The organism is Flavobacterium zhoui (assembly GCF_042787235.1).
GTDB lineage: Bacteria > Bacteroidota > Bacteroidia > Flavobacteriales > Flavobacteriaceae > Flavobacterium > Flavobacterium zhoui.
The window spans coordinates 230,686-288,356 of record NZ_JBHZPY010000002.1 but is presented as its reverse complement, the minus strand read 5'-3'; the positions used below and the strand labels follow the sequence as shown (position 1 = coordinate 288,356).

Annotated in this window: 57 protein-coding genes (2 of these 57 only partly in view); 45 read left to right on the top strand and 12 right to left on the bottom strand. The window is 33.9% G+C overall.

The genetic code is table 11. The features are described 5' to 3' along the window. On the bottom strand, window positions 1–2,257 hold the 5' portion of the coding sequence (locus ACFX5F_RS04315; protein ID WP_379850243.1) for a PAS domain S-box protein. It extends 4,127 nt beyond the left edge of the window; the window shows 2,257 of its 6,384 coding nt (coding positions 1–2,257); it begins with the start codon at window positions 2,255–2,257; its stop codon lies beyond the left edge, outside the window. Between the two features lie 516 nt (window positions 2,258–2,773). Between ACFX5F_RS04315 and ACFX5F_RS04310 the strand changes: the two genes are divergently transcribed. The 11 genes from ACFX5F_RS04310 to trpA all read left to right on the top strand — a co-directional run bounded on the left by ACFX5F_RS04310 (window position 2,774) and on the right by trpA (window position 12,138). Further along, window positions 2,774–3,235, top strand: coding sequence for a MarR family winged helix-turn-helix transcriptional regulator (locus ACFX5F_RS04310; protein WP_379850241.1), 462 nt, complete (start codon window positions 2,774–2,776; stop codon window positions 3,233–3,235). A gap of 2 nt (window positions 3,236–3,237) precedes the next feature. Further along, window positions 3,238–3,870: an NAD(P)H-dependent oxidoreductase gene (locus tag ACFX5F_RS04305; protein WP_379850239.1), complete on the top strand. Its 633-nt coding sequence runs from the start codon at window positions 3,238–3,240 to the stop codon at window positions 3,868–3,870. A 44-nt stretch (window positions 3,871–3,914) separates the two neighbouring features. Continuing rightward, window positions 3,915–4,481 carry a YceI family protein gene (locus tag ACFX5F_RS04300; RefSeq protein ID WP_379850237.1) on the top strand — a complete coding sequence of 189 codons (567 nt, stop codon included), beginning with the start codon at window positions 3,915–3,917 and terminating at the stop codon, window positions 4,479–4,481. 330 nt (window positions 4,482–4,811) lie between these two features. Next, the gene (locus ACFX5F_RS04295) at window positions 4,812–6,212 is read left to right on the top strand and encodes an anthranilate synthase component I family protein (RefSeq protein WP_379850235.1); all 1,401 of its coding nucleotides are present in this window, start codon (window positions 4,812–4,814) and stop codon (window positions 6,210–6,212) included. A gap of 76 nt (window positions 6,213–6,288) precedes the next feature. Next, window positions 6,289–6,855: an anthranilate synthase component II gene (locus ACFX5F_RS04290; RefSeq protein WP_379850233.1), complete on the top strand. Its 567-nt coding sequence runs from the start codon at window positions 6,289–6,291 to the stop codon at window positions 6,853–6,855. A 73-nt stretch (window positions 6,856–6,928) separates the two neighbouring features. Beyond that, a complete protein-coding gene (trpD, locus tag ACFX5F_RS04285) occupies window positions 6,929–7,921 on the top strand; it encodes an anthranilate phosphoribosyltransferase (protein WP_379850231.1) in 993 nt (330 codons plus the stop codon). 70 nt (window positions 7,922–7,991) lie between these two features. Next, window positions 7,992–8,777 carry an indole-3-glycerol phosphate synthase TrpC gene (trpC, locus tag ACFX5F_RS04280; protein ID WP_379850230.1) on the top strand — a complete coding sequence of 262 codons (786 nt, stop codon included), beginning with the start codon at window positions 7,992–7,994 and terminating at the stop codon, window positions 8,775–8,777. 146 nt (window positions 8,778–8,923) lie between these two features. Next, window positions 8,924–9,574, top strand: a complete 651-nt coding sequence (locus ACFX5F_RS04275; protein WP_489753078.1) for a phosphoribosylanthranilate isomerase — start codon at window positions 8,924–8,926, stop codon at window positions 9,572–9,574. 12 nt (window positions 9,575–9,586) lie between these two features. Beyond that, entirely contained in the window at window positions 9,587–10,768 is a 1,182-nt protein-coding gene (gene trpB, locus ACFX5F_RS04270; protein WP_379850229.1) for a tryptophan synthase subunit beta, read from the top strand. Window positions 10,769–10,995: 227 nt separating this feature from the next. Continuing rightward, complete coding sequence (locus ACFX5F_RS04265; RefSeq protein ID WP_379850227.1) at window positions 10,996–11,316, top strand: gamma-glutamylcyclotransferase family protein; 321 nt, start codon at window positions 10,996–10,998, stop codon at window positions 11,314–11,316. 60 nt (window positions 11,317–11,376) lie between these two features. Beyond that, window positions 11,377–12,138 carry a tryptophan synthase subunit alpha gene (trpA, locus tag ACFX5F_RS04260; protein ID WP_379850225.1) on the top strand — a complete coding sequence of 254 codons (762 nt, stop codon included), beginning with the start codon at window positions 11,377–11,379 and terminating at the stop codon, window positions 12,136–12,138. A gap of 260 nt (window positions 12,139–12,398) precedes the next feature. On the opposite strand, the gene omp85 is transcribed toward trpA, so the two are convergent. Both omp85 and ACFX5F_RS04250 read right to left on the bottom strand, forming a co-directional pair. Continuing rightward, entirely contained in the window at window positions 12,399–13,793 is a 1,395-nt protein-coding gene (gene omp85 / locus ACFX5F_RS04255) for an Omp85 family outer membrane protein (protein WP_379850223.1), read from the bottom strand. Window positions 13,794–13,892: 99 nt separating this feature from the next. Continuing rightward, the gene (locus ACFX5F_RS04250) at window positions 13,893–14,918 is read right to left on the bottom strand and encodes a helix-turn-helix domain-containing protein (RefSeq protein ID WP_379850221.1); all 1,026 of its coding nucleotides are present in this window, start codon (window positions 14,916–14,918) and stop codon (window positions 13,893–13,895) included. Window positions 14,919–15,581: 663 nt separating this feature from the next. On the opposite strand from ACFX5F_RS04250, the gene ACFX5F_RS04245 reads away from it, so the two are divergent. The 5 genes from ACFX5F_RS04245 (at window position 15,582) to ACFX5F_RS04225 (ending at window position 17,864) form a co-directional block, all read left to right on the top strand. Then, window positions 15,582–15,989 carry a VOC family protein gene (locus ACFX5F_RS04245; RefSeq protein WP_379850219.1) on the top strand — a complete coding sequence of 136 codons (408 nt, stop codon included), beginning with the start codon at window positions 15,582–15,584 and terminating at the stop codon, window positions 15,987–15,989. A 7-nt stretch (window positions 15,990–15,996) separates the two neighbouring features. Then, a complete protein-coding gene (locus ACFX5F_RS04240; protein ID WP_379850217.1) occupies window positions 15,997–16,359 on the top strand; it encodes a DUF2200 domain-containing protein in 363 nt (120 codons plus the stop codon). 30 nt (window positions 16,360–16,389) lie between these two features. After that, the gene (locus ACFX5F_RS04235) at window positions 16,390–16,827 is read left to right on the top strand and encodes a VOC family protein (protein ID WP_379850215.1); all 438 of its coding nucleotides are present in this window, start codon (window positions 16,390–16,392) and stop codon (window positions 16,825–16,827) included. Beyond that, a complete protein-coding gene (locus tag ACFX5F_RS04230; protein WP_379850213.1) occupies window positions 16,828–17,343 on the top strand; it encodes a GNAT family N-acetyltransferase in 516 nt (171 codons plus the stop codon). A 74-nt stretch (window positions 17,344–17,417) separates the two neighbouring features. After that, entirely contained in the window at window positions 17,418–17,864 is a 447-nt protein-coding gene (locus ACFX5F_RS04225; RefSeq protein WP_379850211.1) for an endo-arabinase, read from the top strand. Between the two features lie 94 nt (window positions 17,865–17,958). On the opposite strand, the gene ACFX5F_RS04220 is transcribed toward ACFX5F_RS04225, so the two are convergent. Further along, window positions 17,959–18,501 (bottom strand): DUF4494 domain-containing protein, encoded by a 543-nt coding sequence (locus ACFX5F_RS04220; RefSeq protein ID WP_379850209.1) that lies wholly within the window; start codon window positions 18,499–18,501, stop codon window positions 17,959–17,961. A gap of 262 nt (window positions 18,502–18,763) precedes the next feature. On the opposite strand from ACFX5F_RS04220, the gene ACFX5F_RS04215 reads away from it, so the two are divergent. From ACFX5F_RS04215 to ACFX5F_RS04200, 4 genes are read left to right on the top strand one after another with little or no spacing between them, the layout of a single operon-like run. After that, on the top strand, window positions 18,764–19,390 hold the full coding sequence (locus ACFX5F_RS04215; RefSeq protein ID WP_379850207.1) for a TetR/AcrR family transcriptional regulator: 627 nt from the start codon (window positions 18,764–18,766) through the stop codon (window positions 19,388–19,390). Further along, entirely contained in the window at window positions 19,380–20,705 is a 1,326-nt protein-coding gene (locus tag ACFX5F_RS04210) for a TolC family protein (protein ID WP_379850205.1), read from the top strand. The genes ACFX5F_RS04215 and ACFX5F_RS04210 overlap by 11 nt, the downstream gene beginning before the upstream one ends. Before the next feature lie 9 nt (window positions 20,706–20,714). Continuing rightward, a complete protein-coding gene (locus tag ACFX5F_RS04205) occupies window positions 20,715–21,794 on the top strand; it encodes an HlyD family secretion protein (protein WP_379850203.1) in 1,080 nt (359 codons plus the stop codon). 1 nt (window position 21,795) lies between these two features. Next, the gene (locus ACFX5F_RS04200; RefSeq protein ID WP_379850201.1) at window positions 21,796–23,376 is read left to right on the top strand and encodes an MDR family MFS transporter; all 1,581 of its coding nucleotides are present in this window, start codon (window positions 21,796–21,798) and stop codon (window positions 23,374–23,376) included. 78 nt (window positions 23,377–23,454) lie between these two features. Here ACFX5F_RS04200 and yaaA read toward each other — a convergent pair whose 3' ends face one another. After that, window positions 23,455–24,213, bottom strand: a complete 759-nt coding sequence (gene yaaA, locus ACFX5F_RS04195) for a peroxide stress protein YaaA (RefSeq protein ID WP_379850199.1) — start codon at window positions 24,211–24,213, stop codon at window positions 23,455–23,457. Window positions 24,214–24,375: 162 nt separating this feature from the next. Between yaaA and ACFX5F_RS04190 the strand changes: the two genes are divergently transcribed. From ACFX5F_RS04190 to ACFX5F_RS04160, 7 genes are all read left to right on the top strand, one after another. Beyond that, a complete protein-coding gene (locus tag ACFX5F_RS04190) occupies window positions 24,376–24,918 on the top strand; it encodes a GNAT family N-acetyltransferase (RefSeq protein ID WP_379850197.1) in 543 nt (180 codons plus the stop codon). Continuing rightward, window positions 24,905–26,182 (top strand): MFS transporter, encoded by a 1,278-nt coding sequence (locus ACFX5F_RS04185; protein WP_379850195.1) that lies wholly within the window; start codon window positions 24,905–24,907, stop codon window positions 26,180–26,182. The genes ACFX5F_RS04190 and ACFX5F_RS04185 overlap by 14 nt, the downstream gene beginning before the upstream one ends. 105 nt (window positions 26,183–26,287) lie before the next feature. Continuing rightward, window positions 26,288–27,526: an NAD(P)/FAD-dependent oxidoreductase gene (locus tag ACFX5F_RS04180; RefSeq protein WP_379850193.1), complete on the top strand. Its 1,239-nt coding sequence runs from the start codon at window positions 26,288–26,290 to the stop codon at window positions 27,524–27,526. 306 nt (window positions 27,527–27,832) lie between these two features. Next, window positions 27,833–29,251 (top strand): adenosine deaminase, encoded by a 1,419-nt coding sequence (locus tag ACFX5F_RS04175; protein ID WP_379850191.1) that lies wholly within the window; start codon window positions 27,833–27,835, stop codon window positions 29,249–29,251. Window positions 29,252–29,479: 228 nt separating this feature from the next. Next, complete coding sequence (locus ACFX5F_RS04170; protein WP_379850189.1) at window positions 29,480–30,271, top strand: transglutaminase domain-containing protein; 792 nt, start codon at window positions 29,480–29,482, stop codon at window positions 30,269–30,271. Between the two features lie 22 nt (window positions 30,272–30,293). Beyond that, on the top strand, window positions 30,294–30,695 hold the full coding sequence (locus ACFX5F_RS04165) for a glyoxalase superfamily protein (protein WP_379850187.1): 402 nt from the start codon (window positions 30,294–30,296) through the stop codon (window positions 30,693–30,695). An 18-nt stretch (window positions 30,696–30,713) separates the two neighbouring features. After that, the gene (locus ACFX5F_RS04160; RefSeq protein WP_379850185.1) at window positions 30,714–31,775 is read left to right on the top strand and encodes an alkaline phosphatase D family protein; all 1,062 of its coding nucleotides are present in this window, start codon (window positions 30,714–30,716) and stop codon (window positions 31,773–31,775) included. Between the two features lie 110 nt (window positions 31,776–31,885). Here ACFX5F_RS04160 and ACFX5F_RS04155 read toward each other — a convergent pair whose 3' ends face one another. The 3 genes from ACFX5F_RS04155 to ACFX5F_RS04145 all read right to left on the bottom strand — a co-directional run bounded on the left by ACFX5F_RS04155 (window position 31,886) and on the right by ACFX5F_RS04145 (window position 34,512). After that, window positions 31,886–32,440 carry a C40 family peptidase gene (locus ACFX5F_RS04155; RefSeq protein WP_379850183.1) on the bottom strand — a complete coding sequence of 185 codons (555 nt, stop codon included), beginning with the start codon at window positions 32,438–32,440 and terminating at the stop codon, window positions 31,886–31,888. Between the two features lie 418 nt (window positions 32,441–32,858). Beyond that, on the bottom strand, window positions 32,859–33,899 hold the full coding sequence (locus tag ACFX5F_RS04150; RefSeq protein ID WP_379850181.1) for an RluA family pseudouridine synthase: 1,041 nt from the start codon (window positions 33,897–33,899) through the stop codon (window positions 32,859–32,861). Then, window positions 33,889–34,512, bottom strand: a complete 624-nt coding sequence (locus tag ACFX5F_RS04145; protein ID WP_379850179.1) for a PASTA domain-containing protein — start codon at window positions 34,510–34,512, stop codon at window positions 33,889–33,891. The genes ACFX5F_RS04150 and ACFX5F_RS04145 overlap by 11 nt, the downstream gene beginning before the upstream one ends. 304 nt (window positions 34,513–34,816) lie before the next feature. On the opposite strand from ACFX5F_RS04145, the gene ACFX5F_RS04140 reads away from it, so the two are divergent. The 3 genes from ACFX5F_RS04140 (at window position 34,817) to ACFX5F_RS04130 (ending at window position 37,005) form a co-directional block, all read left to right on the top strand. Continuing rightward, entirely contained in the window at window positions 34,817–35,788 is a 972-nt protein-coding gene (locus ACFX5F_RS04140; protein WP_379850177.1) for a D-alanine--D-alanine ligase, read from the top strand. An 80-nt stretch (window positions 35,789–35,868) separates the two neighbouring features. Then, window positions 35,869–36,336, top strand: a complete 468-nt coding sequence (gene coaD / locus ACFX5F_RS04135; protein ID WP_379850175.1) for a pantetheine-phosphate adenylyltransferase — start codon at window positions 35,869–35,871, stop codon at window positions 36,334–36,336. Window positions 36,337–36,426: 90 nt separating this feature from the next. Next, window positions 36,427–37,005, top strand: a complete 579-nt coding sequence (locus ACFX5F_RS04130) for a PhnA domain-containing protein (protein WP_379850173.1) — start codon at window positions 36,427–36,429, stop codon at window positions 37,003–37,005. A gap of 130 nt (window positions 37,006–37,135) precedes the next feature. On the opposite strand, the gene ACFX5F_RS04125 is transcribed toward ACFX5F_RS04130, so the two are convergent. Continuing rightward, window positions 37,136–38,482: a DEAD/DEAH box helicase gene (locus ACFX5F_RS04125; RefSeq protein ID WP_379850171.1), complete on the bottom strand. Its 1,347-nt coding sequence runs from the start codon at window positions 38,480–38,482 to the stop codon at window positions 37,136–37,138. 135 nt (window positions 38,483–38,617) lie between these two features. On the opposite strand from ACFX5F_RS04125, the gene ACFX5F_RS04120 reads away from it, so the two are divergent. After that, the gene (locus ACFX5F_RS04120; RefSeq protein WP_379850169.1) at window positions 38,618–40,348 is read left to right on the top strand and encodes a M14 family metallopeptidase; all 1,731 of its coding nucleotides are present in this window, start codon (window positions 38,618–38,620) and stop codon (window positions 40,346–40,348) included. Between the two features lie 159 nt (window positions 40,349–40,507). Here the strand turns inward: ACFX5F_RS04120 and ACFX5F_RS04115 are convergent, their stop codons facing one another. Next, window positions 40,508–41,110: an NUDIX hydrolase gene (locus ACFX5F_RS04115; RefSeq protein ID WP_073207155.1), complete on the bottom strand. Its 603-nt coding sequence runs from the start codon at window positions 41,108–41,110 to the stop codon at window positions 40,508–40,510. A gap of 7 nt (window positions 41,111–41,117) precedes the next feature. Between ACFX5F_RS04115 and pyrE the strand changes: the two genes are divergently transcribed. Both pyrE and ACFX5F_RS04105 read left to right on the top strand, forming a co-directional pair. Continuing rightward, on the top strand, window positions 41,118–41,759 hold the full coding sequence (gene pyrE, locus ACFX5F_RS04110; protein ID WP_379850166.1) for an orotate phosphoribosyltransferase: 642 nt from the start codon (window positions 41,118–41,120) through the stop codon (window positions 41,757–41,759). A gap of 26 nt (window positions 41,760–41,785) precedes the next feature. Continuing rightward, a complete protein-coding gene (locus ACFX5F_RS04105; protein WP_073207161.1) occupies window positions 41,786–42,178 on the top strand; it encodes an SRPBCC family protein in 393 nt (130 codons plus the stop codon). 67 nt (window positions 42,179–42,245) lie between these two features. Here ACFX5F_RS04105 and ACFX5F_RS04100 read toward each other — a convergent pair whose 3' ends face one another. Then, on the bottom strand, window positions 42,246–42,974 hold the full coding sequence (locus tag ACFX5F_RS04100; RefSeq protein WP_379850164.1) for a biotin--[acetyl-CoA-carboxylase] ligase: 729 nt from the start codon (window positions 42,972–42,974) through the stop codon (window positions 42,246–42,248). Window positions 42,975–43,069: 95 nt separating this feature from the next. On the opposite strand from ACFX5F_RS04100, the gene rsfS reads away from it, so the two are divergent. The 7 genes from rsfS (at window position 43,070) to ACFX5F_RS04065 (ending at window position 48,680) form a co-directional block, all read left to right on the top strand. Beyond that, a complete protein-coding gene (gene rsfS / locus ACFX5F_RS04095) occupies window positions 43,070–43,441 on the top strand; it encodes a ribosome silencing factor (protein WP_379850162.1) in 372 nt (123 codons plus the stop codon). Window positions 43,442–43,455: 14 nt separating this feature from the next. Then, window positions 43,456–45,381, top strand: a complete 1,926-nt coding sequence (ftsH, locus tag ACFX5F_RS04090; RefSeq protein WP_379850160.1) for an ATP-dependent zinc metalloprotease FtsH — start codon at window positions 43,456–43,458, stop codon at window positions 45,379–45,381. 114 nt (window positions 45,382–45,495) lie between these two features. Continuing rightward, window positions 45,496–46,098, top strand: a complete 603-nt coding sequence (locus tag ACFX5F_RS04085; RefSeq protein WP_379850158.1) for an LUD domain-containing protein — start codon at window positions 45,496–45,498, stop codon at window positions 46,096–46,098. Window position 46,099: 1 nt separating this feature from the next. Then, the gene (locus tag ACFX5F_RS04080; RefSeq protein ID WP_379850156.1) at window positions 46,100–46,990 is read left to right on the top strand and encodes a phosphatidate cytidylyltransferase; all 891 of its coding nucleotides are present in this window, start codon (window positions 46,100–46,102) and stop codon (window positions 46,988–46,990) included. Beyond that, window positions 46,980–47,633, top strand: coding sequence for a phosphatidylserine decarboxylase family protein (locus ACFX5F_RS04075; RefSeq protein WP_379850154.1), 654 nt, complete (start codon window positions 46,980–46,982; stop codon window positions 47,631–47,633). The genes ACFX5F_RS04080 and ACFX5F_RS04075 overlap by 11 nt, the downstream gene beginning before the upstream one ends. Further along, a complete protein-coding gene (locus ACFX5F_RS04070) occupies window positions 47,633–47,902 on the top strand; it encodes an acyl-CoA-binding protein (RefSeq protein ID WP_379850152.1) in 270 nt (89 codons plus the stop codon). Before ACFX5F_RS04075 ends, ACFX5F_RS04070 begins: the two co-directional genes overlap by 1 nt. Before the next feature lie 7 nt (window positions 47,903–47,909). After that, window positions 47,910–48,680, top strand: coding sequence for a superoxide dismutase (locus tag ACFX5F_RS04065; RefSeq protein ID WP_379850150.1), 771 nt, complete (start codon window positions 47,910–47,912; stop codon window positions 48,678–48,680). 97 nt (window positions 48,681–48,777) lie between these two features. Here ACFX5F_RS04065 and ACFX5F_RS04060 read toward each other — a convergent pair whose 3' ends face one another. Then, window positions 48,778–50,649 (bottom strand): alpha-amylase family protein, encoded by a 1,872-nt coding sequence (locus ACFX5F_RS04060; protein WP_379850148.1) that lies wholly within the window; start codon window positions 50,647–50,649, stop codon window positions 48,778–48,780. A 342-nt stretch (window positions 50,650–50,991) separates the two neighbouring features. On the opposite strand from ACFX5F_RS04060, the gene ACFX5F_RS04055 reads away from it, so the two are divergent. The 5 genes from ACFX5F_RS04055 to ACFX5F_RS04035 form a co-directional block, all read left to right on the top strand. Continuing rightward, window positions 50,992–52,563: an OstA-like protein gene (locus ACFX5F_RS04055; RefSeq protein ID WP_379850146.1), complete on the top strand. Its 1,572-nt coding sequence runs from the start codon at window positions 50,992–50,994 to the stop codon at window positions 52,561–52,563. A gap of 129 nt (window positions 52,564–52,692) precedes the next feature. Further along, a complete protein-coding gene (locus ACFX5F_RS04050; RefSeq protein WP_379850144.1) occupies window positions 52,693–53,883 on the top strand; it encodes an aspartate aminotransferase family protein in 1,191 nt (396 codons plus the stop codon). A 286-nt stretch (window positions 53,884–54,169) separates the two neighbouring features. Continuing rightward, on the top strand, window positions 54,170–55,567 hold the full coding sequence (locus ACFX5F_RS04045) for a tetratricopeptide repeat protein (RefSeq protein WP_379850143.1): 1,398 nt from the start codon (window positions 54,170–54,172) through the stop codon (window positions 55,565–55,567). Next, window positions 55,567–56,316, top strand: a complete 750-nt coding sequence (locus ACFX5F_RS04040) for a shikimate dehydrogenase family protein (protein ID WP_379850141.1) — start codon at window positions 55,567–55,569, stop codon at window positions 56,314–56,316. Before ACFX5F_RS04045 ends, ACFX5F_RS04040 begins: the two co-directional genes overlap by 1 nt. A gap of 345 nt (window positions 56,317–56,661) precedes the next feature. Beyond that, window positions 56,662–57,671, top strand: the beginning of a protein-coding gene (locus ACFX5F_RS04035; RefSeq protein WP_379850139.1) for a DUF349 domain-containing protein. Its footprint extends 1,015 nt past the window's final position; only the first 1,010 of its 2,025 coding nucleotides appear in the window; it begins with the start codon at window positions 56,662–56,664; the stop codon falls past the right edge of the window.

Genomic DNA, 57,671 nt, shown 5'->3' with positions numbered 1-57,671 from the left:
TTACATCATGCCATACCAATCCTTTTGTTGGATGAAGGTATCGGTATTGCTCTTTAAGTGGTACTAACTTAGATTTGGTTCTTTTAATACTTTCTAACACATGGCCAATATCATCTGGATGAATCAATGCAAAAATCATATTTGAATCATTTTTAATGTCTTCATATGAAAAACCGTAAATTTCTTCAATTGCATGACTCGTATAAGTATAACTCAATGAGCCATCTATATTTTGACGCATAGAATAAATTAAACCAGGAGAAGTAGCAGCAATTTTCGCAAACTTATCTCTTTCTTTTACTAAGGTTTCAATTGCTTCTTTTCTTTCGGTTACATCTCTTAAGTTGGCAATAATACCTTTTACATTATTGTCATTCATCATATTATTAACTAAACCCTCCAGCCAGATATAATTTCCGTTTTTATGTTTAACCTGAAATAAAATAGGAACTGGTTGACCTGGATTATCCAATGTTTTTTGTATTGTTTGATAAACCAGCTCTAGATAATCCGGATGAAAATATTCTTGATCAGAAATGTTTTCATATTCTTCATGGCTGTAACCATTTGTTCTGGTAGATGATGAGCTACGAAATAAAGTTTTTAAATTTTCATCAAACAAAGTGATAATACCATCATTATTTTCTACCAATGCTCGAAAACGTTTTTCGTTTTGTTCAATTTTATAGTCAGATCTCTTCTTTTCTGATACATCCCTGAAAAAAATTGATAATCCATCTGTAGAAGGGTAAATATGATTTTCGAACCATGTATCATGCGGTGCATAGTACTCTTCTAAATTGATATATTGCTGAGTTTCTATTGCTTTATGAGACGCTTTAAAAAACGGCTGATCTATACCTTCAGGAAATTCAGCCCAAATGTGCTTCCCAATCATTTCCTCTGGCTTACGATTGAAAATTTCACCGGCTTTTTTGTTCATGTAGGTATAACACCAGTTATTATCTAAGGCTACGAAGGCATCTGTAATACGATCTAAAGTATTTGTTAGTAGTTCTTTTGCTTTTTTACTCTCTGTTATGTCTTTCGAAAATCCTAAAAAACGATTCTCGGATAGTTTTACGGCTTCGACTGACCTCCATCTAATTTCTCCGTTTTTATGGATTGCTTTAATTTCCCCTTTTACACTTCCTGTTTCCAATAGTACATTGAACTGTCTTAGAGAATCTTCTCGGGTATCAGGTGTAGATAAATCTCCAAATTTCATCGCGATTAACTCTTCTTTTGAATAACCCGTAAGTAAAGTAGACGCCGCGTTAGTTTCTAAATAATTCCCTTTCTCATCAACAACAAAAACTCCATCTGGTGCATTTTCAATATAATTCTTGAACTTAGCATTACTTTCTTCTTTGATAATGGCCACTTTGTAATCGGCTTCAGCCTGTTCTTTTGCTTTTAGGTTTTTATTGTTTTCAATTTTCTGGGTGATATCTTGCGTATTACCTCTTATTGCATACACCGTATCCGCTTCATTAAGTAACGGAACAACAATGGCATGAACCCATTTGGTTCGTCCATTTGACAATCGTACTTGTTGCTCCACCTCAAAAGGTTTTTTATCAATTATGGATTGATCTATTTTACGCAGAAACATATCAACATCTTCCTTAGCAAAGCGATTCAAATAAACCTGATATAAATTTTGCTCCGCTTTGTTGTCAACTTCATAAATGGAATACAATTCCTCGGACCAAATCATTTTTTTAGTAAAAAAATTGAACTCCCAGCTTCCAATTTTAGCAATTTTTTGTGCCTCGATTAGTAATTTCTGATTTACAAGGAGATTCTCCTGGCTTATTCTAATTTCCGTAATATCCCGTCCTATGGCATAAATAAAATTTCCGGTAGCATCAACACTTGTTGCCCATTCGATAATAACAATTTCACCATTTTTCTTAACTATTCTATTCTCAAAACTTATTGAAGTTATGCCATGCGATAGTTTTTCCATTTCCTGTATTGATTTTTCCAAATCATCAGGATGGATAAAACTAAGTAGTGAATTACTAAGCAATTCTTTTTTGGTAAAACCAAATATTTTTATAAATGCGGGATTTACCTCCTTATAGAAACCATCTGTCCCTGCAACACAAATTAGATCATGGGATTCTTCAACATAGAATTCAAAATTAGAAACGGAATGTCCTTTTTTGGCTAATCGAATTAATTCTAATTCTTGTTCTTGCGTTTTTTTGCGTAATTCGTCGTACGTTGGTTTGGCCTTATTTATACTCATAAAATTCAAATATAATTATCAATAAATCTATTGCACCCGCTAAATATAATAAAATAAAGTAAGAATTTGAAATGCGCTCTTTATTTAAAATATTATTTAGACTTGTAACGCCTATCAACAGGAATATTTGCGACTATCAGCCAACTTATTGTGTAGTATTGCTGCTTCAATTATCATAAAAAACGTAACCGTAGAGGCTTTTTACAAAGTTCAGCAAACTTGAGTATTCATTACTACTTCTACAGATCATGCCGTGATAAAACTAGAAATAATAGATTTATAGTACGTACAGATAGAGTGCTTTGTCTTACACTATTTTTTAGCTGCAAGTATAAAATTTTAAAACACAATAAAGTATAAAATATTAACTACCAAACACTTAACAACTAAAATAGTTATACCTAGGAAAAGCAATCACAATAGCTTAAACTAAATTTAACAAAAAAACAACAGACATTTGTATATACAAATATAAAAAGTGTTACATTTGTACCGACAAACGAGATACATAAAGGCATGAAAATTGAAGATGAAATAAAAAGTACGGTAGCATTAGACATTTCAAAAAAAATTATTCTGAACGTTTTATATACACAAAACGTAATTACAGAGAATTTTAATGAAATTTTGAAGCCTTTTGATATATCAGGCGAACAATATAATGTGTTACGAATCTTAAGAGGTCAGAAAGGGAATCCGGCAAATATGTGCTTAATTCAAGAACGCATGTTAGCAAGAACGAGTAACACTACACGACTAGTAGATAAATTATTATTAAAAAAATTTGTCACTCGAAATGTTTGCCCAGAAAACAGAAGAAAAATTGAAGTTTTAATTACTCCAAAAGGCCTTGATATTCTTAACGAATTAGACCCTAAAGTAATTGAACACGAGCAATATTTCTCAAGAAACCTGAGTTCATCTGAAGTAGAACAGTTAAATAATTTATTAGAAAAATACAGAAATAAACAACAATAATTATGAGTACATTTTTAGAACACCAAAACTGGCGGTATGCCACCAAAAAATTTGATACAACAAAGAAAATAACAACTGAAGATTTAAGCGTACTAAAAGAAGCTATTCGCTTAAGTTCTTCTTCTTACGGTTTACAACCTTATAAAGTTATCATCGTCGAAAATCCAGAATTAAGAGCGCAATTACAGCCAGCAGCATGGGGACAATCACAAATTGTAGAAGCTTCCCATTTAATCATTTTTGCAAATGAAACGAACATTGGTGATGATGCTATTGACAGTTTTTTGAAAAACATAAGCGAGACAAGAAGCACGCCACTGGAAGCCTTGGCTGGTTATGGTGATTTCATGAAATCAAACATTTCAACATTAACTTCGGAAGCAAAAAATATTTGGACTGCAAAACAAACCTACTTAGCTTTGGGAAATTTGTTAAATGCAGCCGCTGAATTAAGAATTGACGTTACTCCGATGGAAGGTTTTCTTCCAGAGCAGGTAAATGAAATTTTAGGATTAGACAAATTAGGTCTTAATGCTTCTCTAATAGCCACTTTGGGTTACAGACATTCAGAAGACGCTACGCAACATTACAAAAAAGTAAGAAAATCAAACGAAGATTTATTTATCACCTTATAATTACTAATTCAAATTAAATATTAATCAAAATCAAATTAAACAACATGAAAAATTTAAAGTCAATTGCATTAGCATTAGTAGTAGTTTTATCTACTTTATCAGTAACCGCGCAAACTAAAAAAGTAGATGTTTCAAAAAGTTCAATCAACTGGGTTGGGAAAAAAGTAACGGGACAACATAGTGGAACCGTTAACCTAAAAGATGGTCAATTAGTTTTCAAAGGAAAAAAATTAGCAGGCGGAACTTTTGTTGTTGATATGACTTCATTAACAGCTACAGACCTTACAGGTGAATACTTAGGAAAATTAAACGGTCACTTGAAATCAGAAGATTTCTTTGGAACTGAAAAATTCCCTACTGCAACCTTAGTTTTCAAAAAAGCGACTGTAAAAGCACCTAACGTTTATACTGTAACTGGTGATTTGACAATCAAAGGGATAACTAAACCGATAACTTTTGATCTTGCAACAACAAAAAATACTGCTGCAACTACATTTAAAGTAGACAGAACAAAATACGATATCAAATATAATTCTGCAAGTATCTTCAGTACTATTGGAGACAAAGCAATCTCTGATGATTTTGAATTAGCAGTAGCTTTGAAATTCTAATATTTTTTTTCAAAAAAATAAAGTAAACCCCAACAAATCGTTGGGGTTTACTTTTTACCCAAATTTATTTAACAAAAAAACTTGAAATTTAATATATTTTTTTAGTTTTTTATTTTTGAATAATCGAAATTCATTTATATATTTGTCATAAGAATAAAAAGATGAAAACAATTACAAACAATACTTGGTGGTGGAACAATTTACGTCAATCGTCGTGAACTAAGCTTCCTATAGTATTATTAAACTATAAATATAAAAGGCTTGTCATCACGACAGGCCTTTTTTTTTGCTCATTTTATCACTATCACACAACACTAAAATATCTATAAATTGAAACCTTTTAAACTAAATACAAAATATAAGCAAATCCTTGCCGATACTATTACACCGGTAAGTGTATATCTCAAAATTAGGGATAAGTTCCCCAATAGTTTATTACTGGAAAGTAGTGATTATCATGGAAGTGACAATAGTTTTTCGTACATCTGTTGTAATCCGATTGCTTCTATAAAAATAGAAAATGAAACCATTCATAAGACTTTTCCAGACGGTAGTTTTGAGAAAATTAAAATTGATTCTACTATTGATATTCCAGCAGTTATTCAAGAATTTTCAAGTCAATTTAAATCAGAGAAAAATGATTTCAAATTCATAAATAATGGTTTATTTGGTTACATTTCATATGATGCCGTTCGTTATTTTGAAAAAGTAACTATTGCTAAAAAAGACAATAGTATTTCTATTCCTGATGTATATTATGCCGTTTACCAAAACATAATAGCCATCAATCATTTCAAGAATCAAGCGTATATTTTCTGTCATAGTTTAGACGCAAGAAACAACATTTCGGAAATTGAGCAGTTATTGCAATCCAGAAATATTGCTTCTTATAAATTCTCGAAAGAAGGAGAAGGTTTTTCTAATTTGACAGATGACGAATTCAAGCATAATGTGGCTTTGGCCAAAAAACATTGTTTTAGAGGTGATGTGTTCCAATTAGTTTTATCCAGAAGATTCACTCAAGGTTTCAAGGGAGATGAATTTAATGTCTACAGAGCTTTAAGAAGTATTAACCCTTCGCCCTATTTATTCTTTTTTGATTATGGCGATTTCAAAATATTTGGTTCTTCACCCGAAGCACAAATTATAGTAAAAGACCGTAAAGCAGAAATTCATCCTATCGCAGGAACTTTCAAAAGAACGGGAGATGATGAAAAAGATGCCGTTCTCGCCAAAGAACTATCCATAGATAAAAAAGAAAACAGCGAACATGTAATGCTGGTGGATTTAGCCAGAAATGATTTGAGCAGAAACGGGAATAATGTAAATGTCGAGAAATACAGAGAAGTTCAGTTTTTCTCCCATGTGATTCACTTGGTTTCAAAAGTAACCGGACATTTACATGAAAATGCAACAACCATGCAAGTCGTAGCGGATACTTTTCCTGCAGGAACATTGAGCGGCGCTCCTAAGCACAGGGCAATGCAGCTGATTGAAGAATATGAAAAAACAAACCGTAATTTCTACGGTGGAGCCATTGGTTTCATGGATTTTGAAGGTAATTTTAATCACGCCATAATGATCCGAACATTCCTAAGCAAAAACCATCAGCTGCACTCTCAAGCCGGAGCTGGAATCGTAGCCAGCTCTGATGAAGAAAGCGAAATGCAGGAAGTATACAATAAATTGAGAGCGTTGAATGCCGCTTTAGATTTAGCGGAAACAATTTAAAATAATTTAAGAATTTAAAGATTGCTGAAATACTAGAATTTTTCAATCTTTCAATTTTTCAATAATAAAAATGAAAATGAAAAAAATACTAGTCATAGACAATTACGATAGTTTCACTTATAATTTAGTGCATTATCTAGAAGATTTAAATTGTGAAGTAACCGTTTACAGAAACGATGAATTTGATATTGATGAAATTGCAGTTTTCGATAAAATACTACTTTCTCCAGGACCTGGAATCCCGGATGAAGCAGGATTATTGAAAGATGTAATTAGAAAATATGGCCCAACCAAAAGTATCTTTGGCGTATGCTTAGGCCAACAAGCAATAGGAGAAGTTTATGGAGGAACGCTTTCTAACTTAGATAAAGTATATCATGGTGTAGCAACAATGGTAAAAACAGTCGTAGATGATGAACTTTTATTTGCAGGATTAGGAAACGAATTTGAAGTAGGACGTTATCATTCTTGGGTGGTTGATGCCAATTTGCCTGATGTACTCGAAGCTACTTCTTTCGACGAAAATGGGCAAGTAATGTCGTTGCGTCACAAAACGTATGATGTTCGTGGTGTACAGTTTCACCCTGAAAGTGTTTTGACTCCTAATGGTAAAAAGATATTGGAGAATTGGGTTAAAAATTAGTCATATTGACAAATTTCATACTCTCGAAAGACTTTAAGACCTTGGACTTTCAACTTTAAGACATATTTAAAAAATGAAAAACATATTAAACAGATTAATCAATCACGAAATGCTTTCAAAAGAAGAAGCAAAAAATGTATTGGTTAATATATCCAACGGGAGTTACAATACCAGTCAGATTGCTTCATTTCTTACCGTATACATGATGCGGAGTGTTAGCATAGAAGAGCTTTCCGGATTCCGTGAAGCATTATTGGACTTATGCATTCGAGTGGATTTATCCGCTTACAATACCATCGATTTGTGTGGAACGGGAGGTGATGGAAAAGATACTTTCAATATTTCAACCTTGGCATCTTTTGTTGCTGCCGGTGCAGGAATAAAAGTGGCAAAACACGGAAATTATGGGGTTTCTTCTATTTCAGGATCCAGTAACGTGATGGAAAAACTAGGAATCAAATTCAGCAACGACAATGATTTTCTGGAAAGATGCATTGATAAAGCAGGAATTTGTGTTTTACACGCTCCGTTATTTCACCCCGCAATGAAAAATGTGGGACCAATTAGAAAAGAATTGGCTGTAAAAACCTTCTTCAACATGCTAGGGCCAATGGTAAATCCATCGTTTCCTAAAAATCAATTGGTCGGTGTTTTCAATTTGGAACTAGCCAGAATGTATGCATATTTGTACCAAAATACTGATGTGAATTTTACCATTCTGCATTCGCTTGATGGCTATGATGAGGTTTCATTGACAGGACCTACAAAAACGATTACCAGTTCTATGGAAGGAATGCTAAATCCGGAAGATTTTGGTGTTCGTCTTTTGCTTCAAAGCGAAATCGAAGGCGGAACAACTATCGAAGAATCAGCTCAAATATTTACCGATATCATTTCTGGAAAAGGAACTGAAGCTCAAAATAATGTGGTTTGTGCCAACGCCGCAATGGCAATAGCAACGGTTACTAAATGTTCTCCTTTAGAAGGATTTCAAATAGCAAAAGAAAGTTTACTATCCGGTAAAGGACTTGTAGCTTTGAACAAATTGAAAGATTTAAGCAAATAAAAATAGTTGAAAATTTAAAGTTGTTGAAATTTTTCAATCTTTAAATTTTTCAATCTTTAAATTAAAATAAATGAACATACTCGACAAAATTATAGTTGACAAAAAAAGAGAAGTCATTCTCAAGAAATCCATTATTCCGGTTTCGCAATTGGAAGCTTCGGTTTTCTTCGAAAAAAAGACAATTTCTTTGAGCAACAATTTAAGAAACAGCACTTCTGGAATTATCGCAGAACACAAACGCCGTTCGCCTTCGAAATCCGAAATCAATTATAGTTTTACGGTTGAAGAAGTAACAAAAGGATATGAAAATGCTGGTGCTTGTGGAATTTCGGTATTGACGGACGGAAAATATTTTGGTGGTTCACTAGACGATTTGCTTTTGGCAAGAGCCACAGTAAATATTCCGTTATTGAGAAAAGAATTTATTGTTGATGAATACCAAATATTAGAAGCCAAAGCCCACGGAGCCGATTTAATATTGCTAATCGCTGCGGTTTTAACAAGAGACGAAATCAAAACCTTGTCTGAATTTGCTAAAAGTCTTGGACTAGAAGTTTTATTGGAAGTTCACAATCAGGAAGAATTGGAAAAATCGATTATGCCAACATTAGATATGATTGGGGTGAACAATAGAAATCTAAAAACATTTGAAGTGAGTTTAGATTTCAGCAAGCAATTGGCAGCACAAATTCCGAATGATTTTGTAAAAGTTTCCGAAAGCGGGATTTCATCAGTTGAAGCGATTAATGAATTAAAACCTTTTGGTTACAAAGGATTTTTGATTGGCGAAAACTTTATGAAAACCGATAATGCAGGAAAAGCAGCAACCGAATTTATTTCAAAATTAAAAATTTAAAACTAGCCACGAATTTCACAAATTAACACGAATTCAATTGGTGAAAATTTGTGAAATTCGTGGCAAAAAACTGGATGAAAAAAAACACTGACAATCAAGATACTACAACTTTCTTACCTTCGGGGAGTCCCGAGGCTTCGGGAGGGATTAGGATAAAAATCTGCGGCATGAAATATCCTGATAATATTCTCGAAGTATGTTCACTCCTACCCGATTATATGGGCTTTATATTCTGGGAGAAATCAGCGCGGTATTTTGATGATGTTATTCCGGATTTACCAAAATCAATCAAGAAGGTAGGAGTTTTTGTCAACGCTACACAAGAAGATATTCTTGAAAAAATAGCAAAATACGATTTGCAGGCCGTTCAATTACACGGACAGGAATCGGTTGAATTTTGTTTAGATTTGAAGCAAGTTTTAAAAGAGGAGAATGGAAAACAGGCTCAGATTAAAATTATAAAAGTATTCTCTGTTGATGATTCTTTTGATTTTGAGGTGCTCAAACCGTTCGAAACCGCTTGTGATTATTTCCTCTTTGATACCAAAGGGAAATTACCCGGCGGAAACGGAACCACATTCGACTGGAAAGTATTAGAGAAGTATCCTTCAAACAAACCGTTCTTCCTGAGTGGCGGAATCGGAATTGATGAAATGGACGCCGTGAATGAAATTTTGAAAACGAATTTACCCATTTACGCTATTGATGTAAATAGTAAATTTGAGATAGAACCCGGATTAAAAAACATAGAAAAATTAAACAGTTTCAAGGACAACTTGAAAACTTTAAACTTATAAACTTTAAACAAAATGAGTTACAACGTCAACGAAAAAGGCTATTACGGAGAATTTGGAGGCGCCTACATTCCTGAAATGTTATATCCAAATGTAGAAGAATTACGCCAAAATTATTTAAAAATAACGGCTGAACCAGAATTTCAGGCTGAATTTGATGCCTTGCTTAAAGATTACGTAGGTCGCCCTACGCCTCTTTATTTTGCAAAACGACTATCAGAACAATACAACACTAAAGTTTATCTGAAAAGAGAAGATTTGTGTCACACAGGTGCGCACAAAGTCAACAATACCATCGGACAAATTCTACTTGCCAAACGTTTAGGAAAAACCAGAATCATTGCTGAAACTGGCGCGGGTCAACATGGTGTCGCTACAGCGACCGTTTGTGCGCTAATGGGGTTGGAATGCATCGTATATATGGGCGAAATCGACATCAAGCGTCAAGCGCCAAATGTGGCTCGTATGAAAATGTTAGGTGCCGAAGTTCGTCCGGCTCTTTCGGGTTCAAAAACCTTAAAAGACGCCACAAACGAAGCTATTCGCGACTGGATCAACAACCCTGTTGACACCTATTATATCATTGGATCTGTCGTGGGACCGCATCCTTATCCGGATATGGTGGCTCGTTTCCAAAGTGTTATTTCTAAGGAAATTAAAGAACAATTACTAGAGAAAGAAGGCCGTGAAAATCCGGACTACGTAATCGCTTGTGTGGGTGGCGGAAGCAACGCTGCCGGAGCTTACTATCATTTTCTTGATGAGCCATCCGTAAATATTATCGCGGTAGAAGCCGCAGGATTAGGAGTCGATTCTGGTGAAAGTGCCGCTACCTCAGTCTTAGGTAAAATTGGTGTTATTCATGGCAGTAAAACCTTGCTAATGCAATCTGTTGACGGCCAGATTACGGAACCGTATTCCATTTCGGCAGGTCTGGATTACCCGGGAGTTGGTCCTATGCACGCGCATTTATTCGCTTCAAAAAGAGCGCAATTCATCTCAATTACGGATGAGCAAGCCATGAATTGGGGTTTAAAACTGTCTAAGATGGAAGGTTTGATTCCCGCAATAGAAAGCGCGCATGCCTTTGCCGTTCTCGACGAAATGAAATTCAAGCCAGAAGATATAGTGGTCATCAATCTTTCCGGTCGTGGCGATAAAGATTTGAATACTTACATTGATTATTTTAAATTATAGTTGGGTTTACAGTGAATTCATTTCAGAGTTTATCCTGATTTTTTCAGCGCGGTCAGGCTTTCCGTTGCAATCTTTTTTATCTCGTTAAAAAACGAGACAAAAAAGGATTTTCACTTCAAACGAAGTTCAATGAACTCCAATAAAAAATAAGAGCATAGTGAAGTAATCCTTAACGCAAACGCAACGATAAAAATGAAATACAATTTAACATTGCCAAAATAAAAACTATGGAAAAATTATTCGCTTACGGCAGCTTGCAAAATGAGGACATACAAAAAGATCTTTTTGGGCGTATTCTTGACGGAACTCCTGAAACGTTAGTTGGTTATGTAGTAAAGGAAATTCAAATCGAAGAAGAATTTGGATTGGTATATTATCCCATTATTACCGAAACCAATAAACCGGAAGATACCATCAACGGAATGGTATATTCCATTTCGCTGCAAGAACTTCGCCAAACGGATCTTTACGAAGGATTGCATTACAAACGCGTGGAAGTGCATTTGCAATCCGACCAAAAAGCTTGGGCCTATAGCGCGGCAATTTAACCTAATAAATTAAAACTACGAGGTCAAAAAAACCTTGTAAATGGAATAAAAAATATAAAAATGAACAGAATAAATCAAAAATTACAAGAGACTAAAAAGATACTTTCCATCTATTTCTCCGCAGGATATCCTAACCTCAACAACACCGTTCAAATCATTCAGGATTTAGAGAAAAGTGGCGTTGATATGATTGAAATAGGATTGCCATTTAGTGATCCATTGGCCGACGGGCCAACGATTCAAGCCAGTTCCACACAAGCATTGCACAACGGAATGACGACACAAGTTTTGTTTGACCAATTAAAGAATATTCGTAAAACGGTTTCTATTCCTTTGGTGATTATGGGGTATTTCAACCCGATGTTACAATATGGAGTGGAGAATTTCTGCCAGAAATGTGCGGAGATTGGTATCGACGGATTAATCATTCCTGATCTTCCCGTTGATGTGTATGCCGATGAATACAAAGCTACTTTTGAAAAATACGGATTGAAAAATATATTCTTGATTACACCACAAACTTCTGACGAGCGCATCCATTTTATTGACAGCGTATCTGACGGATTTATATATATGGTAAGTTCGGCCAGTGTTACAGGATCCCAAACGGGTTTTGGAAGCATTCAGGAAGATTATTTCAAACGCATTGCCGACATGAATCTAAAAAATCCACAAGTAATTGGTTTTGGAATCAACAACAAGGAAACTTTCAACCAAGCTACACAATTTGCCAAAGGCGCAATTATAGGAAGCGCTTTTATTCAACATCTAACCGAAAACGGAACAGGAAAAATTGAAGAATTTGTAAAAGCGATTCGATAAACAACTTCTTTTATATAAGATCAAACGACGTTTAAAATTCATTTAAACACCGTTTTTTTATGGTTTAAATAAATTATAACATCTTGTCATTTATAAGATTATTATTACATATTACTATAACTAATAAGACTGAAGTTTAATTAGATCTATCTACCCAAATTTAGGGGTGATAGGTCTGATTTTATCATACCTATAAACTAGTTGTACACAATATCTGAAAACCGCGTAATTAAGACATCTACCTTTATTATTCCAAATTTTTAAAAAGCTTGACCAATGCCGATATAGAATAGTTTATCTTCTCTTGAAATTCCATAATCAAAAGATATAATTGTAGATTGATTCCAAGCAATTCTTGCTCCCAAACCATAGGAATATCTAATGTTTTTAAAATTCAAATTTTGCCATTCATCTCTTACTGTTCCTGCATCAAAAAATGGTGCAACTCCAAATGCAAATCTTTGTTTGCCAAGTTTTGTTTCGGATATTCTGTATCTAAATTCAATATTTGTAAACCATAAGGAACGTGCTAAAAATCTATTTGCTCTGTAACCTCGTAAAGATTGTTTTCCACCAAGTGAATTAATACTACCTTCTGGACTCCATTGGTCTTGAAATTCAAAAAATGGTGCATTTGAGCCAAAAATATTACCAACTCCAAATCTTCCGGCTATAACAGTTCTTTTTCCAAAAGGTAACTTTTGGAATACTCTTGCTTGAATAAAAAGTTTGTTGAAATCAAACTGAGAACCAATATATTTACTAGAATATTCATTTGCAATTTCAAAATAATAACCTTTTGTTGGGTCTGGTTCAAAATCTCTAGTATCGTATATTAAAGCGGTTTGCAAAATTGAAATCCAACCACCATTTAATCCAGAAATTTTTCCTTGGTCAAAATCTCTTTGCAAAAGTGAAAATCCATTTGGTGCAGTAGTTTCTTCACCTGTAATTGGATTTATTGCCTCTGCTTCTTCTCCTTCAAAAGTTTTATAACTTAAATGCTGAATTTCATAACCGCCCATTATTCTCCACTTTCCATTTCCTAAAGCATAATCTGCTTTTAAATTAAGCATATATTCTGTTTCCCTAAATCGATTTGACAAAGCATCTGTTACAAAATCTGCTTCACCAGTTCCTCCAGATCTTAATGTTTTTCTCGCTTTGTCAAATGCTGCATAAGTTGAAAAAGTAGTGTTTTCATCTGATGGTAATCTAAGATTTCCTATAGTTGATTCTGTTAAACCAAAATACAAATTTGCTGGATTTTGTTGTGCTTTAAAGTCAACCTTAAATCGCCAACGTGTTCCTTTATAATAAGGAACGTCTAAAGACAGTATTAATTCTCTTGCGTTTGAGGTATAATATGCTGCATTAGCTTTTAACTTTGCTAAATAAGGTGTGTAGGCAAAAAGTGGATTTGTTGGTTCTCCATTCCAATAAACATTACTTCTAATTCCAAAACCAAAACCTGTAACTGGATCAGCGGAAAAATCTGGCAAACCTGTTACGAATGTTCCTTCACGTTTTTTCAAAACATCATCATCAGACATTTTTTTTGATTTTATAAATGAAAGTGAATCCTTTACTTGGGCATTAATTGAATAAGTTGAAATAGTTAAAATCAAACAAAATAATAATTTTTTTAGAGACATTTTTGATATACTTTTTAATTACTCGGTAAATATCGTTAGTAATTAAGAGTATATAAAATAAGACAAGTGCAGAATAATTTATTTGTACTAATTGAATATTTAAAAAAGGTTTTTCTTAAATTGAGTTGGCGTTAAACCTTTGAATTTCTTGAATATAGCATTAAATGAAGATTTAGAATTAAAACCGACATCTGTTGCAATTCCTAAAAGTGTAAATTGATTATTTTGGTCGTTTTTTAATCGTTTTATAAATTCTTCAACTCTATATTCATTTATGAAATCTTGAAAATTGGTGTTCATATGCTCATTTAAAACTTCCGAAATATATTGACGTGGAATATTTAGTTTTTCAGAAACATCTTGAATAGATAACTTTCCATTAAGATATAATTTATCTTTTTCCATTGAGTAAATTAAATCTGTTTTGTAATTATTTATCATTTCCTCATTTAGTTTGGAATTCTTGTATTTACTAATTTCTGTTGTTGGTAAAATTTCTTTGGCATTATTAAACAATTTAAAAGCAATAAAATAAAATAAAAAAGCAACAACTAATAAAAGATAGGAATTGAAATTTTGTTCATTAAAAAATGGTAATTCTGACAATCCAACTATCATAAAAATATCATTAATAAATAAAAAAACAAATAAAATGACAATTGGACTAACAAAATAAATCAGCCAAATTCTCCTTTTGTCTGTAACAACTGAATATAAAATTATAGATAAGTAAACCACAAAAGTTAATTCCGAAAAAATTTCAAAAATTTCAACCATCAAATTTTCTTTGAGTAGTTTTATTTCAATGATTTCAAGAATAAAATAAAGGATATTAGGTATAAAAAAAAGATAATCTGATTTCTCAAATTTTTCTTTTCCACTTTTATAATATCTAAAAAACAAAAAAAGAAATGTTACAAAGAGCGTATTGTCGAAAAGAAACCAATCTGTATTTTGAATGAATAGATTATTTTTATCATCGGCTATAATGTATAATACTATGGAAAACAAACTTCCAAACAACAACCAAAAAGTAGTTTTTTTGTAGTCTTTACGATTAGTGTATAAAACCGAAAGGACAAAAAGCCCTTGTATTACAGCAATGATTTGAATTGTTTGGAGCATTTTTTCATTAAAAGTTGCAAGTTACAAAATTTGTGAATCATAAAATTGTAAGAAATATATTTAAGTCATTTAAAATATTAATAGGTAAGAATATCACTTAAAAACTAATTGTCAATGATACTGCGTACAATAGCTAGAGTTGCGTGCGCAGCACGAACAATGAAACTCTGGTTAAACGGAACCGGCCACTGGCAGGAACTATGGAGTTATCGTAAAATTTTGAGAAAGAATTATAAGAGGATTTAGTGTCTTTTTTCTAGGAGAAGTAATTTTCAGTTTGCTACCCGGCCGTGCTGATACCACACAATTGCTCAAAATAAACACAAAATTATAAAATTCAATTACTTAACACACCGACAAGCTCTGCAAAGTGTTCTTCTAAAAAATAAATTTCTAGCAAATGCTGTGTAAATGTCTCTGACTTTGCGCAATTTTATAAACTCTATAGGAAAACAAAACGCCATCAAGTCTTTGACTTTTATCGTGTTAAAATTAAAAACCCCGACTACGCGAGAGTGCCGCTCGTGAACATTAACAAAAATAGCTGTAAATTTGTAATAGACACGAGCGGGACGCTTGCGCTAGAAATGCGGACATTAGCGGTTATTGTAAACCAACACTCACTGACATATATATTAACTTGGATAACTTAATATCAAAAAAATGGCAAAACAAATTTTTATCAATTTAGCAGTAAAAGAACTGCAAAAATCTATGGACTTTTATACTGCATTAGGTTTTACGAACAATCCTCAATTTTCGGACGACAGTGGAAAATGTATGGTTTGGAGTGAAAATATTTTTGTAATGCTTTTGACACACGAAAAGTTTGCATCCTTTGCAACCAAACCCATTGCAGACACAAAATCAAACTTAGCAGCAATTTTTTCATTATCAACAGACAGTATTGACGAGATAAATAACATTGTAACAAATGGACTAAAAGTTGGTGGAACAGAACCTACCGAAATGCGAGATTATGGTTTTATGCAACAGCGAACTATTGAAGATTTTGACGGACACACTTGGGAAGTTTTCTATATGGACATTTCAAAATTCCCAACAGAATAACCAGGAAATGAACAACACAAATAATCACGATGAGCGAATTGCGAAAATGACATTCACTTCGGTATACCCTCTTTATCTCGCAAAAGTGGAAAAGAAAGGCAAAACGAAAGAAGAATTACATCAAGTAATTGAATGGCTAACTGGTTATGATAACGAAAGTCTTCAAAAACATATTGATGAAAAAGTAACTTTTGAAAAATTCTTTAAAAATGCTACAATAAATCCTAACGCTCATCTCATAACTGGTGTAATCTGTGGGTATCGAGTTGAAGAAATTGCAAATCCATTAACACAGCAGGTAAGATATTTAGACAAATTAGTAAATGAATTAGCAAAAGGAAAGACTTTAGATAAAATTTTAAGAAAGTAAACAATGTAACAACTTAAAACAATTAAAATTATGGCACTTATCAATCCACACATTAACTTCAACGGAAATGCCGAAGAAGCATTCAATTTTTACAAATCAGTATTTGGCGGAGAGTTCGCAAAGATTATGCGTTTCAAAGACTTGGCAAGTACTGAATTTCCTGTCGCAGAAAATGAAGCGAATAAATTAATGCACATTGCTTTGCCTATTGGAAAAAACATTTTAATGGGCAATGACGTTCCAGAAAGTATGGGTTCAGTAAATGAAAATGAAAACAGATCTAAAATAGCTATCAGCGCAGAAAGTCGTGAAGAAGCCGACAAGTTATTTAGCGGACTTTCAGCAGGTGGAAATATTGAAGTGCCTATTGGCGACAGTCCTTGGGCTTCCTATTTTGGGATGTTTAGAGACAAATTCGGTATTGAATGGATGGTGGATTTTGACCCAAAATATAACGGAAAAGTATAAATGAATTATCACTTTAGAAAAGCGGAACTATCTGAAATAGCTCAAATATGGAAAATACTCCAACAAGCTATCGTTCGAAGAAAAGAAGACGGCAGTGATCAATGGCAGGACGGTTATCCAAATCCGGAGGTCGTACAAAAAGACATTGAAAAAGGGGAAGGCTTTGTTTTGGTTGAAGGAGAAACTATCATCGGTTACAGTGCTGTACTAATCAATGACGAACCTGCTTATGAAAAAATTGAAGGCAACTGGCTAACGAATGATAATTTTGTTGTCATTCACCGCGTAGCAATTTCTGAAAAATATTTAGGTAAAGGTTCGGCTAAAATGATTATCAAATTCATAGAAGACTTCGCATTAAGCAACAACATATATAGCGTAAAAGCAGACACCAATTTTGACAACATTGCCATGATGAAAATTTTTGAAAATTTGGGTTATACGTATTGTGGCGAAGTTTTTTTCAGAGGAAGCCCTAGAAAAGCTTATGAGAAAGTGTTGGTAAAATCTTTCTAAAATTTGTTATTTAAACTCTGCTAAACATTTTGAAGAAAAAAACACTACTTTTAATTTCATAAAAAGATATTACTATGAAATGGAAATTAACCTTTTACCTCCTACTTGCCATCAGTCTTACAGGATACAGTCAAAAGAAAGAGGAATCAGAATTGATTAAAAAACTGTTAGAAAAAGAGTCGGCCACTTGGAGGGCTAGGGACAGTAAAGGTCATAGTGACTGCTGGTATATCCAGCCGTACAGCCGAATTTTAGTTTCTACACCAAAAGGCGAAACATTTGATGTTCCTCCAGCAGCAATGATCAACACCAGCCCGGAAGCAATGGGAAATGGTGGTTTTGCAGTAAACAGCAATTATAAAATGAGCATTAATGGCAAAACGGCTTGGGTAAGTCATGATGAAGAATCTACAGCTAAAGATGGCAAGAAAACATTCTCTTATGAAATTCGGCTTTTAGAGAAAATTAAAAACAAATGGAAATTAGTGGGGCAATCAATTCATATTTATAAATCGGAATAAACAATCCTTTTGTGCATTTGCAATACTAATTAAAAACGCCCCTTAGTTCTAAAATAATAGAATTAAGGAGCGTTTCTTTTTTACTGCTAAACACCTACTCCGCCATCTCCGTTTCAAATTCCATATGATCTACTATTTCTGCAGATTCCGGTTTTGAAGCTTTAAGCGCATTGAACCTTTCTAATTGTTCTGTTTCCCCTTCTTCCCCACTGAAATAAGGAAAAACGTCCATAATAGGTGATTCTGATACAGCAGGAATCGTATAGTCTCCCATGGTTCCTTTCATTACGCCTATGGTGTTATCATAAGCTTCTTTTACATCATTAGCCTGCACTAATAAATACATATTGGTCTTGCGTTCTTTGCCACTTTCTTCGTCATACGCCAATAATGAAACTTTGGATCTAAACCAACGATCCGCATTTTCAAAAGGATGAATCTCTGCATAATTAGCCACTTTTATATTCGTGATTTTAAATTCTTCACTTATATACGCCGACATCTCTTCATTAATTCTACTTTCTGCTTCGGTGTAGGATAAAGCGTCTACCAAGTATGGTTCATTCGCAATTTTTTGTGCTCCAGTTTCGTCTGTTTTTCTATATTTTACTTTGCATTCGTACCAAATTGTGCTCATATCTAATTTTTTTTAAGGAGGTCAAAGATAGATTTTAAAGAAAAAAAAGAACACAATTAATAAAATAGATATCCACAATTTTGAAGCAAGGTCAGCAGACTCCTTTATTTACCTTCGTGCTATATTGAAAACATATTTATATAAATTTATTTTAACACAATTAACCGCTATAATACCTTGTTAAAATTAAGTTAAATAAAAATTAAACAAGTGTTTAATTTAAACAGTTGTTTAATTTTGCATCGAATTAAAAACAGAAGAATTGAAAAGCAATTTTAACGATAAACAAATTATAATTCTGGAAGTAGCCGAAACGCTATTTGCAGAAAAAGGATTTGAAGGTACTTCGATACGAAATATTGCTAAAGAAGCCAAGATAAACATTGCGATGGTTTCTTATTATTTTGGTTCTAAAGAAAAACTGCTGGAATCACTTATACTCTATAGAACTTCCGACTTAAAAATACAGTTGGATAATTTAATAATCGAAGACCTCGAACCTATCGAGAAAATAAATAAATTGATTGAGCTTTACATCAATCGCATCAATTGCAATAAAGGTATTTACAGAATTTTACACTTCGAATTTACCTCTAAAAAAGGAGATTCAAATCTTCAGGCTTTCTCGGAATTAAAAAAAGGAAACCTTAAATCCTTAGAATCCATTATTATAGAAGGTCAAACCAAAGGCATTTTTAGAAAAGATGTGATCATTCCTTTAATAACGCCAACAATTTTAGGTACTTTCTTTCATTTCCATATGAATAAAACTTTCTTTCAAAATTTACTAAATTTGAACACAGAAGATTTGTACAATAATTATATAAAAACCAATTTGACATTACACATTCAACAAACTATAAAAGCCCTTCTGATATATGAAAGTTAGTCAATTAATGCTCTTCGGGATTTTCTTTATAGGAACTTCTGCTGTAGAAGCACAAGAAAAAACGAGTTTAACACTCGATGAAGCCATCCATTTGGCTTGGAAAAACAGTAATGAGGTTAGCTTGGCCAACACTAAAGTGGCGACTAAAAAATACGAATTACAATCTACAAAAAACAATCAATATCCTGATTTGAAAGTTTCGGGACAATATCAAAGATTGGCAAAAGCGTCTATTGATCTAAAAATCAATAAAAGTGCTACTTCACAACCGCTTCCCGTTGTGGATCAATTGATGATTGGACAAGTTAACGCCAGCGTACCCGTTTTTGCAGGATTTAAAATCCAAAACAGCATCAAAGCTTACGAAAACTTATATCAGGCAGAAACAGCTACAGCCTCTCAAAAAAAGGAAGAAGTGGCTATGAAAGTGGTCAACCATTATGCCGATTTGTATAAAGCACAAAAAACATTGGAACTTTTGAAAGAAAATCAGAAAAGAGCGCAACAGCGAGCAACTGATTTTAGCGATTTAGAAAAAAATGGAATTATCCCCCGAAATGATTTATTAAAATCACAATTACAAGTATCTAAAATTCAGTTGTCAATAGATGAAGCAACTAAAAATTTAAATATTGTAAATTTTTATCTGGTTACCTTACTAAAATTGCCTGTTGGAACAAAACTAGAAATTAAAGAAAGTGATTTTGCCAACTTTCAAATGGATAATATTCCTACCAATGATGAGCCTGCACTACAAAATCGTAAAGATTTAGAAGCAGTCCGTTTTCAGGAAAAAGCAAGCCAAGCTAATGTTAAAATAGCAAGAAGCGCCTATTATCCTTCTATTGCAATCATTGGTGGTTATACTGCATTAGACCTGAAAAATGTAATAACTGTTCAAAACGCAATGAATATTGGTGTGGGTGTTTCTTATGATTTGAGTGCTATTCTAAAAAATGGAACCATGGTAAGAATAGCGGAAAGTAAAGTAATTGAAGTACAAAATTCTCAAGCTATGCTTACTGATTATATCAAATTGGAAGTTCAAAATGCTATAGAAGATTATGATTTGGCACTGAAACAAAATGTTGTTTATGCACAAGCTGTAGAACAATCCTCAGAAAATTACAGAATCATAAAAGACCAGTACGACAACGGTCTTTCGGATACCAATGATTTACTGGAAGCTGATGTAGAACAATTAGGTTCAAAAATCAATAAAGCATTAGCAAAAGCAAATATTATTCAAAAATATTACGAACTGCTTTCCGTTACCGGTCAGTTATCTCAATCATTCAATCTAGCAAAAATATAATCAAAACACATGGAAAAGAAAAAGACAAATACAAAATTTATTATTATCCTAGCGGTTTTGGTAGTATTAGGCGGAACTTATGGAATTTATAAATACATGCACTCTTTGGCTCATGAAGAAACAGACGATGCGCAAATAGAAAAAAACATGAATCCTATTATCCCTAAAGTTTCTGGGTATGTGGATAAAGTATATATCAAAGATAACGATTTTGTGAAGAAAGGTGATACCTTATTTACCATAGACAAGAGAGATTATCAGTTGAAAATAGACGAGGCAAATGCTTCATTTCTTGCTGCTGAAGGTAATTTTGAAGTTTCTAAAGCAGATATTGGTAGTGCTTTGGCTAATATTTCTGTATCTGATGCCAATGTATTATCTGCCGGAGGAAATATTCAATCCGCAAAAATTAGATTGGACCGAATCAATAGCGATTACATTCGATACAATAATCTGTACAAAAATCATTCGATTACAAGACAACAATACGAGCAAGCCTTGGCAGCAAAACTAGAAGCTGAAAATCAAGTGCGTATTTTGCAACAGCAAGAAAGAGCAAGTGCTTTTCAAAAATCAGTAATTGTGGCTAAATCTAAAGTTTCCACTAAACAGACTGATGTTGCTGCCGCCAATATCAAAAGAGCAAAAGCAATGCTTGACGCTGCTGAATTAAATTTGACTTATACTGTAATTACAGCTGCTATTGATGGCCAGGTTTCAAAAATTGATATTCAACCAGGGCAATTGGTACAACCAGGACAGTCTTTGTTTTATATTATCAATAATTCTAATGCTTGGGTAATTGCTAATTTCAAGGAAACGCAATTGAACAAAATGGTTATTGGACAAAAAGTAACTGTAAATGTAGACGCTTATCCTGACTATAATTTTGAAGGGTCGATCACGTCATTTTCGCCGGCAACAGGATCCCGTTTCTCTATTTTACCCCCAGATAATGCAACAGGGAATTTTGTAAAAACGATTCAAAGATTACCTGTAAAAATAAGCTTGAACAAATCTAACGATGTCGAGAAAATTAAATTATTGCGTCCGGGGATGAATGTTGATGTTGACGTACATATAAAATAAAATGGCAGTAGTAGAAGACGATTTAGTAGAATATGGCTATAGAAGGGTTATTATTACGATAACAGCTGTACTTTGTGCATTGCTGGAAATCGTGGATACCACTATTGTGAATGTAGCTTTAACTAACATGAGAGGAAGCCTGGGTGCGACCTTGAATGATGTGGCGTGGGTAATTACGGCTTATGCTATTGCAAACGTAATTGTCATTCCCATGACGAGTTGGCTTTCGCAACAATTTGGCCGAAAGAATTACTTCGTGGTTTCCATTATCATTTTTACTGTTGCCTCCTTTATGTGTGGGAACTCCGATAATATTTGGGAACTCATTGTGTTCCGATTTATACAAGGACTTGGTGGTGGTGCTTTATTGGTTACCGCACAAACGATTATCACCGAGAGCTATCCTATTGCAAAACGTGGAATGGCGCAGGCAATTTACGGAATGGGTGTGATTGTGGGTCCTACTTTAGGTCCGCCGTTAGGAGGTTATTTGGTCGATCATTTTTCTTGGCCTTACATTTTTTATATTAATATACCTCTTGGTATTATAGCCGCTATATTAGCATTTACTTTTGTACGAAGTCCACAATACGGTGAAAAATTAAAAGTCAACCAAGTCGATTGGTGGGGTATTTTTCTTTTATCCGCTTTTATAGGTTCGTTGCAATTTGTTTTGGAACATGGCCAACAAGATGATTGGTTCAACAACTCAACAATTGTAATTTTAAGTACAGTCTCTTTATTTGGATTAATCTTATTTGTATGGCGAGAATTAACCTATAAGCATCCCATTGTAAACTTAAGTGTTTTGAAAGATGGGAATCTTAGAATAGGAGTATTAATGTGTTTTATCTTGGGATTTGGACTTTATGGTTCGACTTTAATTATTCCAATTTATACGCAATCCATTTTAGGCTGGACAGCGACTGATGCAGGATTATTACTTATTCCGGGTTCAATTACTACTGCGTTTATGATGCCAATTATTGGGAAATTAATTCAGAGAGGAGTTCCCCAAGGATATATGGTGGGTGTTGGGTTTTTAGTTTTCTTTTTCTTCACTTTTATGATGCACAATAGAATGACCCCAAATACCGGCACTGAACATCTATTTTGGCCGTTGATCTTAAGAGGAATTGGATTAGGATTACTTTTTGTTCCCATAACTACTTTGTCACTTTCTACCCTGAAAGGGAAACATATTGGTGAAGGAGCGGCATTTACAGGAATGATGAGACAATTAGGTGGTTCTTTTGGTATTGCCATTATTACCACTTTTATCACAAGATTCAGTCAGAAACATCGTGTAGATTTAGTTTCTCATTTAGATGGCAGCAAATTTGAAGTACAACAACGTATCGCGATGCTACAAAAAGGTTTTATGTCTAAAGGATTCAGTAGTAATGTTGCACTAAAAAAAGCGTACCAGGCAATTGATTATTCGATAATGAAGCAAAGTACCGTTTTATCATACATGGATATTTTTCTTTATCTGGGAATTATGTTCCTATGTTGTATTCCGATTATATTTTTAATAAAAAAAGGAAAAAACAAAATCAATCCTGCGGATGCAATGCATTAATCTAAATAATTTTTTAAAACAAAAAATTGCCGATTTCCTGATAAAATCGGCATTTTTTTTTGTTTTATTTAATAGATTTTACCGCGTAAAAACCAAATGATTTTCCTTTGATAAATTAGCGTCAAACTGATAGCCTTCGTAATTGAAACCTTTTAAATCTTCTACGGTTTTAGCATCCGTATCAATAATATACCGCACCATCATTCCCCTAGCCTTCTTGGCAAAAAAACTGATTATTTTAAGTTTCCCATTTTTATAATCTTTGAATTCCGGGGTAATCACAGGAACTATCAAGGCTTTGACATCAATTACTGAAAAATACTCCGTACTGGCGAGATTGAGGAACAATTCTCCTTTTTTAAGTTCTTTATTCAATTCTTTTGTAACAGCAGTTTTCCAAAATTCATATAAATTTTTGCGCTCACCAATAGGTAGTTTTGTTCCCATTTCTAAGCGATAAGCTTGCATCAAATCTAATGGCTTTAGCAATCCATACAAACCTGACAATATTCTCAAACTGTCTTGTAACGCTTCTAATTTCTCGATTGGAATTGAATAGGCATCTAATCCGGTATACACATCCCCGTCAAAAGTAAAAACTGCTGGACGGGCATTTTCTGTAGTGAAAGGTGTTTTCCATTCTTGATTGCGTTTCCAATTCAAATCAGCAAGTTTATCCGAAATGCTCATTAAATCAGATAATTCAGCAGGCTTTTTTTCTTTTAAAACTTTGTGAACTTGTCTCGCTTCTTTTAGAAATAAAGGTTCAGTATACTTTGACGTAGGTAACTCTTTTTCGAAATTTAATGATTTGGCTGGCGATATAACAATTTTCATATTCAGATTCAATTTTAGTATCAGATTCAAAAGTACAAATTGAAAATAAGAAATGAGTCTGTACGAATTGATTTGTCTAATAATAGGATAGATAATATAAATCATTGCAAGTAAATTTTTACTATTTTTGATTGAAACAAACCAAAACCACTACAATTTATTATGTCTAAAATTGAAATTAAAAAAGCTTCTTTATCAGACCTTGAAGTATTACAAATTATAAGCATCCAAACCTTTTCTGAAACTTTTGCTGAAGTAAACACACCCGAAAACATTGAAAATTACAATCGGGAAAGTTTTAATTTGGAACAATTAACTTCGGAATTAACCAATCCAAAATCTCAATTTTTTATAGCATATTCCGATTCAGAACCCATTGGCTATTTAAAAATAAATTTTGGTAACGCACAAACCGAAATACTAAATGATGGTGCTTTAGAGATTCATAGAATATATGTTTCACAAGCTTTTCACGGAAAAAAAGTAGGTCAATTATTGCTCGATAAAGCAATCCAGATTGCACAACAAACCACTTCAGACTATATCTGGCTTGGCGTTTGGGAGGAAAATCACAGAGCATTGCAATTTTATACCAAAAATGGTTTCGTGGCCTTTGATAAACATGTTTTTATTCTTGGTGATGAAGAACAAACTGACCTATTAATGAAATTGGATGTAAATAAAATTCATAATGAAAAACACTAATTTCCCAGATATAAAAAAACCGGTTTCAATTCTTAATGCAGCCGTAATTGTAGCAGCTCTTGGCTATTTTGTTGATATTTATGATTTATTACTTTTTGGAATTGTTCGTACCGATAGTTTGAAAGATTTAGGAATCACGGGAGATGCTATTAGAAATCAAGGAGAATATTTGATTAGCATGCAAATGTTCGGGATGCTTTTTGGAGGGATTCTTTGGGGAATTTTAGGCGATAAAAAAGGGCGTATTTCTGTTTTGTTTGGTTCCATCTTAATTTATTCGGTGGCTAATATTGCTAACGGAATGGTAACTACTGTTGATGGATACGCCTTCTGGAGGTTGATTGCGGGAATTGGACTTGCTGGCGAATTAGGCGCAGGAATTACTTTGGTAACGGAAAGTTTACCTAAAGAAAAACGAGGATATGGAACGATGATTGTCGCTTCGGTAGGTGTTTCGGGAGCGGTAGCCGCTTACTTCGTCTATCAAATTTTTCAGGATTGGCGCTTGTGCTACTATGCCGGAGGAGTTTTGGGAATCCTATTACTCTTTTTAAGAATCAGCATTTCCGAATCAGGCATGTTCAAAAAAGTACAAGAAAGCGAGGAAAAGAAAGGTGATTTTTTGTCTTTATTTACCAATAAACAACGTTTTACAAAATACATTCAATGCATTCTTATCGGAATTCCATTGTGGTTTTTGGTTGGCGTATTGATTACTTTTTCACCTGAATTTGCCAAAGCATTAGGTGTTCAGGGTTTTGAAACTATTGCCGCAGGAAAAGCCATCGCATGGTGTTACGGTGGACTGGTTTTTGGAGATATTGCCAGTGGGTTGCTAAGTCAGTGGCTGAAAAGTCGAAAAAAAGTGATGTACTCGTTTCTTATTTTTAATTTAGTAATGATTTTTGTATACCTAAATGCTTTTGGAATTACAGCTTCTTCTTTCTATACGCTTTGTTTTATCATGGGATTCTCTGTAGGATATTGGGTGTTATTTGTAACCATTGCTGCAGAACAATTTGGAACCAATATTCGCGCAACAGTTACGACTACAGTTCCCAATTTTGTTCGAGGTTCATTGCCGCTGATTATTCTAATTTATGGGTTTTTCAGGGATACTGTTTTTGATGGAAATATTCTGCAATCGGCGATGATTGTGGGATCAATATTATCCGTAATTTCAATTTTGGCACTTTGGAAATTAAAAGAAACCTTTCATACCGATTTGAATTATTCAGAACAGGAATCTCCGGCTTTCCTTTAATTTTTTTAAATAATAACAATACACTTTACTTCTTAATTAATAGCGAAAAGCGCTTTCTTTTTAAAGTCTATTTGCCTTATTTTTGTATAAAACATTTCAAAAAATATGAAACAGGATGTAATTATTGTTGGAGGGGGACTCGCCGGATTATCAGCTGCAGTTTATTTGCATCGTCAAGGTAGAAAGGTATTAGTATTAGAAGCTAGTGAACGAGCAGGCGGAAGAATAAAAACTGATTCCCATGATGGTTTCCTTCTTGACAGAGGTTTTCAGGTCCTTTTGACTGCATATCCCGAGACAAAAGCATTACTTAATTACAACGCTTTAAACTTAAAGAAAATGTTGCCTGGAGCGACCGTACTGTATGATGGTGGCAGTTTTGAAATCGCAGATCCATTGCGAAGACCTTCGGCTGCATTAGCAACTCTATTTGCTCCCGTTGGTACGTTGAAAGACAAACTTAATACACTTTGGTTAAAAAATAAATTACAAAAATTGACCATTAAGGAAATTTTTGAACAACCCGAGCAAACAACCAGCAAGCAACTAGAAGATTATGGTTTTAGTCCAAAAATGATTCAGCGTTTTTATGCTCCTTTCCTTTCGGGTATTTTTCTGGAAAATGAGTTAAACACTTCTCGAAGAATGTTCGATTTTGTAATGAAAATGTTTTCTGATGGTGATGTGGCTGTTCCTGCTTTAGGAATGGAAGAAATACCAAAACAGTTAGTCGCTATGCTTCCAGAAGGCAGTATTCAATACAATACAAAAGTGGTTTCTATTGACGGGAATACGGTAACAACTGCCGACGGAAACGTCGTAGAAACCAACCAAATACTTTTGGCTACGACCGCAAATAACCTTACACAGCAATTCTTCCCGAAACAAAAAATGACGTCGCATCAAGTAACAAATATCTATTTCGTAGCAAACGAAACTCCAACTAAAAAAGCGGTTGTCATTTTGAATGCTTCGACCAAAAAGAAATGGGTGAATAATTTGACTGTAATGTCTAATGTTTCTAATGCTTATGCTCCAAAAGGGAAAGTGCTTATTTCCGTTTCCTATAATGGAATCACAACTGTTGATGATGCTACTTTGGCCGAAAACATAAAACAAGAATTGAAACAATGGTACGGTCAAAAAGTAACTTCGTGGAAAATGCTGAAAGCGTATCGCATTGAATATGCGTTGCCGAGTCAGGAAAGTGTAAGGAACGAAATTGACGCTTCTGAAATAAAAATCTCTGATTCGCTATTTATTTGTGGAGACCACTTGCTGAATGGTTCTATAAACGCCGCCTTAAAAACCGGTCGATTAGCAGCAGAATTGATGAAATTATAATTTGTATAATTCTTTAAAACTTGAAGGATCTCATATTGGATATTTTGTTCAGATTTTAATTCAAAAAAAATCCGAGGAAATAGAACGCTTCCTATTTCGCACAGACTGGAAAATATTTTTTTTAATCACGACTCAATTTGGCAAAAATTAATGTCGCTGTTTCAAAATATAAGAGTTTATGTCCTAAATTTTTAAATTCAAGCAAAAATATTCATCTTTGTGTAATTTTAATTTTTTTAAATTAAGAAAATAAAGAACAAACCACTTTTGGTCATCGCGAACAATTCCTTCTATAAAAAATATTCTATGAAATTATTTCTCACCTTTTTTCTTTCCATTTTATTAAATGTTGGTTATTCACAATCCGCCAATACCTATTTTGAAAAGATTAGAGACAATGAAGCGGCTTTGACTGCTTTCTTTTCTCAAATGCCAAAAGGAGGCGATTTGCACCACCACTATTCCGGATCAATTTACGCTGAACCTTTATTAGCGCATGCCATTGCAGATAATTTTTATCTCAACACCGAAACAATGGATGTTTTAAAAGAAAAACCATCAACTGGAAGCTGGGAACAATTTTCGACCTTAAAAAGAAATGGAACGTTAGACGTTTACAAACAAAAAATCATGCAAAAATGGTCTGTTAAAGACTATAATCATGTTGATTATCCATCGGATAAGTTGTTTTTTGAATCTTTTATGAAGTTTGAGCCAGCCCTTAAAGGGAATTTTGGGCAAGGATTATTGGAACTCAAAAACAGAGCCATTACTGAAAATGTAAGTTATATTGAAACCCAATTATCTACGATTCCTTGTTCTATGAATACGGATGATTTGACAAAATTCAATGCGCAATTGCGACAATTAGCGAAGGTAAAAGACGAAAAAGGAATTCTGCAGTCTTTGGATTCCGTTTACAATGCCTTTCAGCGAAAGAATGCAAAATCATACGCTACCGATTTCAATACTAATTTTGTAGCCAAACTTCACAATGACCTTAAGATTGATGATAAAAGTTTCACGATGCGCTATCAAAATTTCGTCTTGCGTTTTATGGAACCTGTTGATTTATTTAAAAATCTGGTGATTGCATTTATCTCGGCTGAAAACAGCCCGCTTATGGCCGGCGTAAACATTGTTTCTCCAGAAGATGGCGAAACCTCCATGAAAGATTACTGGCTGCACATGGTCATGTTTGAATACTGCCATTCCCGTTTTGCAAATGTAAAATACACGCTACATGCCGGTGAACTTACTTTGGGATTAGTGCAACCGGAAGACCTGACTTGGCATATAAATGCTGCTGTTCATATTGCCGGAGCCAATCGAATCGGTCATGGCGTTGATATGGCCTACGAGAAAGATTCGTATGATTTAATGCGATATATGTCTAAAAAAGACATACCAATTGAAATAAACTTAGTGAGCAATGAGTTCATTTTAAAGGTTAAAGAAAACCGTCATCCTTTGTCATTGTACAAGGAGTTTGGAGTTCCAATAGTGATTAGTACCGATGATGCGGGAATACTACGAACCAATTTGACTGAGCAGTATGTGCTTTTAGCTAAAAGATACAAAAACATCACTTATGCGGATATCAAACAATTTGTTTACAATAGCATCACTTACAGTTTCATTCAAGAGAATTCAGTAAAGAAAGAGTTACTAAAAAATTTAGATTCCAGATTTAAAACTTTCGAATCTCATTTTCCAAAAAAATAAATAGTTCCCCATAATTATTTTACAAATGCAATAATAAGCCTCAACTCGGGGCTTATTATATTTTCCGTTCACTATTAAAATAAAAATAAAATTTCGTTTTTTAAAACTTTTATTTTATTATATTTGACACTACCTACTTAACTACATGATAGTTACATTTCATAATAAATCCCAATAATTTAGAATTTCGAAGTTTTAATTGTTTGGTAACAAGATAAATTATTGAAAATGAGTAGAGCTTTACTTTGGTATTTACGAAGACATCCATTATTATTTAAAATCCGATTTAAATTGATATCTAAGAACGTCTCGAGTGATCGCGCTGATAGTTTTTGCTATAATGGATTAAATAAGAAAAAGGATATTCCCGCTATTTATTATCAACTAAACAATATCATTTTAGCCAAAAAGAAAGCTCCATTAAGCGATATCGAAAAGGTAAAAAAAATAGCAAAATGGCTACGAAATAATATTAAAGGCGGACCTGGACTGGGTAAATCTTCTGAAAATGCGCTACGCAAAATGATTAAAGGCGAAGGAGGAGTTTGCAGTGATTTCTCACAAATTTTTAATAACTTCTGCGTCATAAATGATTTAAAAGTGAAAGAATGGGGACTAAAAATTAATACCGGAAAACCAAGCCTTTTAGGTGGGCATTCTTTCAACGAAGTGTATTGTAAAGAATTTCAAAAGTGGATTATTATTGATGTATCCAAATCTATTTTTTTTTATCACATCAGTCCAAAACTGCCCTTATCCGTTTGTGAATTAATTCATTTAAAACAAGAAAATAAAGAAATCTATTATTCTAAATTCAACAAAAATTTCACAATAGACAAAGAAAACATAAATGACTTATATCTTATTTCTAAATCCTCTCCTTTTATAATAACGAACTATCGCAACAAAACCTATGACTATTATTTAGACAAACTGGGATTTCTTCCGGAGTCAATTATTCATGGTTTAGTATATCTCACCGGAAATAGTTATGCTTATGAGTTTCCCAAATACAACTAAATAGATCGGTACTCAATTCAATTTGATTATATTTGGAATACAAAATTATTTACAACTACTCATGGCCATTGCGAGACCTCTCTTTAGAATTTTTGATTACGTAAAAGCCAAAGAATTTTACATCGATTGGCTTGGATTTACAATTGACTGGGAGAATAAACCAGACAACTCTCCTATCTATTTGCAAATATCCCTTGAAGGAATCGTTATTCATTTAACAGAACATCACGGCGATTGCAGTCCCGGAGCACGGATTCATATTGAGAACTTCAACAATCTTGCAGCCTATCACGAAAAGCTGCTCTCCAAAAACTACAAATTCAACATACCCAGTTTAGACAACGCTTCGTGGAGCCCAAAGATTATATGCATGGAAGCAATTGATCCTTTTGGAAACCGACTAACTTTTACGGAGGAAATATAAAAACACAAAAAACACACAATGATTCAAAATAATTCTCGTAAAATACAAGTCCTATTATTTGTTTTATCGTTACTTTCATGGAATGGTTATGCTCAAAAAAATATTTCAAAAATAGCCTTTGGATCTTGTGCAAATCAAAGTGATCGGTTACCTATTTTTGATATTGTGGTAAAACACAAACCTGATTTATTCGTGTTCCTTGGCGACAACATATACGGCGACACGGACAATATGAATACACTGCAATCCAAATACGATAGAATGGCTTCTAAGCCTACATTTCAAAATTTGAAAAACAATGTACCTATAATTGCAACTTGGGACGATCACGATTACGGACAAAATGATGCTGGCAGGCATTATCCTAAAAAAGCAGCATCGAAAGAAATTTTCCTGAAGTTTTTTAATGAACCTGAAAAATCAGAAAGACGAAAACACGAAGGTGTTTACACTTCCTATATGTATGAAAACAAAGGAAAAAAAGTGCAGATTATCTTGCTGGACAATCGCACTTTCAGAGACAATTACAAGAAATACAACGGTGAAGTCGCAAGTGATAAAAGGTATTTTTACAGCTTAGATTATGCGCCACAACAAAATCCGGACTCCACTTATTTAGGAGCGGCACAATGGAAATGGCTGGAAGAAGAATTAAAGAAACCTGCTGACTTACGACTGATTGGCTCGGGTTCGCAGTTTGGGATTGAATACAACGGCTATGAAGGCTGGGCTAATTTTCCGCTAGAGCAAAAAAGGTTCTTAGATTTAATCAAAAAAACGAAAGCAAACGGCGTTTTGTTTTTAAGCGGAGACGTGCATTATGCCGAAATCTCTAAACTTACCGACCCTGGATTATATCCTATTTACGACTTTACTTCCAGCGGACTTTCCTCGACTTGGCATTTTGCAACACCAAACAAAAACAGGATTGAAGGCCCTATTATGGAAAACCATTTTGGCTTATTAACTATAGAATGGAAAAAGAAAATCCCAGAAATAAAAATGGAAATTTGGGATATCAATGACAATCAGCGCGCGGAATACACGATTGGCTTGGATGAAATTAGGTTTAAGAAGTAGTTTTTTGTGAGAATAAATTATTATTAAAACCTCATTAAGTGATAGTAGTCTAATGCTATTTGCTTTACGCAAAAATCAACATCCAAATCTCAATCTTAAGCATTATTTCTTCACAAAACACGTATTGCTTTTACGAATCTACGCGTATATCCCGGCTTTTTCAGACTTGTAATAATCACTTTCATTTCACGACCTGAGGACGAGTGTATAAAATCACTTTCCATTCCGTTTGGATTTGTAACTATGCCTATATGGCCAATAACGTTTCTAGTAGGACTCAAAAACAACAGAATATCTCCTTTTTTCACACTGCCAATCGGGATTTCTTTCCCAAAATTCTTAAATTCTGAAGAGCTTCTTGGCACCTGAATTTTAAAATGATTGAAAACATAGTAAACAAAACCTGAACAGTCAAATCCTTTCTTGCTGGAGCCGGCTGCAACATAAGGCGTTCCTAATAAACTCATTCCAAAGCTCACAATCTTATCTCCACAGTACACATCACTTTCAGTTGGAACTATCACTGTGTCTTTGACTGTAGTTGCATTCTCATGTGGTAAAAAGGTAGCTGCTCTCGATGAACCATACGCAACGCTGCATAAAATAAGAAGGGATAAAACAGTGATAGTCTCAGGTTTTAAGAAATTTATCTTTTTAAATGTCATAATAGTAGAATTAAATTAACACACTTCATGTTTATAAAACGGGTGCATATGTATGTTGTTTTCACAATTGAATAAGTTTGATTATCAGAATGCTATCTAACTTGCCCTTTACAAATCTAACTGATTTATATGATTTAAAGTAAGAGGGGCCGAAAAACCCAGGAAATCAACTACATATAATAAACATACCACAAACTAAACTTCCCAATCTGACAATCGTAAGGACACAAAAATTGGATAGGATATCAAACACAAATTTCACTAATTTCCACAAATTAATTCGTGGAAATTCGTGAAATTCGTGTTTAACTTTTTAATACTGGCTTAAAAATCAGTTAAATCTCTTTAATCAGTATTATCTGTGTCGCAGTTTAAACTTGTGACCAAACGAATAGGCCACAAAGCGGATTTTTATAATTTAACTTTCTTCTTCCGTGCCATGGGATTTCGAATATCCTCGCCATTTCTCGATACAATCCTGAAAATCCTGCGGAAGTTCCGTATCAAAACGCCTCATTTCTCCTGTTGTAGGATGCACAAAGCCCAAAGTTTTGGCGTGCAATGCTTGACGTGGTAATGCCTTAAAGCAATTTTCTATAAACTGTTTGTATTTGGTAAACGTCGTTCCTTTCAAAATCAAGTGACCGCCATAACGCTCGTCATTAAACAAAGTGTGACCAATATGTTTTAAGTGAACACGTATTTGGTGCGTTCTACCGGTTTCAAGTTGGCATGAAATTAAAGTCACATAACCAAAACGCTCTAGCACTTTATAATGTGTCACAGCAGGTTTTCCTATTTCTGGATCAGCAAAAACCGCCATTTGCATTCGGTCTTTTACGTGGCGAGCCACATTTCCTTCAATCGTACCTTGATCAGCAATTACATTTCCCCAAACCAAAGCGATATATTCCCTTTCTGAAGTTTTAGCTTCAAATTGTTTGGCAAGATGCGTCATCGCCGCTTCGGTTTTGGCAATCACCAATAAACCAGAAGTGTCTTTGTCAATTCTATGAACGAGACCTGGACGTTCGCTGCTGTTCATTGGCAAATTATCGAAATGATACGCCAAAGCATGCACTAAAGTCCCTGTATAATTACCATGTCCGGGATGAACCACCATTCCTGGCTCTTTGTTTATCAACAACAACGCTTCGTCCTCATAAACAATATCAAGCGGGATGTTCTCCGGGATAATATGATTTTCAAACGGTGGATGCGATAACATTACGCGCAACACATCATTGGCTTTTACTTTGTAATTTGACCTAACAATAACGTCATTTACAAAAATATTTCCTTCGGTGGCTGCTGTTTGTATTTTATTCCGAGTCGCATTTTGTATTAAACTCATCAGGTATTTATCAATTCGCAAAGACGCTTGGCCTTTAGGAACTTCAAATCTAAAATGTTCAAATAACTCCTCTTCTAAATCTATTGTTTCTATATTACTGTTCATTTGCTGGTACTTGTTCTTCTACTGGTTTTGCTACACTATCTACTACACTTTCATCTACATAACTCGCTTTTCCATCTCCTAAAACCAAATCAATTTTAGACGATTTCAATACTCTGTCTCCCACTTTCAAGTTTCTTCCCTTGTAACGCATTTCCAGAACCATATCTTTTCCTAGATTCGGAATATAAGTAATCGTTCCTTCTTCAAGTCCCAATGCTTTCAAAGTTGGAACCGCTTCACGGTATGTTTTTTCAATTAAATCCGGAATTTTTACGGATGAAAACCCTGATGCATTAATTTTGATATATACTTTTCTACCCACTTTTACTTTAGCGCCTGGCAAAGGATCCTGCTCTACCACACTAAACTTAGGAAATTCATTTCTAAAATCTACGCTATCCAATAGCACATAATCTAAATCAAGCGCATCAAGCTTCTCCTCCACCTGTTCCACAGTCAATTTTCTCAAATCCGGCACCGTTATCTCATGACCATGATCAGTCGTAAAAGTTAACCAATGCATAAACAAATAGCCCAAAACGGCAATAATAGCAAGAGCAGATAATGCTTGTAGAAAAAATACACGGCTTGTAAGATACTTACGTAAACTCATAAATTTATTTTTATATGTGGCAAAGATAAACCTATTTCGTTTCAAAAAAAATGATAATTTTGTTTAATAATATATGTGATTCATTTGTAATCCTGAGCGTAGTCGAAGTATGGAGCCATTTCCCGCTATTCGTTGCAATCTTTTTATCCGCCGAAAAGGCGTACAAAAAGGATTTACACTGCTATCGGGGCTAAAAACAAATAGCATTCAATAAAACTGTTCTTATACCAATTCTAAAATAATCCGTTTTCTTAACCCGCTCCTTTGGAAAGGACTGAGTAGAGGATAAACTTAAACTACAACAATGAAAAACATTGCTATTATTATGGGCGGCTATTCCAGCGAGTACAAAATCTCACTAATTAGCGGAAACGTCGTATATCAATTTCTGGACAGAAATAAATTCAACGGATTCCAAATCCATATTTTCAAGGAAAAATGGGTTTATGTAGATGTTAATAATGTTGAATTTCCTATTGATAAAAATGATTTTTCAGTAACAGTAGACGAAGCTAAAATCACTTTCGACTGTGTTTTTAATGCGATCCACGGCACTCCGGGCGAAGACGGATTAATGCAAGCGTATTTAGAATTGCTAAATATTCCACAAACATCATGTGATTATTATCAAGCCGCATTAACTTTTAACAAACGTGATTTACTATCTGTCTTAAAACCATACGGAATCAAAACAGCTATATCCTATTATTTAAATAAAGGTGATAGCATCAATACTAAAGAAATTGTAGCCAAAGTAGGTTTGCCTTGTTTTGTAAAACCGAATAAAGCCGGTTCCAGCTTCGGGATTTCAAAAGTTAAAACGGCTGCCGAATTGCCTATCGCAATCGAAATTGCCTACAAAGAAGACAACGAAATCATCATAGAAAGTTTCCTTGATGGTACTGAAGTTTCCGTCGGAGTCATTAATTACAAAGGAACGGTAACCGTTTTACCCATAACCGAAATAGTTTCAGACAATGATTTCTTCGATTATGAAGCCAAATATTTGGGTAAATCACAGGAAATTACACCCGCGAGAATCTCGGATGAAATGACCCAAAAAGTCAGCGAAATAGCCAAACGTGCTTACGAAGTGCTAAAAATGAAAGGCTTCTCCAGAAGTGAGTTTATCATCGTAAACGGTGAACCGCACATGCTCGAGATGAACACTATTCCCGGGCTTACTACTGAAAGCCTTATTCCGCAACAAGCCAAGGCTGCCGGAATTTCATTGGAAGATTTGTTTTCTAATGCGATAGAATTGGCTTTAGTATAGATACTAAGAAAGTAAGTTTCTAAGGTGCTAAGACCTCAGAACCTTAGTAACTCAGAACCTTAGAACCTCATATAAAACAAATGAAAAAAGCCATATTTCCTGGATCATTTGATCCCATTACCTTAGGTCATGAAGACATCATCAAAAGAAGCATTTCGTTATTTGATGAAATCGTAATTGCGATTGGTATCAATGCTGAAAAAAAATACATGTTTCCCTTAGAAGAAAGAAAACGTTTTATCGAAGAAACATTCAAAAACGAACCTAAAGTTTCGGTTATAACTTATGAAGGTTTAACGATTGATTTGTGTCATAAAATAAAAGCGGACTTCATACTTCGTGGTTTACGCAATCCCGCCGATTTCGAATTTGAAAAAGCCATTGCTCACACCAATCGACGTTTGTCAAAAATAGAAACCGTATTTTTATTGACTGCTGCAAGTACTTCTTACATCAGTTCCAGTATTGTGAGAGATGTAATTCGCAATGGCGGACAATACGAAATGCTGGTTCCAGATGCAGTAAGAGTGAAAGATGTATATTTATAAAATACAAAAGAAACACAATCCTAACTTAAATATAAATTTGTAAAAAGTGCTATTTAGCCGTATTTTTGACAGAAATAAAAGCCATTAGACATGAGTGTAGAAAGAGAATTAAATAAACGCAGCGGATCAAAATGTGAACTTTGTGGAGCAACTGAAAACCTAAAAGTGTATGAAGTGCTCCCAACAAAAAAGGGAGGAATAGATGAAAGTATATTGGCTTGCAGCACCTGTATTGACCAAATAGAAAATGCAGGACATGAAGATTTAAACCACTGGAGATGTCTAAACGACAGTATGTGGAGCGAACATACTCCAGTACAAGTTGTTTCTTGGAGAATGTTAAGCCGTTTACGTAAAAATGGTTGGCCGCAAGAATTGTTGGAGCAAATGTATTTAGACGAAGATACTTTAGTCTGGGCTCAAGCAACTGGTGAAGGAGAAGATGATGAGAATAAAATTATACACCGTGACAGCAATGGAGTAATTCTAGAACACGGTGATTCAGTAGTTTTAATCAAAGATTTAAAAGTAAAAGGATCAAGCATGGTTGCTAAACAGGGAACTGCAGTGCGTAATATACGATTAGATCACGAAAATGCTGAATATATCGAAGGAAAAGTAGATGGTCAGACTATTGTAATTATTACACAATACGTGAAAAAGATATAGTCATCATTGGTCATTGGTCCTTATAGCAAAAAATCGTTTATAGTAAATCAAATTTACTATAAACGATTTTTTTATTGTTAGAATGTTTTTTCTGTTCACTAAAAACTGAACACTGATCACTGAATACTAATTATTCTTCTTCTTTCTTAATCACTTTTCGGGCCACTTCAATTTTGAACTTCTTGCCTTTCATTTTTTCATCTTTAATGGCATGGAGTAACTCTTTTACTTTATTGAATTTCACGGCAGCAAAAGAGATAAAATCTTTCACTTCAATCAATCCTAAATCGCCTTTTTCCAGTTTTCCTTTTTGAGAAAAGAAACCTACGATATCAATTTTATTCAGTTTATTTTTCTTTCCGCCACTGATGTATATCGTTTGAAATTCAGGTGGTTTTGGCAATGAAGTAGAATTTTCCACTTTCAAAGCTTCCATACCATAATCAATATAATCCATCTTTTTCTCGCTTTCGTGGGCAATGATGTAAGCGGTTCCAGAAGCTAGCATACGCGCCGTTCTACCGTTTCTATGCGTGAATTCGTCTTCTTTGGATGGCAAATGATAGTGAATAACGTGATTCATTTCAGGAATATCGAGTCCACGAGCAGCTAAATCTGTTGTCACTAAATAACTAACGCTACCGTTACGAAACTGGATTAAAGCGCGTTCTCTTTCGTCCTGATCCATTCCTCCGTGATAATAGGTAGAATAAATTCCTTTTTCGTTCAATGTATCGCTGATACGTTCGGCCGCATCACGATGATTGCAAAAAACAATAGCCGATTGCGATTTCAAAGAACAAATCAAGTTGAACAAACTTCCTATTTTGTCTTTTTCTTTCGAAACCACCATTTTCATGGACAGGTTCGATTCTTCTACATTTTCTGGAATAAAATCCAGAATCGTTGGATTTACCACTCTGGTATATCTCGGAATCTCAATATCAGAAGTAGCTGAAACCAAAACACGTTTGTTCAATTTCGTTAATTTTCCAATGATAAACGACATTTGTTCATGGAAACCCAATTGCAGTGATTTATCAAATTCATCCAGAATCAAAGTTTGTATTTTATCAGTGCGGAAAGTTCCTCTGTCAATATGATCAGCAATTCTCCCTGGCGTTCCTATTAAAACGGCTGGTGGATTACTTAAATTCTTTATTTCAGTATCAATGGAATGCCCGCCATAGCACACATTTACTTTATAATCAGTTCCCATTTTTTTCCAAACTTGTTCAATCTGTAATCCTAATTCACGAGAGGGAACTAAAATTAAACATTGAACCGATTGAAATTCAGGTTGTAACATTTCTAAAATAGGCAATAAAAAAGCCAAGGTTTTACCAGATCCTGTAGGCGAAAGCAACAAAACATTATTATCATTTAAGATGGCATCTTGGGCTACTTCCTGCATTTCGTTTAGGCTTTCAATACCTAAATTTAAAAGTATATTATTGGAATGGTGTTTCTTATTCATTTTTTCAATTTGGGCAAAGGTAATTTATAATTTTGAGTTATGAATTTTCATTTATACTATTATTTTTATTGAAATTGGTATTGACAGAGGCATCGAAAATATAGTATATTTGGTTTCCGTTTATAAAACTAAGCTATGAGATTTTTCACTATTCCATTTTTGTTTCTTACCATTTCCCTATTTGCACAAAACACCCATAAATACGATACTTTTTTCGAAAAAGGAAACGGAAACCAATCGGCTACCTATCAAGAAACGATCGCGTATTACAAACTTTTGGCCAATGATTTCCCCACCATAAAGATGCAGGAAATGGGCTTGACTGACAGTGGAGAACGGTTGCACATAGTGACTTTCAACCCTGAAAAACAATTTGATTTTGAAGAAATTCAAAAAAATAAAGTAGTGCTTCTGATTAATAACGGTATTCATGCCGGTGAACCGGACGGAATTGATGCAAGCATGCAGTTGTTTCGGGATTTGGCGTTGGGAAAAATAAAAATGCCAAAAAACACGGTCATCGTTTGTATTCCCATTTATAACATTGGCGGAGCTTTAAATAGAAATTCTACTTCAAGAGCCAATCAGGACGGCCCTGAAGAATATGGTTTTCGCGGCAACGCCAGAAACTATGATTTGAATCGAGATTTGATTAAATCAGATACACGAAACACAAAAAGTTTTGTAGAAATTTTTCATAAAATAAATGCAGATGTTTTTATTGATAATCATGTAAGTAATGGCTCAGATTATCAATACAAACTAACTTATATCATGACACAACACAATAAATTAGGCACTGTTTTGGGTCATTTCTTAAATACTGAAATGATGCCTGCGTTAGTCAAAGACTTGCAAAAAAAGAAAATAGAAATGACACCTTATGTTAATTCTTTTGCTGACACGCCAGACAAAGGTTTTGGTCAGTTTTTTGAAAGTCCACGATTTGCAACCGGTTACACTTCCCTGTTCAATACTATTGGCTTTGTGGTAGAAACTCACATGTTGAAAAAATATGCGGAACGGGTGAAAGTAACTTACGAATACATGAGATCTGCTATTGATTACACGGATGCGAATTTTCAAAAAATCAAACAACTGCGTTTGCAAAATGAAGAGCAATACCGGCCTAAAAAATCGTACACTATCAAATGGGAATTAGACAGTACCAAAACGATTCCTTTTTCTTTTTTGGGATATGAAGCAATTTATAAAAAAAGTGATGTGACATCCGGAAATCGATTGTTTTATGACCGAACAAAACCATACAAAAAGTACATTCCGTACATCAAGGAATTTAAATCTGTAAAAGAGGTAATTATCCCTACAGCCTATATTATCCCTAAAGGTTTCTGGCCCGTAATCGACTTATTAAAGACTAATACAATTACGTATAACCAACTTAAAAATGACACCATAATAGCAGTTGAAAGTTATAAAATTGCAGATTTCAAAACGACAACATCAGCTTACGAAGGTCATTATTTACATCGGAATACAAAAGTGAGTTCTAAAATAGAAAAAGTGGCTTTCGCCAAAGGGGATTATATTATTCCAACACAACAAAAGGGAATCAAATACTTATTGGAAACTCTGGAGCCCGAAGGAATTGATTCTTTTTTTAATTGGAATTTTTTTGATACGATGCTACAGCAAAAGGAAGGATATTCAGACTATGTTTTTGAAGACACTGCGACGAAAATTCTAAAAGAAAATCCAATGCTAAAAGCACAACTTGAACACCAAAAACATACTGACAATTCCCTTATCAATAAACCTGAAGCACAACTGGACTGGGTTTATAAGCATTCCATTTATTATGAACCCGCCCATTTACAATATCCCGTTTACCGTATTTTAGAATAAAAACAAACTCCTATTGGACCGTTTATTAAACATGAATTTCACGAATTTGCACAAATTTATTCGTGCGAATTCGTGAAATTCGTGTTTAACTTTAAATATCTACTTACAAAGCAATGCAAAACTGTTTAATCAGTATTATTGGTGTCCAGAGCGTAACTATTATCTCAGGAGTTTTTCTTCTTCAAATAATAATTTTATGTTTTCATAGGAGTTTTTTAAAGCCTCCGGGATTTGATCTGGATTCAACCACGCCACTTTTTCGATTCCTTCTTCTAATTGTCCCTGAGGCGTGCCTTCAAAATCAGAATGCATTTCGAACCAATGCGTAATTTTCAGTTTATATTTTCCATTACGTCTAAAAACGTGATAGGTTTTTTGCAGTTTGTGTTTTATGGATAAGAGATTAACACCCGTTTCTTCCTCTACTTCACGCATGGCCGTGTCTTCAATTTCTTCCCCTTTTTCGATTCCGCCTTTAGGTAAATCCCATTTTCCGTTTCTAAAAATAAATAAAACCTCCCCTTTTTTATTGTAAACCAAGCCTCCTCCAGCTTTAGTAACCGGAATTTTAGCTTTCAAAGTCTTCATAATTTCCCTTTCATCAGGATGATATAAGTAGGCTTTTTGAATTTTATTTTGAAATATTTTCACTATAAGTTGCTCGATGTCAATACTCTCTAACAAGAATAATTGAAAATCTGTCTCTTTAGAGATGTGATTTGTCAAAAAAAGTGGTTTGTCGTTAACAAAAACTTTATACATTTGTAATATGATTTTTAATAAAGAGACAGCCGAAAAAACAGCCGAATTGCTTTTGCAAATAAATGCAATTAAATTGAATCCAGGAAATCCTTTTACATGGGCTTCCGGATGGAAATCGCCAATATATTGCGATAATCGTTTAATCCTCTCATTTCCAGCCATAAGAAATTATGTCCGCGATGAATTTGCCAAAAATATTGAAAAACAATTTGGTAAACCTGATGTTATTGCCGGTGTAGCCACGGGAGCAATCGGAATTGGTATGCTAGTTGCAGAGAGTTTAGGGTTACCATTTGTGTATGTTCGCCCAGAAGCAAAAAAACACGGACGATTAAACCAAGTGGAAGGGTTTTTACAAAAAGGACAAAATGTAGTCGTTGTAGAGGACTTGATAAGCACTGGGAATAGCAGTTTACTTGCCGTTGAAGCTTTACGCGCAGCAGGAGCAAATATAAAAGGGATGGCAGCAATATTCACTTATGGATTTGATGTTGCTGACCAAAATTTTAAAAATGCCAATATCGATCTATTGACGCTAAGTAATTATCAAAATTTATTGAATTTGGCTGTAGCCAAAAAATACATTACGGAACAAGAAGAACAAACTTTAAGAGAATGGAATGTGAGTCCATCAACTTGGAACATCTAAATAGAAATTCAATACTATAAAAACATATGAACTTAGAAAGTCCAAAAGTTACTGTCGAAAAATCAGCGCAAGAATTATTTGATTTATTGAGCAATGTCCAAAATTTCGAAAAATTAATGCCTGAAAATATTGCAAAATTTGAAGTTATCGGTGACGATGCTTTTATTTTTGGATTGAAAGGTATGCCGGAAATAAAATTAAAAATGAAAGAAAAAGTAGCGCCAAATAAAATTGTTTTGGGTGCTGCAAGTGATAAACTTCCATTTACCCTAGTTGCTAATATTAATGCAATTACTGATAATTCGAGTGATGTTAAACTTGATTTTGAAGGAGATTTTAACCCCATGATGGCCATGATGATCAAAGGCCCCATCGGAAAATTTATTGAAACTTTAGCCACTAATATGGTAAAACTGTAGTTAATACAAAACTTGATATTTAATATGTTTAAGATTGAAATCGAAATTCAATCTTAAACATATTTTTTTAATACAGCATTTGAATTTCTTTTATATCAAATTCAGAAATAATATCATCTTCCAAGAGAATTTCGAGTTTACCAATTGAAGAAATGCCTTGAATAATTCCCATAAATTTTTGATTATTCAGATTCGAGAAAGGCATCGGAATTCCTTTTTTAAATAACTTACTGACGTAATCTGACCATAAAAAATCCGATTGCTTTTCCCACAATTTAATCTTATTTTCTAAATTATCAATAATCATAAATAGCAGGTCGTCTTTATCAAATGTTGCATTGCAAATAACCGCCATTGATGACGCTTTAGGCAAATTTTCAAAATTAGTTTGGTTCACATTTAAGCCTAAACCGACAATAGAGACAATACTTGCGTCACTTTTGATACTGTTTTCAATCAAAATGCCACCTATTTTTTTGTTGTATGACATTATGTCGTTTGGCCATTTAATACTAAGATCTGGAATCTTACAGCATTCAAGAGCCTCAATTACCGCAAGGGAGACTATAATATTGAGATTATAAATCTGACAAATATCTAATAAAAAGTCCTTTATCAAAACACTCAATATTAAGTTTTTACCCGTCTCAGAAGCCCAAACGGCACCCATTTGCCCTTTTCCTTTTGTTTGACTCTCAGCTGTAACGACCGTAAAATTTTCAAGTTCATGTTTGTTCGATAATCCTTTGAGAAACTCATTTGTTGAATCTATGGCATCGAGTTTGATTAGTTTCATATAACGTATTTTGTGAAACAGAATTTAATATTGTGTTAAGGTTCAAAAATAATCACAAAAAATGGTAACTTTACAAACTTATTTAAAAATAATTCATGGCGAAAAAGACTATAAATAATGATGACCTGTTGGCAAACATCATTAAGGGGATTGAAGAGGTAAAAGGAAATGATATTGATATTCTTGATTTAAGAGAAATAGACACGGCAGTTTGTGACTATTTTATCATCTGCAATGGTAATTCAAATACACAAGTTAACGCGATTGTTAACTCTATTCAAAAAACAGTATCAAAAGAATTGAAAGACAAGCCTTGGCATGTTGAAGGAACTGATAATGCTGAATGGGTTCTTATGGATTATGTTAATATAGTAGTCCATGTTTTCCAAAAACACATCCGTGAATATTACAATATTGAGAACCTTTGGGGTGATGCAAAAATCACTACGATCCAAAACAAATACTAAAGAAATAACTTATAATGGCTAAAGATAATAATCCAAATTCGAATAAATTTAAAGTAAGTCCTTGGTTAATTTACACTGCAATATTATTAATTTTTCTGTTTATAAGTTTTATAACCGGGGGATCTAGCTTACAGGAACCCGCACAATTGACCTCTTCTAAATTTAACACCTATTTAGAAAAAGGACAAATTGAAAAAGTTATCGTTTACAACAAAACAGAGGCCGAGGTATATCTAAACGCAGTAGCTTTAAAAGATGCTGTGCATAAAAAAGTAGCCAAAGATGTTTTTGACAGGCCTAATAAAGGTCCTCATTACTCTTTTGATATTGGAAATGATCAAATATTTCAAACTAAGCTTGAAAAAGCAGTTGCTGAAGGAAAATTAAAAGACTTTAATTTCCTTCCAAAAAACAACTGGACTGACATTCTTATCAGCTTGTTACCAATTATTATCATTATTGGTGTTTGGATTTTCATCATGAGAAAAATGTCAGGCGGCGGTGGCGGTGGCGGCGGACAGATTTTTAATATTGGAAAATCGAAAGCTAAGCTTTTTGACGAAAAAACAGATATTAAAACAACATTTAAAGATGTTGCCGGACTTGAAGGAGCAAAAGAAGAGATACAAGAAATTGTAGAATTTCTTAAAAATCCTGAAAAATACACAAACCTTGGAGGAAAAATTCCAAAAGGTGCTTTATTAGTAGGGCCTCCTGGAACTGGAAAAACACTATTGGCTAAAGCAGTTGCGGGTGAAGCACAAGTACCATTTTTCTCTTTATCTGGTTCTGATTTTGTTGAAATGTTTGTAGGTGTAGGAGCATCCCGTGTACGTGACTTATTTAAACAAGCAAAAGAAAAATCTCCTGCTATCATTTTTATTGATGAAATTGATGCTGTAGGTCGAGCTCGTGGAAAAAGTAATATGTCAGGCGGAAATGACGAACGTGAGAATACATTAAACCAATTGCTTACAGAAATGGATGGTTTTGGTACCAATTCTAATGTAATTGTTTTGGCTGCAACAAACAGAGCCGATGTTCTTGACAAAGCCCTGATGCGTGCAGGAAGATTTGACAGACAGATATTTGTAGATTTACCAGATATTCGCGAACGTGCTGAAATTTTCAAAGTTCACTTAGCCCCTTTGAAAAAAATTGAAGGACTTGACACCGACTTTTTAGCAAAACAAACTCCTGGTTTTTCTGGTGCTGATATTGCAAATGTATGTAATGAAGCGGCCTTAATTGCTGCAAGAAATAATAAAACAGCCGTAGACAAGCAAGATTTCTTAGATGCTGTTGACAGAATTGTTGGTGGTCTTGAAAAGAAAAATAAAATTGTAACTCCAGAAGAAAAGAAAGCAATTGCGATTCACGAAGCTGGTCACGCAACCGTAAGCTGGATGTTAGAACACGCTGCACCGTTAATTAAAGTAACTATTGTTCCTAGAGGACAAAGTCTTGGAGCAGCTTGGTACTTACCGGAAGAACGTTTAATCGTTCGTCCTGATCAAATGCTAGACGAAATGTGTGCAACAATGGGTGGAAGAGCTGCTGAAAAAGTAACTTTCAACAGAATTTCAACCGGAGCATTAAGCGATTTAGAGAAAGTAACAAAGCAAGCACGAGCAATGGTTACAATATATGGTTTGAATGAAAAAATTGGTAATGTTACCTATTATGATTCGACCGGACAAAGTGAGTACAGTTTCTCAAAACCATATTCTGAAGAAACGGCTAGAATTATTGATGAAGAAATTTCATTACTTATTGAAAGCCAATACCAAAGAGCTATTGAAATCTTAGAAGCGAATAAAGATAAGCTAAATCAGCTGGCCAATATTCTAATTGAAAAAGAAGTTATTTTCAAAGATGATTTAGAAGCCATTTTTGGAAAAAGAACTTTTGATAAAAATCTTGAAGAAGTAGTCTCTTAGAAAAACACCTATAATTTAATTATTTTTAAAATCTTAATTCAAAAACCTCTTTTGAATTAAGATTTTTTTATCTTTGGACGTTTTCAAACAATAAATTAAGTAGTTTAAAAGTATATGAGTCTTTTTAGAAAATTTTTTGGTTCTATTAATCCAGCCTCTGACGAAGATAAGGAGAGTGAATTTAGTAAATCCTTTACTGACAATGCTACCTCTGTAGATGAAAAATTTATCTATAATTTTAAAAAAAATGGTGGTAAATTTTTATACTGTGAAAATTCAGAAGAAGTAAGCGAACATTTTGAAAATATACTCGAAGAAAATGACTGGTTTGAAAGTGCAGCAATGTGTTACGACCCCACTCTTTTCAAGATTCTTGATGACAATAAACTTACTTACGATAAAGCAGCAGATCCTAAATTTTTACTTGCAAGTTGTGAAAATTTAATTGCTGAAGAAGGTTCTATTTTATTTTCTTCGAAACAAATAAAGCAACACAAACCAAACGAATTACCTGCAAATATTATAATTTTAGCTACTACAAGCCAAATTCTTGCTACAAAAAGCGATGGACTTAGTGCTATTAAAAAGAAATACGAGAGAGACTACCCTACCAACATTACTACAATAAAATATTTCGAAAAAGCAAAAGAGGAAGATTTTACACAATACGGAAGTTCGGCTAAAAATCTTTATTTATTGCTTTTAGAAGACCAGTAAGATGAATGAAACACTCAAGAGAGCTATATCTGGTGCTGTATACATAATATTATTAATATCCTCTATATTATATTCTACTGAAAGCTTTTTCATATTATTTGGAGCTTTCCTAATTATAGCTGTTTATGAATTTTGCAATTTAGTTCAGATAAACAAAGTATTTCCAATTCTGCTCGGAACAGTTTTATACAGCGCAGTAACTTTAGTAAGTCATTACAATAAAATCACTGCAGATACTATCAATCAACTATTCAATACTGATTTAGAAATTTCAGTTAACATACAACAGTTAGACATCGTTCTATTAGTTGTAGCTTTGGTTGTATCCATAAAATGTATCCTTTTCTTATTTTATGATAACATTCAAAAAATAAGCACTTCGTCAAAATACTTATATTTATTAGGGTACATTATACTACCGTTTGTATTCATTACTAAAATTTCTTTTGGAATAAATGACTACAATCCTAAAATTATAATTGGATTATTCATTTTAATATGGACGAACGATACCTTTGCTTATATTGTAGGGAAATCTATAGGTCGAACTAAATTATTAGAGAAAATATCCCCTAAAAAAACAGTTGAAGGATTTTTAGGAGGAATTATTTTTGCAGTTTTAGCAGGTTACCTTATCTCAAAATACTATATCAGAGCTAATCCGCAGTTTAGCGAAAGATCTATATTAATTTGGACCTCAATTGCTGTAATTGTTGGGATTGTAGGTACAATAGGAGACTTAATAGAGTCAAAATTCAAACGTATTGCCGGTGTAAAAGACAGCGGAAATATAATGCCAGGTCATGGTGGCATTTTAGATCGATTAGATAGTGTTATATTTGTAGCACCAATTATATTTTTATTTTACCAAATCTTAAACTATGTTTCATAAAGAAGGAACCCCGTCTATATTGCTAGGCATTATTTTCAGTACTACAGTACTTTTATTGTCTGATAAATTTATTGATACTAACTGGATTAAAATGTTAATTCAAATAAGTGCACTCTTAGTGCTAATTATCATTTTGCAATTTTTCAGAAATCCAAAAAGGACAGTAATACTTAACGACAATCAAATCCTTGCTCCTGTTGATGGCAAAGTAGTTGTTATTGAAGAAGTATTTGAAGGAGAATATTTTAAAGACAAACGTCTGCAAATATCTATATTCATGTCACCAATAAATGTACATGTAACTCGTTATGCTCTTAGCGGAATTGTAAAATTCAGTAAATATCATCCTGGAAAATTTTTAGTGGCGTGGCATCCAAAAGCAAGTGAAGAAAACGAACGAACTACAGTAGTCATTGAGAACAATAAATTTGGTGCAATTTTATACCGCCAGATTGCTGGTGCTTTAGCGCGAAGAATTGTAAATTACGCCGAAGAAGGAATGCAGGTTATTCAGGGAACTGATGCTGGTTTCATTAAATTTGGTTCAAGAGTAGATATATTTTTACCTCTTGGGACTCCTGTCAATGTAGTACTTAATCAAAAAGCCATTGGCGGAAAAACAATTATTGCTACAAAAGGATAATGATCGAAAAAGATTTAGATATACGATTTCAAGAAGCGGTGGAAATCGCATCTGACATGACTCAGGCATCTTTACCGCAAGATGTTCAACTGAGACTTTATGCTTTTTATAAACAGGCTACTCTAGGAATTTTGGATTTAAAACAAGCGTCGAACTACCATCTGAGAGATGCTTTCAAAACAAATGCATGGATGCAAATTAGCCATCTTAGTTCTGATGAAGCCAAGGAACAGTATATAGAAATTATCAACTCTCTTTTGAAAAAGTAAATTCCAAATGAAAAAAAATATTTTTTTACTATCTAACTTACTGTTAGTTTCATTATTACTTTCCTGTAATAATAAAAAATTAACTGAAGTTGTAGACGTTCCGCTTCCTACAGTTCAAGAAAAACTAGCGATGGGACTTCCTGAAGATGTCAAAGCTAACGAAGGTTCTTTTCAGTTGGAAAAACTACCTTATTCATACGATGCATTAGCCCCAAATATTTCGGCTGCTACTATAGAAATGCATTATTCTAAACATTACTTGACATATACGAATAATTTAAATAGGGCGCTAGCAGGAACACCATTAGAAAACCTAACGATTGAAGAAGTGTTAGCTAAATTAGACTTGAATGATGCTAGCATCCGAAACAATGCAGGGGGTTATTACAATCATTCCTTATACTGGCAATGTATGGCTCCAAAAGCTGGTGGACAACCTAAAGATGTTTTAGCAGACGCAATCATTAAAAAATTTGGATCATTTGAAGATTTTACGTCATTATTCAAAAACGAATCCGTTAAACTTTTTGGTTCTGGCTGGGTATGGCTAGTGGTTGACAGAGCAGGTGAATTACAAATTACGAGCACTCAAAATCAAGACAATCCGTTAATGGTGAATGCATTAATTCAAGGAAAACCAATCCTAGCCTTAGATATTTGGGAACATGCTTATTATTTAGATTACCAATACAAAAGAAAAAATTATGTAGATGCTTTTTTCAATGTAATCAATTGGAACAAAGTTTCCGAAAATTATGATGCTGCTATAAAGAAATAGTCATTTCGGTTTTTAAGATAAAATAAATGCTGCTACGAAATATGTAGCAGCATTTATTTTATAGAAATTAAGAATTAAAAAACGTATTACAGTTGAGTTATTCCAACTGATAAATAAATGATTCAGATGGAGCGATTGTAATTTGCGCTTTGCCTTCTCCATTCATAACCTGTAACTTTATATAACTGTTTTTATACAATTGATCTGTTAATTTATAATTTCCGTCTTTCAAATTCCACTTTTGGATAACATCTGAAGGAATTATTAGTTCGAAATTACTGGTAGCAAGCCAAGAAAAATTTGCAACCACAATCAATTTTTGAGTGTCAGACCAACGTGTGAAGGAATAAATTCCAGGATCATAATCTTTTGCATTTTGACGATTTAAGGTTTGAATTTCTTGATATTTCCCCATTAAAGCCGAACTATTAATTGAAAAATTAAGCAATCGTTTATAAAAATCACGCAACTCTTTTTCATCTTGTGTCAGTTGACCTCCGTCAAATTTTCCTCCGTTCATCCAACGTTGATGATTGGGCACTCCAACATAATCAAAAATCGAAGTTCTTGAATGTGTCCCGAAACCAGCATTTTCGTTACCCGCCTCTCCTACTTCTTGTCCAAAATAAACCATGGTTGGCGAAGTGCTTATAGCAGTTGAAACGACCATCAATGGCTTTCCTTTTTGCGGTGTCCCTGCAAATTCCGGGCTTGCTAAACGTTGCTCATCATGGTTATCCAGAAAATGCAACATATGATGTTCGATATCTTGCATCCCTTTTTGGATATCAGAAAGTCCATCAGGTAATGATTTTCCTCTAATAACATCTTTTAATTTATCATAAGTTTCTACTTTGTCATATAGATAATCCATTTTCCCAAGATGAATGTAATTTCTATATTCCTTAGGATTGTAAACTTCAGCTAATAAAAAAGCATTTGGATTAGCCATTTTTACAGCAGAATTCATATAACTCCAAAATTCATAAGGAACCATTTCCGCCATATCATATCTAAAACCATCTACTCCTTTTGCGGCCCAGTACAAAGCAATCGAACGAAATTTTTTCCAAGAATCAGGAACGTCTTTTCCTTTCCAAAAATTATAATGTTCTTGATAGGACTTGGCATCAAAACCAGCGGGAAGCTCTGGAAAATCTTTAGAACCATCCGGACGAATTCCGTAATTTACTTTTACGGTTTCGTACCAGTCATTTTTATCAGGTTTTGCCATTCGAGAACCATTTCCCGTCCATTTTGCTGGGTATTCTTCGAATTTTCCATCCACCAGAGGATTCTTTTCACCATTTAAAGGCTTTTCCGTCTTTGGGATTTCAAAACGAGTATTGGGAATATAATAGAAATTATTGTCTCTTTTATATTCAACAGAAACAGCATCATCAGCACCAAAATCTTTAACTCCAGCCGGATTATTCTTCCCTTCGTATTTGCGTGCAATATGATTGGGAACAATATCAATAATCACTTTTAATCCCGCTTTATGGCTTCTGGCAATTAATGCCTCAAATTCTTGCAAACGATTAGCCGGATTGACCGCTAAATCAGGGTTTACATTGTAATAATCTTTTACGGCGTAAGGAGAACCAGCTCTTCCTTTTACTACTTCCGGATCATCGTTAGAAATTCCTATCGCCGTATAATCCCGAATCAAAGCATGATGTGGAACTCCGGTATACCAAATATAAGTAACGCCTAAATCCTTTATTTCATGTAGCGCTTTATCCGTAAAATCAACGAACTTCCCAACTCCATTTTCTTCAAGGGTTCCCCAAGGTTTATTGGTTGTATTTTTATTTCCGAATAATCGGGTAAAAACTTGATATACTACAATTTTCTTGTTATCGACTACCTCTTTCTTTTCTGCATTCATTTTTAAATCTTTTGTTTTGCAAGCAGTTGCCAAAAGCACTACGCTAATCCCTGCAACTATAATTGTCTTTTTTATCATATAAAATTATTTATGCTGGTTTCAATTCATTTTTTTTAGATAAATACGGATATTTATTTATTCAGTTTTTAAATTTAATATAATTTAGAGAAAGAAGAGACGATCGCTATAAATTTAAACGAATACACGTTTCAAAAGAACTACTACAACGAAAGAGTAGCTTTAATTGTTGATAACTTTAAAAACGAAATTGCCTCGTTTTTTCAGCGTTTTTCAAGTATTATAAATAAATCCTAATATCGATTAGGATTGTAACCTTTTTCATAAATTTGACAAAAAATAAATCCATTGAAGAAATTCCTATTTCGTTGTTGTTTAATACTGCTTGGTACAAATTTTATTTTGGCACAAGCCCCGAAAAAAATTATTGTAGAAAACTCTGATTTTGCCGATATAAATCAAGTAGAAATTCCTGATGCCTTACTACTTATTGGAAATGTTCGTGTTAATCATGATGGCGTGGTTCTTACTTGCAACAAAGCATACTACTTTCAAAAAGAAAACTATATCAAAGCTTTCGGAAATGTACAAATGGTGCAAGGCGATACTTTATTTTTGAACAGTAAATATGCTGAATATAATGGTAATGTAAAAAAAGCATATGCTTCCGGTAATGCCGTTATGAGTTCACCTGATGCAACTTTGACCACGGAAATCATCAATTTTGATCGAAACACTCAAGAAGTATTTTACGATACTCCTGGAACTATAACCAATAAAGACAATATTTTACAGAGCAATTCAGGAAAATATTATGTTAACCAAAAGAAATTTCAATTTCTAACGGCAGTTACTATCACCAATCCAACGTATGTGATAAAATCCAATCATTTAGATTATTACAGTAATTCGGGTCACTCCTATCTATTTGGACCATCAACGATTACTAGTAAAGCTAATTATATTTATACTGAAAAAGGCTTTTATGACACCAAGAAAAACCTGGCGCATTTTGTTAAAAAATCCTATATTAAGTACGACGATAGAATAATTAGGGGAGACAGTTTGTATTATGACCGAAACAGGGAATTTGCGTCGGCAACACGGAATGTAAAAATAACAGATTCCATTAATCGGGGAATTATTAAAGGGCATTACGCCGAATTATATAAAAAAAAGGATTCTGTTTTTGTAACGAAAAGAGCGGTGGCAATAAACTTCGTCGAAAATGACTCCGTTTATATTCATGGAAAAAAATTGATGGTGACCGGCAAAGAAGGCAATCGAATCATTCGTGCTTTTAATAATGTACGCTTTTATAAAACGGATATGAGTGGTAAATGTGATTCGATACATTCAAGCTCCAAAACAGCCCTGACAAAAATGATAGGAAACCCAATACTTTGGAATGGAGAAAGCCAAATTACAGGCGATGTAATGCATCTTATTGGAAATAATACGACCCAAAAACTTGATTCTCTTAAAGTGCTCAATAATACCTTTCTGGTCTCCAAAGACACATTGGGAACAGGCTATAACCAGGTAAAAGGGCAAAATCTTTATGGAAAATTCGAAGAAGGAAAACTCCATGATGTTGATATTGTAAAAAATACTGAGGTCATTTATTATATGCGCAATGACGCCAAGGAACTCATTGGCATCAATAAAAATAAGAGCAGTAAAATCAATCTTATTTTAGAAAAAAATGCCATTGAAAGCATTACTTTTTTCAAAAAGGTGGATGGAGACATTTATCCTGAAAAAGATTTTCCAGAAAATGACAAAAAGTTAAGAGGATTAGTCTGGCGTGGTGATGAAAGGATTAAAACAAAAGATGATATATTTCCACCAGAGGAAAATGAACTAAATGATAAATTAGTCAAACAAGGAAAAGTGGAGGATGCTAAAGCAAATGTTCCTATGAAAATCCGAAAAGAAACTTTGAACTACGATAAAAAGAAAGGCAAGAAATAGTGTTCAATCATCAGTTGCAGTTTTCAGTCTCAAGTCAATGATAACACATTGTAGATTGAAAAAATACCTTTAAAAACTTCGTAAACTTTGCGAAAAACTTCGTGAACTTTGCGGTTAAAAACATAAAACGTGAATACCGATTTCTTAAAATACCAAGCACAAACATCCCCTTATCCATTGGGTATGGAAGTTTCGCATGCTGTAGGTTCTTATATTTACGATTCCAACAATAAAAAATACTTAGATTTTGTGGCCGGAGTCTCCGCTTGTGCGCTGGGACATCAACACCCAAGAGTCAATCAAGCGATTAAAGATCAGCTCGACAGATATTCGCATGTAATGGTCTATGGCGAATATTCCCAAAGTCCGGCAGTCCAATATTGCAAATTATTGGCCTCACTCCTGCCCGCACCTTTAGATAAAACCTATTTGGTGAATTCAGGAACTGAAGCTATTGAAGGCGCCTTAAAACTCGCCAGAAGAACCACTGGAAGAAGCCAGTTGATTTCTTGTCATAATGCGTATCACGGGAACACCATGGGCTCCATGAGTGTAATGGGATTTGAAGAACGTAAACGAATTTTTCGCCCATTAATTCCTGATGTCGATTTTATTACCTTTAATAACGAAGAAGATTTACAAAAAATAACGACAAAAACGGCAGGAATAATTCTCGAAACTATCCAAGGTGGAGCGGGATTTATTCAGCCACACAATGATTTCCTTAAAAAAGTGCGTCAACGTTGTACCGAAGTAGGTGCGATGATGATTCTAGACGAAATTCAACCGGGTTTCGGAAGAACAGGAAAACTCTTTGGATTCCAAAATTATGATGTCGTACCAGATATTGTGGTTATGGGAAAAGGAATGGGCGGCGGAATGCCTGTAGGCGCTTTTACTGCCTCATCAGCAATGATGGATTTATTGAGTCATGACCCAAAACTGGGACATATCACGACTTTTGGTGGTCATCCTGTCATTGCGTCAGCATGTTTGGCGACTTTGCAGGAAATTACTGAGACCAACCTAATGGCCGAAGCGCTGGAGAAAGAAAACCTATTCCGATCACTTTTGGTACATCCTTTGATAGTAGATATACGAGGAAAAGGATTAATGTTGGCTACGATGACAAAAAGTGCCGATGTAACAAATGAAGTGATTCTCAAATGTCAAGACAAAGGACTCATTTTATTCTGGTTACTGTTTGAAGAATGTGCCATAAGAATTACACCTCCTCTAACCATTTCTGAAGAAGAAATACGTGAAGGTTGCGGCATCATCCTTGAAGTAATGAATGAAATTTTGAACAAGAATATTTAAAAATATAGCAATTGGGAGCTATTCCTGCTATCCGTTGCAAATGAAATTCACTGAACTCCAATAAAAATAAGAGTATCGTGAAGTAATCTTTCCTGCCCTGAACGAGTTTCGGGAACCTGAAAACAAGTTCAGGTCAGGAAAGGATTTACACTACTATCAGGGCTATGGCATCAGTTTAAACCAAAGCTATTTTTGTTAATTAAATTGTTCACAACAATTCTAACTTTCCCTCACATTACAAGTACGATTACCTAAATTTATTTAGGCCAAATTAAAAACACACAGTATGCAATTAAGCAACGAAGAAGAAGACTATAACTTATCCCTGTCCAAATTTGAGTCCATGTTGAAAACCAACAAAGTTCTCTTTTTTGACTCCGAAGAATTTGAAGAAATTATTCTTCATTATATCGATATGGGTAAGGCCGCTTTGGCAAAAAAAGCACTTAAACTAGCATTGGATCAGCATCCGAAATCTACAGGACTAAAATTAGTTCAAGTGGAAATGTTAGTCTACGATGACAAACTTGAAATAGCCGAAAAGCTATTGAATGAGTTGTATGCCATCGAACCGACCAATGAAGAAATTTATATTCAAAAAGCAAATATTTGTTCTAAAAGAGACCAACACGAAAAAGCAGTTGAACAATTAAAAATTGCTTTAAAATTCACGGATGATTACGCCGATGTCTATAACTTAATAGGCATGGAATACCTTTTTATGGACAATCTCGAATTGGCCAAAGAAAGCTTTATTAAATGCCTTGAGGAGGATTTTGAAGACCAATCTGCATTGTATAACGTAGTGTACTGTTTCGAATTTTTAGATCAAAATCAAGAAGCGATTACATATTTGAATAAATATATTGATAAAAATCCATATAGCGAAATCGCTTGGCATCAGCTGGGCCGTTTACATTATGGGGTAAAAGAGTACGAAAATGCAATCCGTGCTTTTGATTACGCCACCTTAATCGATGACGAATTCCTTGGTGCATTCATGGAAAAAGCTAAAGCACACGAACGATTAAAAAAATATGCCGAAGCGATCGAAAGTTATGAAAGAACTATCGAATTAGACGATGCCACTTCCTATGCTTTACTCCGAATAGGAAAATGTCACGAAAAATTAGGTAACAAAGCTTTAGCATTGAAATATTTCAACAAAACAGTTCATGAAGATCCACTTTTAGACAAAGGTTGGATTGCCATTACTGATTTCTATGTTCGCCAAAAAAACTATCAGAAAGCACTTTTTTATGTCAACAAAGCATTAGCTATTGACAATCAAAATAGATTGTACTGGAAGCGTTTTGCTTCTATCAACAAACAGTTGAATTTCTATGAGGAAGCCGAATTTGGTTATAGAAAAGCAGTAGAATTTGGTGATTATCAACTAGACACTTGGTTGTTCTGGGTTGACATTCTTCAGTTTTTAGGTGAATTTGAAAGTGCAATACAAACCTTATTACAAGCTTCAGAATATTTCCCGGAAGAAAATGAAATCGAATATCGTTTGGCTGGACTTTACTTTATGATTCAGGACAACACCAAAGCGAAATTTCATTTGAGTAACGCCATGAGATTAAACTTTGATAATTATATTATTATTGAAGATTTATTTCCAGTGGTCTGGACCAAAAAAATGGTACAAAATTATATCGCAAAACATAAAAAATTGTAATGATTGAAGTAGTAAGAAAACGTTTTGGTTTACTGGGAAGAAATATTCACTATTCCTTTTCGAAAGGATATTTTACAGATAAATTCAATAGCGAAAACTTTGAAGGTTGTACGTACGAGAATTTTGATATTCCGGAAATAACTGTATTCCCTGAAATAATAAAAAACACGCCCAACTTAAAAGGTCTAAATGTTACTATTCCATATAAAGAAACAGTCATTCCTTTTTTGCATAAACTTTCAAAAAAAGCAGCAGTAATTGGCGCAGTAAATACGATAAAAATTACCAAAAAAGGAAAACTAAAAGGCTACAATACCGATTATTATGGTTTCAAAAAATCATTAGAGCCCTTGTTGCAACCATTTCATAAAAAAGCCTTGATTTTAGGAACAGGAGGCGCTTCAAAAGGGGTGGCATATGCATTAGATGAATTGGGTATATTTTACACTTTTGTATCAAGAGAAGCAAAGGAAAATGTAATTGACTATAATAGAATTAATGCCACTACATTTGATAATTACCAAATAATTATCAATTCGACGCCTGTAGGGACAAGTCCTAATATTGATGCTTCGCCATCAATTCCATATGAATATTTTACGGAGAAACATATTGCTTTTGACTTGATTTACAATCCGGAAGAAACTCAATTTCTTAAAAAAGCGAAAGCCCACGGAGCACAAATAAAAAATGGTTTGGACATGCTAATTTTTCAAGCAGAAAAAGCTTGGGCAATTTGGAATAAATAAAATTAAAACTCATTAGTCAATTCATCTTGATATCGAATTTTAGAACTGACAAATAATAAACCATGCTCAAAAACTACAACCAAGAAAAGTTGTAGTTTTTTTCATTTAAATAAAATCAATAGCAATTTAATTAAGCTACTTTTCTTCCTTCTGATAAAAAACTGCTTTGTTAAAAAATTATAAAAATTGCATTCTAAATTCTCATTTCAAATAATTCATAACGAATTTAAATCAATGATTTTCGACAAAATTAATTGGTAATCAAAGGATTTATTTTGTAAATTAGTACTGCTTTCACTATCTTTCGCAATCGAAAAAAAAATAAAAACCTTATACATTGAAAAAATGTTAGAAGAAATGAATGATAACCTGTCCCATAAAGAAAATGAGACAGATGGAAAATTAGCACAAGATTCAGCTGAATCAAATCAATCCGAAACAGAAGTATTGGAGACGAAACCCTTAGCTGAACCAATTGATGTGCCCGCAGAAGATAATGTTGTAATTCCTTCGGCCGAAGAATTACCGACCGCTGATGCTGCTTCAGAAAGTGATAACCAAACGGCACTAAACGCCATTGCTGATACAAACGCAGAAGAAAGTGAGGACGAGACTCTTAAAGACCGTCATGACATTCCTATGCAAGATTATGATACACTCACTTTAGAATCTCTGGTAGATGAATTGAAAAATCTGGTAAGCAATGAAAAAGTGCTGTCTGCTAAAGAGCATATTGAAGAAATTAAAAAATCATTCTTAGCAAAATACAACCATCTATTAGAAGAGAAAAAAGAAGAGTTTCTTGCCGAAAATCAGGATCCAAATGAAGAATTTCAATATCACTCTCCACTAAAAAGTAATTTTGATAAATACTACTCTATCTTTAGAGATGCAAAAAATACTCATTTCAAAAGTTTACAAACGAATCTAAAAACTAATTTAGAAAATCGTTTAGCAATTGTTGAGGAATTAAAAGAGTTAATTAACCCACAAGAAAACATCAAAGACACCTTAAAACATTTTAATGATTTAAGAGAAAGATGGAAAAATGCAGGATCAATTCCAAAAGATAAGTATAATCACGTTTGGAATAATTTTCATTTTCATGTAGAAAATTTTTACGATTATCTACATCTTGACAGAGAAGCGCGCGATTTAGATTTCAAACATAATCTAGAGCAAAAGCAAAAAATCATTCTTCGAGTTGAAGAATTGGTAAATGAAGCGGATGTAAATAAGGCTTTTCGCGAATTACAAGATTTGCATAGAATATGGAAAGAAGATATCGGTCCGGTTTCTAGAGAACATCGTGATGAAATTTGGAACAAGTTTAGCGACCTAACAAAAAAAATGCA

Coding starts and splice junctions, on each gene's coding strand:
- yaaA (WP_379850199.1), bottom strand. CDS start 24,213: ATGAAAATTGTTATATCGCCAGCCAAATCATTAAATTTCGAAAAAGAG.
- trpB (WP_379850229.1), top strand. CDS start 9,587: ATGAGTTACAACGTCAACGAAAAAGGCTATTACGGAGAATTTGGAGGC.
- ACFX5F_RS04120 (WP_379850169.1), top strand. CDS start 38,618: ATGAGATTTTTCACTATTCCATTTTTGTTTCTTACCATTTCCCTATTT.
- ACFX5F_RS04115 (WP_073207155.1), bottom strand. CDS start 41,110: ATGTATAAAGTTTTTGTTAACGACAAACCACTTTTTTTGACAAATCAC.
- ftsH (WP_379850160.1), top strand. CDS start 43,456: ATGGCTAAAGATAATAATCCAAATTCGAATAAATTTAAAGTAAGTCCT.
- ACFX5F_RS04290 (WP_379850233.1), top strand. CDS start 6,289: ATGAAAAAAATACTAGTCATAGACAATTACGATAGTTTCACTTATAAT.
- ACFX5F_RS04140 (WP_379850177.1), top strand. CDS start 34,817: ATGAAAAACATTGCTATTATTATGGGCGGCTATTCCAGCGAGTACAAA.
- omp85 (WP_379850223.1), bottom strand. CDS start 13,793: ATGTCTCTAAAAAAATTATTATTTTGTTTGATTTTAACTATTTCAACT.
- ACFX5F_RS04080 (WP_379850156.1), top strand. CDS start 46,100: ATGAATGAAACACTCAAGAGAGCTATATCTGGTGCTGTATACATAATA.
- ACFX5F_RS04220 (WP_379850209.1), bottom strand. CDS start 18,501: ATGAGCACAATTTGGTACGAATGCAAAGTAAAATATAGAAAAACAGAC.
- ACFX5F_RS04045 (WP_379850143.1), top strand. CDS start 54,170: ATGCAATTAAGCAACGAAGAAGAAGACTATAACTTATCCCTGTCCAAA.
- ACFX5F_RS04190 (WP_379850197.1), top strand. CDS start 24,376: ATGTCTAAAATTGAAATTAAAAAAGCTTCTTTATCAGACCTTGAAGTA.
- ACFX5F_RS04105 (WP_073207161.1), top strand. CDS start 41,786: ATGAACTTAGAAAGTCCAAAAGTTACTGTCGAAAAATCAGCGCAAGAA.
- ACFX5F_RS04150 (WP_379850181.1), bottom strand. CDS start 33,899: ATGAACAGTAATATAGAAACAATAGATTTAGAAGAGGAGTTATTTGAA.
- ACFX5F_RS04065 (WP_379850150.1), top strand. CDS start 47,910: ATGAAAAAAAATATTTTTTTACTATCTAACTTACTGTTAGTTTCATTA.
- ACFX5F_RS04130 (WP_379850173.1), top strand. CDS start 36,427: ATGAGTGTAGAAAGAGAATTAAATAAACGCAGCGGATCAAAATGTGAA.
- ACFX5F_RS04075 (WP_379850154.1), top strand. CDS start 46,980: ATGTTTCATAAAGAAGGAACCCCGTCTATATTGCTAGGCATTATTTTC.
- trpA (WP_379850225.1), top strand. CDS start 11,377: ATGAACAGAATAAATCAAAAATTACAAGAGACTAAAAAGATACTTTCC.
- coaD (WP_379850175.1), top strand. CDS start 35,869: ATGAAAAAAGCCATATTTCCTGGATCATTTGATCCCATTACCTTAGGT.
- ACFX5F_RS04180 (WP_379850193.1), top strand. CDS start 26,288: ATGAAACAGGATGTAATTATTGTTGGAGGGGGACTCGCCGGATTATCA.
- ACFX5F_RS04200 (WP_379850201.1), top strand. CDS start 21,796: ATGGCAGTAGTAGAAGACGATTTAGTAGAATATGGCTATAGAAGGGTT.
- ACFX5F_RS04230 (WP_379850213.1), top strand. CDS start 16,828: ATGAATTATCACTTTAGAAAAGCGGAACTATCTGAAATAGCTCAAATA.
- ACFX5F_RS04160 (WP_379850185.1), top strand. CDS start 30,714: ATGATTCAAAATAATTCTCGTAAAATACAAGTCCTATTATTTGTTTTA.
- ACFX5F_RS04185 (WP_379850195.1), top strand. CDS start 24,905: ATGAAAAACACTAATTTCCCAGATATAAAAAAACCGGTTTCAATTCTT.
- ACFX5F_RS04085 (WP_379850158.1), top strand. CDS start 45,496: ATGAGTCTTTTTAGAAAATTTTTTGGTTCTATTAATCCAGCCTCTGAC.
- pyrE (WP_379850166.1), top strand. CDS start 41,118: ATGATTTTTAATAAAGAGACAGCCGAAAAAACAGCCGAATTGCTTTTG.
- ACFX5F_RS04240 (WP_379850217.1), top strand. CDS start 15,997: ATGAACAACACAAATAATCACGATGAGCGAATTGCGAAAATGACATTC.
- ACFX5F_RS04250 (WP_379850221.1), bottom strand. CDS start 14,918: ATGCTCCAAACAATTCAAATCATTGCTGTAATACAAGGGCTTTTTGTC.
- ACFX5F_RS04170 (WP_379850189.1), top strand. CDS start 29,480: ATGAGTAGAGCTTTACTTTGGTATTTACGAAGACATCCATTATTATTT.
- ACFX5F_RS04225 (WP_379850211.1), top strand. CDS start 17,418: ATGAAATGGAAATTAACCTTTTACCTCCTACTTGCCATCAGTCTTACA.
- ACFX5F_RS04070 (WP_379850152.1), top strand. CDS start 47,633: ATGATCGAAAAAGATTTAGATATACGATTTCAAGAAGCGGTGGAAATC.
- ACFX5F_RS04265 (WP_379850227.1), top strand. CDS start 10,996: ATGGAAAAATTATTCGCTTACGGCAGCTTGCAAAATGAGGACATACAA.
- ACFX5F_RS04245 (WP_379850219.1), top strand. CDS start 15,582: ATGGCAAAACAAATTTTTATCAATTTAGCAGTAAAAGAACTGCAAAAA.
- ACFX5F_RS04205 (WP_379850203.1), top strand. CDS start 20,715: ATGGAAAAGAAAAAGACAAATACAAAATTTATTATTATCCTAGCGGTT.
- ACFX5F_RS04155 (WP_379850183.1), bottom strand. CDS start 32,440: ATGACATTTAAAAAGATAAATTTCTTAAAACCTGAGACTATCACTGTT.
- ACFX5F_RS04145 (WP_379850179.1), bottom strand. CDS start 34,512: ATGAGTTTACGTAAGTATCTTACAAGCCGTGTATTTTTTCTACAAGCA.
- ACFX5F_RS04060 (WP_379850148.1), bottom strand. CDS start 50,649: ATGATAAAAAAGACAATTATAGTTGCAGGGATTAGCGTAGTGCTTTTG.
- ACFX5F_RS04300 (WP_379850237.1), top strand. CDS start 3,915: ATGAAAAATTTAAAGTCAATTGCATTAGCATTAGTAGTAGTTTTATCT.
- rsfS (WP_379850162.1), top strand. CDS start 43,070: ATGGCGAAAAAGACTATAAATAATGATGACCTGTTGGCAAACATCATT.
- ACFX5F_RS04040 (WP_379850141.1), top strand. CDS start 55,567: ATGATTGAAGTAGTAAGAAAACGTTTTGGTTTACTGGGAAGAAATATT.
- ACFX5F_RS04100 (WP_379850164.1), bottom strand. CDS start 42,974: ATGAAACTAATCAAACTCGATGCCATAGATTCAACAAATGAGTTTCTC.
- trpC (WP_379850230.1), top strand. CDS start 7,992: ATGAACATACTCGACAAAATTATAGTTGACAAAAAAAGAGAAGTCATT.
- ACFX5F_RS04175 (WP_379850191.1), top strand. CDS start 27,833: ATGAAATTATTTCTCACCTTTTTTCTTTCCATTTTATTAAATGTTGGT.
- ACFX5F_RS04125 (WP_379850171.1), bottom strand. CDS start 38,482: ATGAATAAGAAACACCATTCCAATAATATACTTTTAAATTTAGGTATT.
- ACFX5F_RS04210 (WP_379850205.1), top strand. CDS start 19,380: ATGAAAGTTAGTCAATTAATGCTCTTCGGGATTTTCTTTATAGGAACT.
- ACFX5F_RS04310 (WP_379850241.1), top strand. CDS start 2,774: ATGAAAATTGAAGATGAAATAAAAAGTACGGTAGCATTAGACATTTCA.
- ACFX5F_RS04305 (WP_379850239.1), top strand. CDS start 3,238: ATGAGTACATTTTTAGAACACCAAAACTGGCGGTATGCCACCAAAAAA.
- ACFX5F_RS04235 (WP_379850215.1), top strand. CDS start 16,390: ATGGCACTTATCAATCCACACATTAACTTCAACGGAAATGCCGAAGAA.
- trpD (WP_379850231.1), top strand. CDS start 6,929: ATGAAAAACATATTAAACAGATTAATCAATCACGAAATGCTTTCAAAA.